General features: G+C 73.3%; 54 protein-coding genes, 1 CRISPR repeat array and 1 riboswitch (1 of these 56 only partly in view). Of the genes, 10 read left to right on the top strand and 44 right to left on the bottom strand.

The window, feature by feature from the left end; all coding sequences use genetic code 11:
* A CRISPR array of direct repeats spans positions 1-979; the repeat unit is 28 nt; unit sequence CTCGGCCCCGCGCTCGCGGGGGTTGCTC (it extends 203 nt beyond the left edge of the window).
* 40 nt (positions 980-1,019) lie between these two features.
* The 4 genes from ACWEMJ_RS03300 to rpe all read right to left on the bottom strand — a co-directional run bounded on the left by ACWEMJ_RS03300 (position 1,020) and on the right by rpe (position 5,335).
* Positions 1,020-1,979: a pirin family protein gene (locus ACWEMJ_RS03300; protein ID WP_452135314.1), complete on the bottom strand. Its 960-nt coding sequence runs from the start codon at positions 1,977-1,979 to the stop codon at positions 1,020-1,022.
* A gap of 189 nt (positions 1,980-2,168) precedes the next feature.
* Entirely contained in the window at positions 2,169-3,074 is a 906-nt protein-coding gene (locus ACWEMJ_RS03295) for an alpha/beta hydrolase (RefSeq protein WP_452135225.1), read from the bottom strand.
* Between the two features lie 149 nt (positions 3,075-3,223).
* Positions 3,224-4,489 carry an alpha/beta hydrolase family protein gene (locus ACWEMJ_RS03290; protein WP_452135224.1) on the bottom strand — a complete coding sequence of 422 codons (1,266 nt, stop codon included), beginning with the start codon at positions 4,487-4,489 and terminating at the stop codon, positions 3,224-3,226.
* 162 nt (positions 4,490-4,651) lie between these two features.
* On the bottom strand, positions 4,652-5,335 hold the full coding sequence (rpe, locus tag ACWEMJ_RS03285) for a ribulose-phosphate 3-epimerase (RefSeq protein ID WP_452135223.1): 684 nt from the start codon (positions 5,333-5,335) through the stop codon (positions 4,652-4,654).
* A gap of 208 nt (positions 5,336-5,543) precedes the next feature.
* Here rpe and ACWEMJ_RS03280 point away from each other — a divergent pair, with 208 nt between their 5' ends.
* The gene (locus ACWEMJ_RS03280) at positions 5,544-6,395 is read left to right on the top strand and encodes an SCO6745 family protein (protein WP_452135222.1); all 852 of its coding nucleotides are present in this window, start codon (positions 5,544-5,546) and stop codon (positions 6,393-6,395) included.
* Between the two features lie 133 nt (positions 6,396-6,528).
* Positions 6,529-7,383 (top strand): SCO6745 family protein, encoded by an 855-nt coding sequence (locus tag ACWEMJ_RS03275; RefSeq protein WP_452135221.1) that lies wholly within the window; start codon positions 6,529-6,531, stop codon positions 7,381-7,383.
* A 96-nt stretch (positions 7,384-7,479) separates the two neighbouring features.
* On the opposite strand, the gene ACWEMJ_RS03270 is transcribed toward ACWEMJ_RS03275, so the two are convergent.
* Positions 7,480-8,106: a C39 family peptidase gene (locus ACWEMJ_RS03270; protein ID WP_452135220.1), complete on the bottom strand. Its 627-nt coding sequence runs from the start codon at positions 8,104-8,106 to the stop codon at positions 7,480-7,482.
* A gap of 228 nt (positions 8,107-8,334) precedes the next feature.
* Between ACWEMJ_RS03270 and ACWEMJ_RS03265 the strand changes: the two genes are divergently transcribed.
* Positions 8,335-9,081 (top strand): leucine-rich repeat domain-containing protein, encoded by a 747-nt coding sequence (locus ACWEMJ_RS03265; protein ID WP_452135219.1) that lies wholly within the window; start codon positions 8,335-8,337, stop codon positions 9,079-9,081.
* Between the two features lie 9 nt (positions 9,082-9,090).
* Here the strand turns inward: ACWEMJ_RS03265 and ACWEMJ_RS03260 are convergent, their stop codons facing one another.
* From ACWEMJ_RS03260 to ACWEMJ_RS03245, 4 genes are all read right to left on the bottom strand, one after another.
* Complete coding sequence (locus tag ACWEMJ_RS03260) at positions 9,091-10,062, bottom strand: aldo/keto reductase (RefSeq protein WP_452135218.1); 972 nt, start codon at positions 10,060-10,062, stop codon at positions 9,091-9,093.
* Between the two features lie 66 nt (positions 10,063-10,128).
* The gene (locus tag ACWEMJ_RS03255; protein WP_452135217.1) at positions 10,129-10,914 is read right to left on the bottom strand and encodes an ABC transporter permease; all 786 of its coding nucleotides are present in this window, start codon (positions 10,912-10,914) and stop codon (positions 10,129-10,131) included.
* A complete protein-coding gene (locus tag ACWEMJ_RS03250) occupies positions 10,911-11,867 on the bottom strand; it encodes an ATP-binding cassette domain-containing protein (protein WP_452135216.1) in 957 nt (318 codons plus the stop codon). The genes ACWEMJ_RS03255 and ACWEMJ_RS03250 overlap by 4 nt, the downstream gene beginning before the upstream one ends.
* Before the next feature lie 138 nt (positions 11,868-12,005).
* Positions 12,006-12,338, bottom strand: coding sequence for a trypco2 family protein (locus tag ACWEMJ_RS03245; protein WP_452135215.1), 333 nt, complete (start codon positions 12,336-12,338; stop codon positions 12,006-12,008).
* Between ACWEMJ_RS03245 and ACWEMJ_RS03240 the strand changes: the two genes are divergently transcribed.
* Positions 12,337-13,176, top strand: coding sequence for a TetR/AcrR family transcriptional regulator (locus ACWEMJ_RS03240; RefSeq protein ID WP_452135214.1), 840 nt, complete (start codon positions 12,337-12,339; stop codon positions 13,174-13,176). The two genes, ACWEMJ_RS03245 and ACWEMJ_RS03240, sit on opposite strands and share 2 nt — an antisense overlap.
* Before the next feature lie 67 nt (positions 13,177-13,243).
* Here ACWEMJ_RS03240 and ACWEMJ_RS03235 read toward each other — a convergent pair whose 3' ends face one another.
* The 3 genes from ACWEMJ_RS03235 to def all read right to left on the bottom strand — a co-directional run bounded on the left by ACWEMJ_RS03235 (position 13,244) and on the right by def (position 16,420).
* Positions 13,244-14,677, bottom strand: coding sequence for an RsmB/NOP family class I SAM-dependent RNA methyltransferase (locus ACWEMJ_RS03235; protein WP_452135213.1), 1,434 nt, complete (start codon positions 14,675-14,677; stop codon positions 13,244-13,246).
* Positions 14,678-14,786: 109 nt separating this feature from the next.
* A complete protein-coding gene (fmt, locus tag ACWEMJ_RS03230; RefSeq protein ID WP_452135313.1) occupies positions 14,787-15,719 on the bottom strand; it encodes a methionyl-tRNA formyltransferase in 933 nt (310 codons plus the stop codon).
* 155 nt (positions 15,720-15,874) lie between these two features.
* A complete protein-coding gene (gene def / locus ACWEMJ_RS03225; RefSeq protein ID WP_452135212.1) occupies positions 15,875-16,420 on the bottom strand; it encodes a peptide deformylase in 546 nt (181 codons plus the stop codon).
* Positions 16,421-16,636: 216 nt separating this feature from the next.
* Here def and ACWEMJ_RS03220 point away from each other — a divergent pair, with 216 nt between their 5' ends.
* Entirely contained in the window at positions 16,637-17,104 is a 468-nt protein-coding gene (locus ACWEMJ_RS03220) for a hypothetical protein (protein ID WP_452135211.1), read from the top strand.
* Positions 17,105-17,351: 247 nt separating this feature from the next.
* Here ACWEMJ_RS03220 and ACWEMJ_RS03215 read toward each other — a convergent pair whose 3' ends face one another.
* From ACWEMJ_RS03215 to pyrR, 14 genes are all read right to left on the bottom strand, one after another.
* Positions 17,352-19,433 carry a primosomal protein N' gene (locus tag ACWEMJ_RS03215; protein WP_452135210.1) on the bottom strand — a complete coding sequence of 694 codons (2,082 nt, stop codon included), beginning with the start codon at positions 19,431-19,433 and terminating at the stop codon, positions 17,352-17,354.
* Between the two features lie 92 nt (positions 19,434-19,525).
* Entirely contained in the window at positions 19,526-20,737 is a 1,212-nt protein-coding gene (gene metK / locus ACWEMJ_RS03210; RefSeq protein ID WP_452135209.1) for a methionine adenosyltransferase, read from the bottom strand.
* Positions 20,738-20,985: 248 nt separating this feature from the next.
* Entirely contained in the window at positions 20,986-22,200 is a 1,215-nt protein-coding gene (gene coaBC / locus ACWEMJ_RS03205) for a bifunctional phosphopantothenoylcysteine decarboxylase/phosphopantothenate--cysteine ligase CoaBC (RefSeq protein WP_452135208.1), read from the bottom strand.
* A 185-nt stretch (positions 22,201-22,385) separates the two neighbouring features.
* Entirely contained in the window at positions 22,386-22,652 is a 267-nt protein-coding gene (rpoZ, locus tag ACWEMJ_RS03200; protein ID WP_033258145.1) for a DNA-directed RNA polymerase subunit omega, read from the bottom strand.
* A gap of 52 nt (positions 22,653-22,704) precedes the next feature.
* Complete coding sequence (gene gmk / locus ACWEMJ_RS03195) at positions 22,705-23,262, bottom strand: guanylate kinase (protein ID WP_452135207.1); 558 nt, start codon at positions 23,260-23,262, stop codon at positions 22,705-22,707.
* 48 nt (positions 23,263-23,310) lie between these two features.
* Positions 23,311-23,637: an integration host factor, actinobacterial type gene (gene mihF, locus ACWEMJ_RS03190; RefSeq protein WP_030459182.1), complete on the bottom strand. Its 327-nt coding sequence runs from the start codon at positions 23,635-23,637 to the stop codon at positions 23,311-23,313.
* 229 nt (positions 23,638-23,866) lie between these two features.
* Complete coding sequence (gene pyrF, locus ACWEMJ_RS03185) at positions 23,867-24,706, bottom strand: orotidine-5'-phosphate decarboxylase (RefSeq protein WP_452135206.1); 840 nt, start codon at positions 24,704-24,706, stop codon at positions 23,867-23,869.
* A gap of 52 nt (positions 24,707-24,758) precedes the next feature.
* On the bottom strand, positions 24,759-25,856 hold the full coding sequence (locus tag ACWEMJ_RS03180) for a quinone-dependent dihydroorotate dehydrogenase (RefSeq protein ID WP_452135205.1): 1,098 nt from the start codon (positions 25,854-25,856) through the stop codon (positions 24,759-24,761).
* 84 nt (positions 25,857-25,940) lie between these two features.
* A complete protein-coding gene (gene carB, locus ACWEMJ_RS03175; protein WP_452135204.1) occupies positions 25,941-29,249 on the bottom strand; it encodes a carbamoyl-phosphate synthase large subunit in 3,309 nt (1,102 codons plus the stop codon).
* Entirely contained in the window at positions 29,242-30,399 is a 1,158-nt protein-coding gene (carA, locus tag ACWEMJ_RS03170) for a glutamine-hydrolyzing carbamoyl-phosphate synthase small subunit (protein ID WP_452135203.1), read from the bottom strand. The genes carB and carA overlap by 8 nt, the downstream gene beginning before the upstream one ends.
* The gene (locus ACWEMJ_RS03165) at positions 30,396-30,953 is read right to left on the bottom strand and encodes a PH-like domain-containing protein (RefSeq protein WP_452135202.1); all 558 of its coding nucleotides are present in this window, start codon (positions 30,951-30,953) and stop codon (positions 30,396-30,398) included. The genes carA and ACWEMJ_RS03165 overlap by 4 nt, the downstream gene beginning before the upstream one ends.
* On the bottom strand, positions 30,953-32,245 hold the full coding sequence (locus ACWEMJ_RS03160; RefSeq protein WP_452135201.1) for a dihydroorotase: 1,293 nt from the start codon (positions 32,243-32,245) through the stop codon (positions 30,953-30,955). The genes ACWEMJ_RS03165 and ACWEMJ_RS03160 overlap by 1 nt, the downstream gene beginning before the upstream one ends.
* Positions 32,242-33,222 (bottom strand): aspartate carbamoyltransferase catalytic subunit, encoded by a 981-nt coding sequence (locus tag ACWEMJ_RS03155; RefSeq protein ID WP_452135200.1) that lies wholly within the window; start codon positions 33,220-33,222, stop codon positions 32,242-32,244. The genes ACWEMJ_RS03160 and ACWEMJ_RS03155 overlap by 4 nt, the downstream gene beginning before the upstream one ends.
* Before the next feature lie 6 nt (positions 33,223-33,228).
* Entirely contained in the window at positions 33,229-33,840 is a 612-nt protein-coding gene (gene pyrR, locus ACWEMJ_RS03150; RefSeq protein WP_452135199.1) for a bifunctional pyr operon transcriptional regulator/uracil phosphoribosyltransferase PyrR, read from the bottom strand.
* 260 nt (positions 33,841-34,100) lie between these two features.
* On the opposite strand from pyrR, the gene bldD reads away from it, so the two are divergent.
* Positions 34,101-34,604 (top strand): transcriptional regulator BldD, encoded by a 504-nt coding sequence (bldD, locus tag ACWEMJ_RS03145; protein ID WP_452135198.1) that lies wholly within the window; start codon positions 34,101-34,103, stop codon positions 34,602-34,604.
* 88 nt (positions 34,605-34,692) lie between these two features.
* Here bldD and ACWEMJ_RS03140 read toward each other — a convergent pair whose 3' ends face one another.
* A complete protein-coding gene (locus ACWEMJ_RS03140) occupies positions 34,693-35,547 on the bottom strand; it encodes a hypothetical protein (protein WP_452135197.1) in 855 nt (284 codons plus the stop codon).
* Between the two features lie 288 nt (positions 35,548-35,835).
* Between ACWEMJ_RS03140 and ACWEMJ_RS03135 the strand changes: the two genes are divergently transcribed.
* Positions 35,836-36,900 carry a 2,3-butanediol dehydrogenase gene (locus ACWEMJ_RS03135; protein ID WP_452135196.1) on the top strand — a complete coding sequence of 355 codons (1,065 nt, stop codon included), beginning with the start codon at positions 35,836-35,838 and terminating at the stop codon, positions 36,898-36,900.
* Positions 36,901-36,917: 17 nt separating this feature from the next.
* On the opposite strand, the gene ACWEMJ_RS03130 is transcribed toward ACWEMJ_RS03135, so the two are convergent.
* From ACWEMJ_RS03130 to ACWEMJ_RS03115, 4 genes are all read right to left on the bottom strand, one after another.
* Complete coding sequence (locus ACWEMJ_RS03130) at positions 36,918-37,748, bottom strand: thioesterase family protein (RefSeq protein ID WP_452135195.1); 831 nt, start codon at positions 37,746-37,748, stop codon at positions 36,918-36,920.
* Positions 37,749-37,855: 107 nt separating this feature from the next.
* A complete protein-coding gene (nusB, locus tag ACWEMJ_RS03125; RefSeq protein WP_452135194.1) occupies positions 37,856-38,293 on the bottom strand; it encodes a transcription antitermination factor NusB in 438 nt (145 codons plus the stop codon).
* Between the two features lie 2 nt (positions 38,294-38,295).
* Positions 38,296-38,859 (bottom strand): elongation factor P, encoded by a 564-nt coding sequence (gene efp / locus ACWEMJ_RS03120; RefSeq protein ID WP_452135193.1) that lies wholly within the window; start codon positions 38,857-38,859, stop codon positions 38,296-38,298.
* Positions 38,860-38,928: 69 nt separating this feature from the next.
* On the bottom strand, positions 38,929-40,035 hold the full coding sequence (locus ACWEMJ_RS03115) for a M24 family metallopeptidase (protein WP_452135192.1): 1,107 nt from the start codon (positions 40,033-40,035) through the stop codon (positions 38,929-38,931).
* A 132-nt stretch (positions 40,036-40,167) separates the two neighbouring features.
* Between ACWEMJ_RS03115 and rpmG the strand changes: the two genes are divergently transcribed.
* Both rpmG and ACWEMJ_RS03105 read left to right on the top strand, forming a co-directional pair.
* The gene (gene rpmG / locus ACWEMJ_RS03110) at positions 40,168-40,332 is read left to right on the top strand and encodes a 50S ribosomal protein L33 (protein ID WP_100585102.1); all 165 of its coding nucleotides are present in this window, start codon (positions 40,168-40,170) and stop codon (positions 40,330-40,332) included.
* 43 nt (positions 40,333-40,375) lie between these two features.
* Complete coding sequence (locus tag ACWEMJ_RS03105; RefSeq protein ID WP_452135191.1) at positions 40,376-40,618, top strand: type B 50S ribosomal protein L31; 243 nt, start codon at positions 40,376-40,378, stop codon at positions 40,616-40,618.
* Positions 40,619-40,668: 50 nt separating this feature from the next.
* Here ACWEMJ_RS03105 and ACWEMJ_RS03100 read toward each other — a convergent pair whose 3' ends face one another.
* A complete protein-coding gene (locus ACWEMJ_RS03100; RefSeq protein WP_452135190.1) occupies positions 40,669-41,247 on the bottom strand; it encodes a helix-turn-helix domain-containing protein in 579 nt (192 codons plus the stop codon).
* A gap of 116 nt (positions 41,248-41,363) precedes the next feature.
* Here ACWEMJ_RS03100 and ACWEMJ_RS03095 point away from each other — a divergent pair, with 116 nt between their 5' ends.
* Positions 41,364-42,209 (top strand): EamA family transporter, encoded by an 846-nt coding sequence (locus ACWEMJ_RS03095; RefSeq protein WP_452135189.1) that lies wholly within the window; start codon positions 41,364-41,366, stop codon positions 42,207-42,209.
* 7 nt (positions 42,210-42,216) lie between these two features.
* Here ACWEMJ_RS03095 and ACWEMJ_RS03090 read toward each other — a convergent pair whose 3' ends face one another.
* From ACWEMJ_RS03090 to mltG (ACWEMJ_RS03035), 12 genes are all read right to left on the bottom strand, one after another.
* A complete protein-coding gene (locus tag ACWEMJ_RS03090; protein WP_452135188.1) occupies positions 42,217-43,305 on the bottom strand; it encodes a HoxN/HupN/NixA family nickel/cobalt transporter in 1,089 nt (362 codons plus the stop codon).
* A gap of 52 nt (positions 43,306-43,357) precedes the next feature.
* A riboswitch (cobalamin riboswitch) is annotated at positions 43,358-43,553 on the bottom strand.
* 79 nt (positions 43,554-43,632) lie between these two features.
* The gene (locus tag ACWEMJ_RS03085) at positions 43,633-44,325 is read right to left on the bottom strand and encodes a DUF6445 family protein (protein ID WP_452135187.1); all 693 of its coding nucleotides are present in this window, start codon (positions 44,323-44,325) and stop codon (positions 43,633-43,635) included.
* Between the two features lie 87 nt (positions 44,326-44,412).
* On the bottom strand, positions 44,413-45,219 hold the full coding sequence (locus ACWEMJ_RS03080; RefSeq protein WP_452135186.1) for an Fpg/Nei family DNA glycosylase: 807 nt from the start codon (positions 45,217-45,219) through the stop codon (positions 44,413-44,415).
* 1,041 nt (positions 45,220-46,260) lie between these two features.
* On the bottom strand, positions 46,261-47,121 hold the full coding sequence (locus ACWEMJ_RS03075; protein ID WP_452135185.1) for an AAA family ATPase: 861 nt from the start codon (positions 47,119-47,121) through the stop codon (positions 46,261-46,263).
* Positions 47,122-47,195: 74 nt separating this feature from the next.
* Complete coding sequence (gene aroQ, locus ACWEMJ_RS03070; protein WP_452135184.1) at positions 47,196-47,639, bottom strand: type II 3-dehydroquinate dehydratase; 444 nt, start codon at positions 47,637-47,639, stop codon at positions 47,196-47,198.
* Positions 47,636-48,727 (bottom strand): 3-dehydroquinate synthase, encoded by a 1,092-nt coding sequence (gene aroB, locus ACWEMJ_RS03065; protein ID WP_452135183.1) that lies wholly within the window; start codon positions 48,725-48,727, stop codon positions 47,636-47,638. Before aroB ends, aroQ begins: the two co-directional genes overlap by 4 nt.
* Positions 48,720-49,244: a shikimate kinase gene (locus ACWEMJ_RS03060; RefSeq protein ID WP_452135182.1), complete on the bottom strand. Its 525-nt coding sequence runs from the start codon at positions 49,242-49,244 to the stop codon at positions 48,720-48,722. Before ACWEMJ_RS03060 ends, aroB begins: the two co-directional genes overlap by 8 nt.
* Positions 49,241-50,425 (bottom strand): chorismate synthase, encoded by a 1,185-nt coding sequence (gene aroC / locus ACWEMJ_RS03055; RefSeq protein WP_452135181.1) that lies wholly within the window; start codon positions 50,423-50,425, stop codon positions 49,241-49,243. Before aroC ends, ACWEMJ_RS03060 begins: the two co-directional genes overlap by 4 nt.
* Before the next feature lie 193 nt (positions 50,426-50,618).
* Positions 50,619-51,443 carry a shikimate dehydrogenase gene (locus ACWEMJ_RS03050; RefSeq protein WP_452135180.1) on the bottom strand — a complete coding sequence of 275 codons (825 nt, stop codon included), beginning with the start codon at positions 51,441-51,443 and terminating at the stop codon, positions 50,619-50,621.
* Positions 51,444-51,537: 94 nt separating this feature from the next.
* Positions 51,538-52,350 carry an ABC transporter ATP-binding protein gene (locus ACWEMJ_RS03045; RefSeq protein ID WP_452135179.1) on the bottom strand — a complete coding sequence of 271 codons (813 nt, stop codon included), beginning with the start codon at positions 52,348-52,350 and terminating at the stop codon, positions 51,538-51,540.
* A gap of 70 nt (positions 52,351-52,420) precedes the next feature.
* Positions 52,421-54,376, bottom strand: coding sequence for an endolytic transglycosylase MltG (mltG, locus tag ACWEMJ_RS03040; RefSeq protein ID WP_452135178.1), 1,956 nt, complete (start codon positions 54,374-54,376; stop codon positions 52,421-52,423).
* Between the two features lie 110 nt (positions 54,377-54,486).
* Positions 54,487-55,680, bottom strand: a complete 1,194-nt coding sequence (gene mltG / locus ACWEMJ_RS03035; protein ID WP_452135177.1) for an endolytic transglycosylase MltG — start codon at positions 55,678-55,680, stop codon at positions 54,487-54,489.
* Positions 55,681-55,767: the final 87 nt, after the last annotated feature.

Genomic DNA, 55,767 nt, shown 5'->3' with positions numbered 1-55,767 from the left:
GGTTGCTCCAGATGGGCCCCGCCCGGGGCCTGGGACGACGACTCGGCCCCGCGCTCGCGGGGGTTGCTCCCCGCAGGCCCCGGTCACCCCGGGGCCTTTCGCTCGGCCCCGCGCTCGCGGGGGTTGCTCCGTCATGCCGTGCTCGGGCGGTCCGACCCGCGCCTCGGCCCCGCGCTCGCGGGGGTTGCTCTGCGATGTCCCGCTCCATCGCGGCCCAGTGCCACTCGGCCCCGCGCTCGCGGGGGTTGCTCCTGCGCGGCCAGCGCCGTCAGGGTCGAGGAGTCCTCGGCCCCGCGCTCGCGGGGGTTGCTCCGTGTCCTCACAGACGTCGCAGATGTAGTCGGGCTCGGCCCCGCGCTCGCGGGGGTTGCTCCCTCGCTGTCGCGCTACTCGTCCTCGGCGGCGGCTCGGCCCCGCGCTCGCGGGGGTTGCTCCTCGAACCCGGCCCAGCGGGTGAATACGGGCCCCTCGGCCCCGCGCTCGCGGGGGTTGCTCCCTGGACACCTCCGGCTACCGCCGGGGTGCGGTCTCGGCCCCGCGCTCGCGGGGGTTGCTCCCCCTGAGGCATCCACGATGAACCCGCCCACCGCTCGGCCCCGCGCTCGCGGGGGTTGCTCCCCCTGAGGCATCCACGATGAACCCGCCCACCGCTCGGCCCCGCGCTCGCGGGGGTTGCTCCTCCTCGCCGCCATCTGCACGCTGATCTGCGGGCTCGGCCCCGCGCTCGCGGGGGTTGCTCCATGCGCGAGGTCCAGGCAGAGCACACGTCCAGCTCGGCCCCGCGCTCGCGGGGGTTGTTGATGGTGCTGGCGGCCGTGCGCAGGCTCTCGGCCCCGCGCTCGCGGGGGGTTTGCTCCACGAGGTCTCCGGGCTGGGCCTCGGCCTGGCTCTCGGCCCCGCGCTCGCGGGGGGTTGCTCCACCGACGTCCAACTCGGCCGCGCCCTTCCGCCCTCGGCCCCGCGCTCGCGGGGGTTGCTCCGGGTCGAAGCGGTCCGCGAACCGTACGAAGTACCGCAGCTCAGCGCACCCGCCCCCGCGGCTTCAGCGGGCCGTCGGGCAGCGCCGGGGCGCTCAGCCGGGCGCCGTCGTAGCCGTGCACCTCGCCGAAGCGGGTGCCGGTCTCCCAGTCGGTGCGGGCCCGGGCGATCTCCTCGTGGGTGCGGCCGATGAAGTTCCACCACATGACGAGGCGTTCCTCGAAGGGCGCGCCGCCGAGGAGGAGGACGGTGGCGTCGGTGCGGGCGCGGAGGGGGAGTTCGCGGCGGCCGCAGCCGAGGTAGAGGAGCGAGCCGGGTTCGAGCGGGACGTCGTCGATCTCGGCGCTGCCGGACATGGCGAGGGCCGCGTACTCGAAGCCCTCCTCGACGGGCAGGCGGTGGGCGGCGCCCTCACGGAGCGTGAGGTCGGCGCCAGCCAGCGGGGTGTACGCGGTGCCGGGGGAGGTCGCGCCGTCGAGGGTGCCGAGGATGAGGTGGGCGGTGAGGCCGTCGGCGGTGACGACGGGGAGCTCGGGGTGGTGTTCGAAGGCGGGATCGGTGTGCCGGTGGGCGTCGGGCAGGGCCACCCAGAGCTGGGCGCCGTGCAGCAGGCGGGCGTGTGCGCGGGGCGACTCCTCGGAGTGCGAGATGGCCCGCCCGGAGGTCATCAGCCCGAGTTCACGGGGGCGGACGGTCTGCACGCTGCCGAGGCTGTCGCGGTGCAGGACGCTGCCCTCGTGCAGCCAGCTGACGGTCTGCAGGCCCATGTGCGGGTGCGGCGGCACCTGCATGCCGGGCTCGTCGGCGATGTCGTCGGGCCCGTAGTGGTCGACGAAGCACCAGGCGCCGACCATCCGCCGGCCCAGGCTCGGCAGCAGCCGCCGCACCACCGTGGACTCCCCGAGCGGCATCCGACGCCCGGTCAGCAGCTCCTTGACGGGGCCGCTCGCCACCTGCTGCCCGCACACCGCCGGGGCGGGCCTGAGATCGAGGTTGCTCATGGCGGCCAGTATCGGCCCGCCGTCCTCGACCGGCCCGCCGAGCATCGCCACCGCGTCCGGCATGACGCGGCACCGCCCCGCCGGCGGGCCCCGAGCAGCGCCACCCCGTCAGCGGGCCCCGAGCAGCGCCACCGCGTCCGGCATGACGCGGCACCACCGCACCGGCGAGCCCCGAGCAGCGCCACCCCGTCAGCGGGCCCCGAGCAGCGCCACCGCGTCCGGCATGACGCGGCGCCAGAACCCGCCGGTGTGTTCGCCGCGCGGGAAGTGCGCCCGGACGCCGCGGGTGCCGGTGAGTCGGCGGGCGGCCGGGCAGAACGGGTCCTCGGTGCCGCACCAGACGCCGATCCGGTCGACGTCGCCGAGCTCGCCGAGGTGCTGGAGCGGTTCGACCGCCTGCCAGTCGGCCCGGTCGTAGTAGGCGTCGACGGTGCGCGCGTCGCCCCAGCTGCGGAACAGCGCGGGGCTGAGCAGCGCGATCGCGGAGAGCCGTCCCCGGTAGTTGCGGGCGTACTGGAGGGCCCCGGAGCCGCCCATCGAGATGCCCAGGACGCGGCTGGGTTCGGGCAGCTTCCGGGCGGCGAGCCAGCCGGGGAGTTCGTTGGTGAGCATCGCCATCGGGTCGTCGGCGGGGCTGCGGGCGTGCCAGTAGCTGTCGCCGCCGTCCACCGCGACCACCCGGAACGGCGGGACGCCGGCGGCGACGGCGGCCGCCAGGAACTGCGGGACGCCGAGGTCGACGAAGTTCGTCGCGTTGCCGCCCCGGCCGTGCAGGGCCAGGCAGACCGGCAGCTCGGCGCGGTCCGCGCCGGGCGGGTCCATGACGACGATCTGCAGGTCGCGGCTGCGCGCGGTGGAGTGCTCGGTCTCGGTCCGCACCCGCCCGGGCGCGAACTCGGGCACGGTGCCGTCCTCGCCGGTCAGGCCGAGCGCACGGCGCAGCCGGGCGCCCCCGGGCAGCACGTCCTCGACCATCGCCGCGCCGACCGCGCCGGTGCCGAGCACCGTGACGGCCAGCGCCCCGAGCAGGCGCCGCCGCCCGAGGCTCGGCACCGCCGTCGCCCGCTCCCCGCCCCCGCCGTCGACCTCCGCCACCGACCGCACCTTCGCCCGCACCCCTGCCCCACTTCCCCGTGATCCCCGAGGCCCGGCGAGAACGCCGGGCGCAAACACGGGACGCCGTCCGGGCGCGGCGCGGTTTCACTCCGCGCGGGGCGGGATCCGGACGTCCGGGATCCGGCCGGTCAGGGCTGGTGCACCATCTCGGGGAAGGCCGCCGAGGGCCCGTCCAGCAGGTGGTCGTCGCGGCCGCGCAGCCAGCGGTCGAAGAAGTCGGCGACGTAGGTGCGGGTCGCCAGCACCGCCCGGTCGGGCCGGACGTCGCCGATGTCGCCGCGCAGCGCCTCGGGGGTGATCGCGCCCTGTTCGGCGAGTTGCGGCAGCAGGGACTCGGCGTCGGTGTAGGAGCCGTGCCGGGAGCCTTCGAGGGTGAAGTCGGCGTGCCAGCCGGTGCTGCGCCGCCACAGGGCGTCCCAGCCGGGCTGCTGCTGGTGGGGGCCGGAGTCGTCGCTGCGGGTGCCGAGCAGCAGGAACGGGCGGTCGAGGCCGTGCTCGGCCACGTCGGTCAGGCTCACGCCGGTGTGCCCGTCGGGGCCGGGGAAGTGCAGTTGCCCGTCCATGTTGACGGCGGCGTCGATGCGCGGGTCGTCGTGCATGGCCTGGAGGGCGGTGGAGCCGCCGCCGGAGTGGCCGACCATGCCGATCCGGTCGAGGTCGAGGGCGGCGGCGACGCCGGGCGGCAGGGTGCGGGAGGCCTTGAGGCGGGCCAGCTGGTCGAGGACGAACCTGGTGTCGTCGACCCGGGTGCGCAGCATCCTGCGCAGCAGCGCGCCGATGTCGAGGTTCGGGTCGGCGGCCAGCGCGGGGAACACGGAGGCGGCCAACTCGCCGCCGGGGAGGGCGACTTCGGAGGCCTCCCAGGTGTGGTCGACGGTCACCACCAGGTAGCCGCGGGAGGCCAGGTCGGTCACCAGCGCGGTGCCCCAGGTGCGCGGGTCGCCGAGTCCGGCCGAGTACAGCACCACCGGGCGGGCCGGGCCGGGCAGCGCGGGCGCGTCGCGGCGGGCGCGGGTGCGCACGGCCGACCAGTCGGTGCGGTCGGGCTCGAAGCCGTAGTTGCGCTGTCCGACGCTCCCGGCGCTGCCGAAGTGCGCGGCCGCGTCGGGCGTCATGTACGGCGCCTGCGCGCCGCCGAGCGGCGCCCGGGCGGTCGGGTACCAGAGGCTGATCATCAGTTCGCGCGGCCGCCCGGCCTGCCACGGGTCCTCCCGGCCCGGGTCGACCAGGTGCACGCTGGTGGTGCCGACCGCGTACGGCCCGGTGGGCGCCGGCAGTGCCGCCACCGCCCGGGGCGCGGCCTGCGCCGCCGCCGCGCCGGGCGCCCCGGCCACCCCCAGTGCCACCGTCGCCGCCAGTACCGCCGCGGCCAACGCCCGTCCTCGCCCGCTCATCGTCCGTCCCCTCGCTGTCGCCCCCGTCGCCTTCTCCGGCACGGGTGGGACGCTACGGGCGGAACGGGCGCGGGGCCGTCATACCGGGGGGCCAACTCGCCGACGGCTACCCGGGTATGACGGTCCTACCGGTGGGCGGCGGCACCCTCACCCGGCCCCCGGTCAGTGGCGGCAGCCCCACCCGGCCGCCGCCGTCGCGGCCTCGGCCTGGGCCCGCAGGCCGCGGATCGCCTCGGCGGGGTCGGCGGCGTTGTAGACGGCCGAGCCGGCCACGAAGACGTCCGCGCCGGCCTCCGCGCAGGCCTCGATGGTGGCGGGCGCGACGCCGCCGTCCACCTGGAGCCACAGGTCGAGGCCGTGCTTGTCGATCAGCTGCCGGGTGCGGCGGATCTTGGGCAGCATGATGTCGAGGAAGGCCTGGCCGCCGAAGCCGGGCTCCACCGTCATGATCAGCAGCATGTCGAGCTCGGGCAGCAGGTCCTCGTAGGGCTCGATCGGGGTGGCGGGCTTGAGCGCCATCGACGCGCGGGCGCCCTTGGCGCGGATCTCGCGGGCGAGGCGGACGGGCGCGGCGGCGGCCTCCACGTGGAAGGTGACGGAGCCGGCGCCGGCCTCCACGTACTGCGGGGCCCAGCGGTCGGGCAGTTCGATCATCAGGTGGCAGTCGAGCGGGGTGCTGGTGGCCCGGGCCAGCGACTCGACGATCGGCACGCCCAGCGTCAGGTTGGGGACGAAATGGTTGTCCATCACGTCGACGTGCAGCCAGTCCGCGCCGCGCACCGCCTCGGCCTCCTCGGCGAGGCGGGCGAAGTCCGCGGACAGGATGCTGGGGTTGATCTGCGCCATGACCGACTACCTTCGTGCGAGGGGTGGGGTGCCGTGGAACCGGGCACCTGGTCACATCATCCCGTGTCGCCCCGCCGGCTTTCGCCCGCCCCGGCCGCCCGGTGACCGCCGTCACACGCCGCCCGGGTTACGCGGGCCGCCGCCATGGTCATCAGCACGGGGACGGACGGGGAGCCGCACCGTCCCGAAACCCTCGTGGGAGGCCCCGATGTCCGAACCCGTCCACCTCGCCCGCGCCCTGTGGCGGCTCTACGAGCCGGTGTACGCCGTCACCTTCCTCCAGCCGGAGAGCCGCGCGGCCTTCGAGGCGATCGGCCTGGGCGGCGGCTGGCGCGGGTACTTCGCCGCCCGCTCGGCCCCGCTCGGCGCGGTGGACGCGCCGCCGGTGATCGCCGCGTTCTTCAACTTCGCCCCGCGCATGGTGCGCCAGGCCCTGCCGGAGGCGTGGACGCACGCGAGCCCGGGGCAGGCGCTGGCCGCCCGCGGCGACAGTTCGGCGGCGGCCCTGGCCCGGCTGCTGGAGCCGGTGGCGCCCGCGCAGGTCGAGGCGGCGGCGTTCGCGCTGGAGCGGGCGGCGGCCCGACTGGACTGCGCCGGCCGGGTCCTGGCGTCCGCCAACGCCGCGCTCCCCGCGCCCGCCGACCCGTACGGGCGGCTGTGGCACGCCGCGAACCTGCTGCGCGAGCACCGCGGCGACGGCCACGTGGCCGCCCTGGTCGCGGCGGGGCTGGACGGCTGCGAGGCGCCGGTGCTGCACTGCGCGCTGGAGGCCGACCGCACGCTGCTCCAGCCGATGCGCGGGTGGACCGACGAGGAGTGGGACGCCGCCGCGGCGCGGCTGGCCGAGCGCGGCTGGCTGACGGCGGACGGCGCGCCCACCGAGCTCGGCCGCAGTCGCCACCGCGCCGTCGAGGCCGCCACCGACCTGGCCGCCGGCCGCGTCTGGGACGACCTCTCGCCGAGCGAACTCGACCGCCTGGTGGGCGACTTGAAGCCGATCGCGGCGATCTGCCGGGCCCTGATGCCGCTCAACCCGCTCGCCATGCCGCCGGTCGAGTGACGGACCCTCGCACGAGGGCCCGCCACAACTGTTCACACGCCCGAAACAACTTCCCTTCCCGCCGCCGACCCGCTCTGGCAGGCTCACGAAGCAGTGGGAATCCCGCAGTTCGCCCCTCATCGAAAGGCGTCCGATGACCCAGGTCGTCCACCCCGCACGTGCCCTGTGGTGGCTGTTCGAACCCGTCCACGCGCTCACCTACTTCTCCCCCGAGGCCCGCGCCGCGTACGAGGCGGCGGGCCTGCGCGGCTACTGGCGCGGCTACTTCGGCGGACGGTCGGCCCCGCTGGGCGCGGTGGACGCGCCGCCGGTGATCGCCGCGTTCTTCAACTTCGCCCCGCAGATGGTGGAACGGGCGCTGCCGGAACTCTGGAGCCGCGCCACCCCCGAACAGGCCCTGCAGGCCCGGGTGTCGGGTGCGACCGGCGCCCTCGGACGGGTCCTCGCCGACGTCAAGCCCGACCTGATCGACCGCTCGGTGGAGCTCCTGGAACGCGCCGTCGAGGGCCTGGACTGCGCCGGCCGGGTGCTCGCCGCCGCCAACTCCGCCCTCCCCCACCCCGAGGGCCGGCTCGCCCGCCTCTGGCAGGCCACCACCGTGCTGCGCGAACACCGCGGCGACGGCCACGTGGCCGCCCTGGTCGCCGAGGGCCTCGACGGCTGCGAGGCCCTGGTGGTCCGCTGCGCCCTGGACACCCGCCGGGAGACCCTGCAACCCCACCGAGGCTGGACCGACACCGAGTGGGACGAGGCCACCGCCCGCCTGATCGACCGCCAATGGCTCACCCCCGACGGCTCGTTGACCGTCGAGGGCCGCCGCCGCCACCTCGCCCTGGAGGCCGCCACCGACCTGGCCGCCGCCCGGGTGTGGACGCACTTCCACCGCACCGAGCTCGACGAGCTCGCCACCGCGCTGCGGCCCATCTCGACCGCCTGTCGCGCCGACCTGCCCCCGACCACCCCGATCGGCCTGCCGAACGCCTCCTGACGCCGCGCCGGCTCCGCTCCCCCGCCCGGGGGCGGAGTCTCAGCACGGCGACGGAGCCTCAGTACGGCGGTGGAGCCTCAGTACAGCGGCGGAGCCTCAGTACGGCGGCGGGCCGAGCAGGACGCCGCGCCCGGCGTAGAAGCGGCCGAGGTCCGCCCAGGGCACCCGGGCGGCGCGCTGCGAGCCGTCGGGGAAGCCGGACGGGTTGTGGATGTACAGCGCGTCGTCGTCCGCGCCGACGGCCAGCACCAGGTGCCCGCCGGGCCGGGGCACCTCGGGGGCGAGGGTGCGGATCGCCGGATGGACGGAGATCATCGGCAGCACCCCCTGGGCGAGCTCCTCCGGCAGCCGCTCGACGGGCAGCGGGCTGACCGCCTGGGCGTCCAGGCCCCAGCGGGCGCGGACGTAGTCGGCGAACGGCGCGTGGATCAGCCCGTCGAGCCGCCCGTCGGGGTGGCGGACGTACGCACCGGCGAGCTCGCACTCCTCGGCCAGCCGGACCGGCGCGGGGGCGACGCCCCACCAGTGGTCGAGGGCCATCCGCAGGCAGGCCATCCCGCACAGCCGCCACGACCAGTACTCGTACTCGCTCTCGTCGGCCGCGCCCGACCGCTCCCACAGCGGATCGTCGGCGGCCCGCAGCGTCCCGTCCAGGATGTCGGGCACGAGGTCGGGCGACTCCCACTGGGAGTAGTAGGGCACCGCATGGCTGATCGGCTTCACCCGGTCATCCTGACGTACTTACATCCCGATGCCGCGCACCCGTGCCCGCGACACCGCCGACATCCCGCCTGAACGCACCACCCGAGGCCCGCACCGGCGGCCGACACCCACGCCGGCGGTTCCGGGCCGATCGCGGCAGGCAGCGGCGACCGGGCCCGCCCGGCGACGGCCAACTCCCCGTCGTGGGACGATCATTGCTCCCCTGCACCCCTGCGAACGGAGCATGACGTGACCGGAGCACCCCCGGCTCGGCCGACCGGACCCGTCGTCAACCTGTGGAAGGCCGGCCTCACCGCCGTCCCCGACCACGTCTGGCAGCACACCGACGCCGAGGTGCTCATCCTCGCCGACAACGAACTCGCCGAAATCCCGGACGCCATCGGCGGGTTCACCGCGCTGCGCACCCTCGACCTGGGCCACAACGCGCTCACCGCCGTCCCCGACCGGCTCGGCGACCTCACCGGGCTCCACGGCTTCCTCTACCTGCACGACAACCGGCTCACCCGCCTGCCCGCCGCACTCGGCCGCCTGCACCGGCTGCGCTACCTGAACGTCGGCGACAACCCGCTCGCCGAACTCCCGGACACCATCGGCGACTTGACCGCCCTCCAGGAACTCCGGGCGCAGCGCTGCAGGTTGACCCGCCTGCCGGAGACGATCGGCGCCCTGGGCCGGCTGCGCGAGCTCCGCCTCGAAGGCAACTCCCTCACCTCGCTGCCGAGTTCGCTGTCCGCCCTGCGCGAGCTGCGCTGCCTGGAGCTGCGCGACAACGCCCTGACCACGCTCCCCCGCGCGCTCGCCGCGCTGCCGCTGCTGCGCGAACTCGACCTGCGCGCCAACCCGTTGGGCCCGCTGCCGCAGTGGCTGGCCGAGCTGCCCGCGCTGGAGAAGCTGGATCTGCGGTGGACGCCGGCCGCGCCGGACCGGCAGCTGGTGGAGCTGCTGGAACGGCGCGGCTGCACGGTCTGGTACTGATGCCGGCCGTCACCAGGCGTAGTGCTCGGGGGCGGTGCGGTGGCCGGGGAAGATCTCGTCCAGCCGGGCCAGCGTCTTCGCGTCCAGCTCGACGTCCAACGACCGTACGGCGGCGGCGAGTTGCTCCTCGGTGCGGGGCCCGACGATCGGCGCAGTGACGGCCGGACGGGTGCGCAGCCAGGCGAGGGCGACGTCGCCGGGTTCGTGGCCGAGTTCGTCGCACAGGTCCTCGTAGGCCTGGATCTGCTCGCGGCGTTCGTTGAGGGTGTCGACGGCCCGGCCCTGGGTGCGGCGCACGCCTTCGCGCTCCTTGCGCAGGACGCCGCCGAGCAGGCCGCCGTGCAGCGGCGACCAGGCGATCAGGCCGAGTCCGTAGTGCTGGGCGGCGGGGACGACCTCCAGTTCGACGGTGCGTTCGATCAGGTTGTAGAGCGACTGTTCGCTGGTCAGGCCGAGGAAGTGCCGGGCGCGGGCGGTCTCCTGGGCCTGGGCGAGGTGCCAGCCGGCGAAGTTGGACGAGCCGACGTAGATGATCTTGCCCTGCTGGGTGAGCACCTCCATGGCCTGCCAGATCTCTTCCCAGGGGGTGGCCCGGTCGATGTGGTGCATCTGGTATAGGTCGATGTGGTCGGTGCGCAGGCGGCGCAGGCTGGCGTCCACGGCGCGGCGGATGTTGAGCGCGGAGAGCCGGCCCTCGTTGGGCCAGTCGCCCATGTCGCCGTACAGCTTGGTGGCGATCACGGTCTTCTCGCGCCGGCCGCCGCCCTTGGCGAACCAGTTGCCGATGATGGTCTCGGTGAGGCCCTTGTTCTCGCCCCAGCCGTAGACGTTGGCGGTGTCGAAGAAGTTGATGCCGTGCCCGTGCGCGGCGTCCATGATCCGGTGCGCGTCGGCCTCTTCGGTGTGCACGCCGAAGTTCATGGTGCCCAGGCACAGCGGGGAGACGGACAGGCCGGTGCGGCCGAGGTGGGTGTACTCCATGAGCCCCAACCCTCTGCCGCACCGGCCCCGTTGTCCAGTGCGCAACGCGCGTGCCGTGACGATCCGTCAGCGCCCGGAGCGGGCGAAGTTCCGCACCGCGAGCGGCACCGCGACGGCCAGCAGCAGCGCGCACCAGCCGAGCGCGGCGGCCACCGGGTGCTGCGCGGGCCAGGCGTCGCCGGGCGCGGACGGGTTGCCGAACAGCTGCCGGCCCGCCTCCACCACGGCGCTCACCGGGTTCCACTCGGCGATCGCGGCCAGCCAGCCGGGCATCCCGCCGGTGGGCACGAACGCGCTGGTGAGCATCGACAACGGGATGGTCAGCGCGGCGAGTTGGCCGGCCGTCTCCTCCTTGCCGACGGCCAGGCCGAGCGCGGTACCCAGCCAGCCGCAGGCGAACCGGAACAGCAGCAGCAGGCCGAACGCGCCGAGCGCCGGGCCCAGACCGTGCCGGATCCGCCAGCCCGCCGCCAGCCCGACCAGCGCGGTCGGCGCCAGCACCACCGCGGCCACCAGCAGATCGGCCAGCGCCTGCCCGGTGAGCAGGCCCAGCCGCGACACCGACATCGACCGCAGCCGGTCGGTGACCCCCCGCCCGGCGTCCCGCGCGCCGCCGACCATGGCCGGCATCACGGCGTTCAGCGCGACCATCGCGAACAGCCCGGGCATCAGGAACTCCCGGTAGCCGCCGCCCGGCACGCTCATCGCGCTGCCGAACACGTACCCGAACACCCCGACCATGGCCACCGGCACCAGCAGCGAGGACGCCAGCAGCCCGGGCGAGTGCCGGTAGACCAGCAGCACCCGCCGCGCCGAGGCGGCGGCGTCCACGGGCACCGTCAGCGCGCTCATGCGGCCACCGCCTTCTGCTCGGCACCGGTCAGCGCCAGGAACACGTCGTCCAGCGAGGGGGTGCGCACCGCGACGTCCACCGCGACCACCCCGGCGGCGTCCAACTCCCGTACCAGGTACGGCAGGACGACCGGCCGGGCCGGGTCGGAGACGGCGCTGACCCGCAGCCGCTCGGCGTCCACGGCGGGCACGCCGCCGGTGAGCACGGCCAGCACGGCGCGGGCGCGCTCCAGGTCGGCGTCCTCGGGCAGGGTGACTTCGACCAGGCTGCCGATCGCGGCCTTGAGGCGCTGCGGGGTGTCGTCGGCGACGGCCCGCCCGCGGTCCAGCACGGTGATCCGGTCGGCCAGCCGGTCGGCCTCGTCCAGGTACTGCGTGGTCAGCAGGACGGTCGTGCCCTGCGCGGCCAACTCCCGTACCGCCGACCAGATGTCGCGCCGGCTGCGCGGGTCGAGCCCGGTGGTCGGCTCGTCCAGGAACAGCACCCTCGGCCGGGTGATCAGGCTCGCCGCCAGGTCCAGCCGGCGGCGCATCCCGCCCGAGTAGCCGCGCACCAGCCGGTTCGCGGCCTCCTGGAGCCCGAACTCCTCCAGCAGCTCCGCCGCCCGCCACCGGGCCCGCCCGGCTCCCAAGTGGTGCAGCCGGCCGAGCAGTTCGAGGTTCTCGCGGCCGGTGATCCCCTCCTCCACCGCCGCGTACTGCCCCGCCAGCCCGATCGCCCGCCGCACCGCCGCGGCCTCCCGCCGCACCTCGTGCCCGCACACCCGGGCCTCCCCCCGGTCCGGCCGCACCAGCGTCGCCAGGATCCGCACCAACGTGCTCTTCCCCGCCCCGTTCGGACCGAGCAGACCGCACACCGTCCCCTCCGGGACGTCGAGTTCGAGTCCGTCCAGCGCGCGGGTGGCGCCGAACGTCTTGCACACGCCGCGGACGGCGATGACCGGGTCGCTCATGGCAGGCCCTTTCTCAGTACAGCGTACGTAGTAGCTCTGCGCACGAGAGTACTGGGTACACCGTACGGAGAAAAGGCCCGCAGGCATGCGAAAGGGGACCCGCCGCGCACGACGAGTCCCCTTCCGCCCCGCGAAACGTCAGTCGGGGATGCGGTCCGAGCTGTCCCCCGGGCCCGCCGGACGGGCGGGGTCGCCGTGAACCAGCAGGTCACCGCCGCCCGCCGCCAGCGGCGTGAGCGTGAACGACACCCGGTGCGTACGGCCGCGCGAGACACCGGCCTCCGCCTCCGCGCCGACCGCGAAGATCTTGAAGCCCGCCTTCGCCTTGGCGTCGGCGCGCAGCTCCACCTCGAACTCCATCTCCACCGGCCCCACCGCGAACACCAGATCCGGATGCCCGCCCCCGGCCCGCGCCGCCGCCAACAACTCGTCCCGCACCGCCGCCACCGCGTCCACCAGCGGAATGTCCATGACCCAACCCCTTTTCCACACTTCTGCCGTCTCGGCCTGCACCACCGTAGGCCACCCGGCCGGCCCGCGTAGACTGACCGCCGAGGTGATCCACACGATGACGTCCGGCGAGGAATCCGAGCTGATCTGGCTCCGCCCGGAGCACTCCGGCCGCGGGCCGCGCCCCGCACACAGCCGAACGTCGATCGCCCGGGCGGCCGTCGACATCGCCGACCGCGAAGGCCTGGACGCCGTCTCCATGCGCAAGGTCGCCGCCGAACTCGGCGCCGGCACCATGTCGTTGTACAACTACGTGCCGAAGAAGGAACACCTCTTCGACCTGATGCTCGACCTGCTGGCCGCCGAGTACGACCTCCCCGAGCACCCCACCGGCGACTGGCGCGCCGACCTCACCCTGCTCGCCACCCAGCTGCGCGCCATCCTCGCCCGCCACACCTGGGCCACCACGCTCATCACCCACCGCCCCGGCCTCGGCCCCCACGGCCTGCGCGTCACCGAGTTCCACCTCGCCGCCCTCGCCGACACCCCCCTCGACGGCCCCGCCAAGATGGAGGCCTTCGCCCAACTCACCGGCTTCGTCTGCCAGTTCACCGACTGGCAGCACCGCTCAGCCGCCGCCGACCCCCGCTGGCTCACCGACCTCGTCCACTACCTCCACACCGCGACCGCCACCGGCCAGTACCCCCACCTCGCCGCCACCCTCACCCAGTCCCCCACCCCGACCCCCCCGGACACCACCTTCGCCCGCTCCCTCCAACGCCTCCTCACCGCCCTGATCGCAGGAGAGCAACCACAGGGGCGCGGGGAACGGCGCGAAGGGGAACGCACCACGTCCTGAAGATCGCGACCCACGACAACGACCTGCACGTGATCGCGCCCCCGCAGGCGTGCGCTCCCCTCCCGCGTCAGGCAGTCCGCCGCAGCACCGCCAGGTACATCGCATCCGTCCCATGCAGGTGCGGCCACAACTGCACGTCCGGCCCGTCCCCCAACTCCGGCACACCCGGCAGCAGCGGCCGCGCGTCCACCCACTCCACGTCCTCGCGGCCGCGCAGCACGTCGTCCACCACCGCGCGGGTCTCCGCCAGGTGCGGCGAGCACGTCGCGTAGCCGACCACGCCGCCGACCCGCGTCGCGGCGATCGCGTTGCGCAGCAACTCCCGCTGGAGCGGCCCGAATCCGGCGATGTCCTCCGGCCGCCGGCGCCACCGCGCCTCGGGACGGCGGCGCAGCGCGCCCAGGCCCGAGCACGGGACGTCGACCAGCACCCGGTCGAACGCGCCCTGCTGCCAGGCCCCCTGCGTGCCGTCCGCCGTGATGACCGCGTACGGCCCGGGGTTGCCGTTCAGCGCCCGCGCCACCAGCCGGGCCCGGTGCGGCTGCTTCTCGGAGGCGACCAGCGCCGCCCCGCGCTCCGCGGCCAGCGCGCCGAGCAGCGCGGCCTTGCCGCCGGGGCCCGCGCAGCCGTCAAGCCAGAGCCGGTCGGGGCCGTCGACGGGGGCGTTGGCGAGGGCGAGGGCGACCAGCTGGCTGCCCTCGTCCTGGACGCCGGCCCGGTTCTCGCGGACGGCGTCCAGCCCGGCCGGGTCGCCGCCCTCGGCGAGCCGCAGCGCGTACGGCGACCAGCGGCCGTCCTCGGCCTCCGGCAGCGCCTCGCGCAGTTCGGCGACGTCGGACCGGCCGGGCCGGGCGACCAGCGTCACCTCGGGGCGGGCGTTGTCGGCCTCCAGCAGCCGCTCCATCGCGCTGCGGCCGGCGTCCTCGGGCTGCCAGCGGCCGAGCGCGTCCCACAGCGAGGAGACCACCCAGCGCGGGTGCGAGTGCACCACGGCCAGGTGGTCCTCGGCGTCGTCCTCGTACGGCGGCGCGACCTGCGCGACCCAGCCGTCCAGGTCCTGGGCGCTGATCTTGCGCAGCACCGCGTTGACGAACTTGGCGCGGCCGTCGCCGAGCACCACACGGGCGAGTTCGACGGTCGCGGAGACCGCGGCGTGACTGGGGATGCGGGTGCCGAGCAGCTGGTGCGCGCCGAGCGAGAGGACGTCCAGCACCGGCGGGTCGACCTCGCGCAGCGGGCGGTCCACGCAGGCGGCGATGATCGCGTCGTAGGTGCCCTGGCCGCGCAGCGTGCCGTAGACCAGCTCGGTGGCGAGCGCGGCGTCGCGGCGCTCCATGCCCTTGCGCTCGGCCTCGCGCAGCAGCGACGGCAGGATCAGGTTGGCGTACGCGTCGCGCTCGTCGACGGCGCGCAGCGCGCGGAACGCGACGATCCGGGCGGGGTCCTTCTTGGGGCGACGGTGCGGACGGGGGGCGCGCTTGGCGCCGGCGGGGGTGCTCAACGGGTGCCTCGAAACAAAGTGCTGCGGATCAGGTCCGACCCGGCGGCGGGGCCGGGTCTCATCCCGAAGTCTAGGACGAGACCCGGTCCGACCCGGCATCCGCAGTGCCTCAGCCCTCGAAGCGCTCCCCCGACTCGATCCGCGCACCGCGTGCCCAGTCCGCGGCCGGCATCGCCTTCTTGCCCTGCGGGCGGACCTCGCCGAGCTCCACCTCGTGGCTGCCGGTGCCGACCCGGACGCTGTTCTTGCTGACGGCCAACTCCCCGGGCGCCAGGGCGACTTCACCGGTCAGCAGGCGCACCGGGCCGGTCACCTTCAGGCGCTCGCCGCGGAACGTGGTCCACGCGCCGGGCGCGGGCGCGCAGCCGCGCACCACCCGGTCGACCCGCAGCGCGGGGTGGGTCCACTCGATCCGGGCGTCCTCGACGGTGATCTTCGGCGCCAGCGACACCCCGTCCACCGGCTGCGGCTCGGGCCGGGCGGTGCCGTCCTCGATCGCGTCCATGGTGCGCACCAGCAGCTCGGCGCCCGCGTGCGCGAGCCGCCCGAGCAGGTCGCCGCTGGTGTCGGTGGGCTTCACCGTCTCGGTGAGGACGCCGAACACCGGGCCGTCGTCCAGGCCCTCCTGGATCCGGAAGGTGGACGCGCCGGTCACCTCGTCGCCCGCCATGATCGAGTGCTGGACGGGGGCCGCGCCGCGCCACGCGGGCAGCAGCGAAAAGTGCAGGTTCACCCAGCCGTGCGCCGGGATCTCCAGCGCCCCGGGGCGGATCAGCGCGCCGTACGCGACCACGGGGCAGCAGTCGGGGGCGATCTCGGCCAGCCGGGCCATGAACTCGGGCTCGCTCGGGCGGGCCGGCTTCAACACCTCGATGCCCGCCTCCTCGGCGCGCTGCGCGACGGGGCTGGCCACCAGCCTGCGCCCGCGCCCGGCCGGCGCGTCGGGGCGGGTCACCACGGCGACCACCTCGTGCCGGGAGGCCAGCAGGGCGTCCAGGGCGGGAACGGCGACCTCGGGGGTACCGGCGAAGACGAGACGCACGGGCATGGGCCTTTCTTGAAGTCCAACTGATCAGCAGCAAGTCACGCTGGTCAGAACATCGGATTGCCGGAAAATGATCGTCGCTCGATCGGGCCTTCGGCTCATCGGCCCCTCCGACAATCCCACCGAAACACGGGACGGGAACGGACGGTTCCTCAGCGGATCGGACCGAACGTGGAATGCGGCGAGATCTTCACCGTCGGCGCCGGAGCCCCGCCCCAGTCCGCCTCCCGGATCGCCTTCATCGCCGCCTTCCGGGCCTCCCGGTCCAGCCGGTCGATGAAGATGATCCCGTCCAGGTGGTCCGTCTCGTGCTGGATGCACCGCGCCAACAGCTCGGTGCCCTCCACCGTCACCGGATCCCCGTACATGTTGAAGCCCTTCGCCACCACGCCGAACGCCCGCTTGGTGTCGAACCGCAGCCCGGGCAGCGACAGGCAGCCCTCCGGGCCGTCCTGCTCCTCCTCGGTCAACGACAGGTCCGGGTTGATCAGATGACCCACCACCCCGTCCACGTTGTACGTGAACACCCGCAGCGAAACGCCCAGTTGCGGCGCGGCCAGGCCCGCGCCCGGCGCCTCCAGCATGGTGTCCGTGAGGTCCTTCACCAGCCTCCGCAGCTCCTTGTCGAAGGTGACCACGGGCTTCGCGGTGGACCGCAGCACCGGGTCCCCGAAGATCCGGATCGGCTGAACTGCCAAGACTGCGACTCCCTCTGCAACCCGAACGGGGCGGAAACAACGACCTACCCGGGAAGTCTATGCAATACCCGCCACCTGTTCGGAGCGGCCGCCGACAAATCCCGACCGGCACTCCGGGCGTGACCCAACGACCCGACGTGCGTTGGTCAATGCGAATTGACCGGGACGCGCGAGCGCCCCGAGCACGCGACCCGACCGAGAGGTGGCAACCAGGCCATGGCCGAGCAGATCAACCACGACGCCCGGGCCAGGGCGTCCCTGCACCTGCTGGTACGGGACATCGAACGGGTCCGACGCCAGGTCGACGCCCTCCGCACGCTCACCGCCCAACTGGGCAACGTCTACCGCCCCCGCCGCCCCAGCACCTCCGCCGGCTTCGTCGTCTACGGCCGCGCGCCCGCCCCGACCGTCCGCCTCGCCCAGGAACTGCGCGAAAGCGTCGAGACCCTGGTCGCCGCCGCCGTCGAGTTCGACCGCGCCCTCGGCTTCTCCTGGGACTCCGTCGGCTCCGCCCTCGGCGTCACCAAGCAGGCCGTCCACCGCCGCTACGGCGTCCGCCGCCCCACCACCGAACTGCTCCCCACCCCCCGCGAAACCGAGACCGCCCCCACCGCACCGGCCCCCCGCCCCCCGATCCCCCAGGCCCGCCAGGCCAGCCCCTTGATCTCCCAGCGCACCCGCTGAGCCGCTCGCGCGAGCGGACGGGCGCGAAAACAGGGGCGCGGGGAACTGCGCGAAGGGGAACGCACCACGTCCTGAAGATCGCGACGCAGGACAATGACCTGCACGTGATCGCGACCTTGCGGACGTGGTCTGCGCTTGTCGCGCAGTTCCCCGCGCCCCTGTTTTCGCGCCCACCCGCGTTCGCACCCTCCCGCTCCCCGGTTTCGCACCCTCCCCCTCCCCTGTCAGTGCGCTCCTTGCCCTCGCGTCAGCCGATATCTGTCGGGTCGACCCGAATCCGCACCGTCTCCGCCCCCCTCAGCGCCAGCCGGGCAATCTGCGCCGCCTTCAACGCCGAAGCCAGCGCAGCGCCCTGCCCCGGGGCGACCCGCACCAGCGCCCGCTCCGCCGTCTCCCCCTTCGGGGCCCCGGGCCCCCCGTACACCGGCACCGGCCCCAGCACGTCCGCCCCCTCCGGCAGCCGCAGCAGCCCCAAAAGGTCGGCGACCGCCTGCGGCGCCCCCGTCACCGACGCCATCCGCGACACCGGCGGGAACCGCAGCTCCTCCCGCTCGTCGAGTTCCATCCCGGCGTGCCCGGCGGGATCCCACCGCACCAGCGCCTGCACGGCCCGCGCCGACGCCTCCGCGACGACCACCACCGTCCCGCCCTCCCCCACCGGCCGGACCAGCGACGCGGCCGTCAGCCACCGCCGCACCGCCTCCTCCCCGGCCCGCAGATCGGGGCGGTTGAGCAGCGCCCACCCGTCCAGCAGCAGCGCCGCCGCGTAGCCCGGCCCCTCCGCCACCGGCTCCGCGCCCGGCGTCGAGATCACCAGCGCGGGCGAGGCCGGAACGGAGGCGAGCACGGCGTCCCGCCCGGACGTCCGCACCGGCACCCGCGGAAAGGCCTTCCCGAGCTCCTCGGCCGTCCGCCGCACGCCGACCACCTGCGCCCGGAGCCGGAACGACCCGCACTCCGGGCAGTGCCAGTCGCTCTCCTCCGTGCCGCACCACGCGCACACCAGCGCCGCGTCCGCCCCGGGGGACTCCAGCGGGCCGCCGCACGCCCGGCACCGCACCGGTTCGCGGCAGCGCCCGCACGCCAGCCGGGGCGCGTAACCCCGTCGCGGGACCTGAATCAGCACCGGGCCCCGGGTGAGCGCCTCCCGCGCCGTCTCCCACGCCACCGACGGCAGCCGGGCGGCCTGCGCCGCCGCGTCCCGCGCCTGGTCCTGCTCGGTCACCGTCCGCACCCGCGGCGCGACCTGCCGGACCACCTCGCGCGCGGCCGCCAGCGGCCGCGCCCACCCGCTGCGCACCAGCTGCGCGGCCTCGACCGTCATCGAGACCCCGCCCAGCAGCAGCCCCGCGCCCTCCTCCGCGGCGCGCAGCAGCGCCACCTCCCGCACGTGCGGGTACGGCGCGTTCGGGTCGCTGTGGCTGCTGTCGCCGTCCGACCACACCACCACCAGGCCCAGGTCGCGGACGGGCGCGAACACCGCCGCCCGGGTGCCGATCGCGGCGTGCACCGAGCCCCGGCTGACCGACAGCCAGCGCCGGTAGCGCTCCTGCGGCCCCGCCTCGGCGGCCAGCACCGCGTGCCGGCCCTCGCCGAGCACGCCCCGCAGCGCGGCGTCCACCCGCGCCACCGAGCGCCCGTCCGGCAGCACCACCAGCGCGCCCCGGCCGGCGGCGAGCGTCGCCGCCACCGCCCGGGCGATCTCGAACGGCCACTCCGGGCCGGGCAGCGCCGTCCACACCGCGCGCGGCGCGTGCCCGCCCGCCAGCGACGCCAGGAAGTCCGCTCCGTGCGCGTACCGCTCCCAGCTCCCCACCGCCGGGGCCGCGGGCGGCGGCAGCGGCCGCGGCGAGGGCTCGCCCTCCGCGCCCGCGTGCCGCGGCGGGATCGCCAGCTGCAGCACGTCCGCCAACGTCCCCGCGTAGCGGTCGGCGACCGCCCGGCACAGCCGCAGCAGCCGGGGCGAAAGCACCTGTTCGGGCGACAGCACCCGGGCCAGCGGCGCCAGCGGCCCCGCGTAGTCGGAGGTGTCCCGCCGCTCGACGATGAACCCGTCGTGCAACGCGCCGCCCTCGCGCCGCCCGTGCGCGCCCACCCGCCCCCCGAAGCGCACCCGCACCCGGACGCCCGGCCGGGCGTCCTCCGCCATCGCCTCGGGCACCGCGTAGTCGAAGTACTGGTCGAGGCTGAGCACGCCCTTGTCGACCAGCACCCGGGCCACCGGCTGCCGCTCCGCCATCACCACGCCGCGCGCGGCCCTCGGCTTCGCCCGGCGCACCGTCTCCCGGATGAACGCCAACTGCTCCCCGGCCCCGTCCGCGCTGCTCACGCCCCCAACCTATCCGACGGCGCCCACACCACGACGAAGCCGCCCGCCGAGGAGAAATCCCCTCGACGGGCGGCAGTCGTTCAGCGAAGGACTCAGCCGGCGACGGCGGCCTTCAGCGCGTCCACCCGGTCCGTGCGCTCCCAGGTGAAGTCCGGCAGCTCACGGCCGAAGTGGCCGTAGGCGGCGGTCTGCGCGTAGATCGGGCGCAGCAGGTCCAGGTCGCGGATGATCGCGGCCGGCCGCAGGTCGAAGACCTTGCTGACGGCTTCCTGGATCTTCAGCACCGGGACGGACTCGGTGCCGAAGGTCTCCACGAACAGACCGACCGGCTCGGCCTTGCCGATCGCGTACGCGACCTGCACCTCGGCGCGGCTGGCCAGGCCGGCGGCGACGATGTTCTTGGCCACCCAGCGCATCGCGTACGCGGCGGAGCGGTCGACCTTGGACGGGTCCTTGCCGGAGAACGCGCCGCCACCGTGGCGGGCCATGCCGCCGTAGGTGTCGATGATGATCTTGCGGCCGGTGAGGCCGGCGTCGCCCATCGGGCCGCCGATCTCGAAGCGGCCGGTCGGGTTGACCAGCAGGCGGTAGCCCTCGGTGTTCAGCTTGATGCCCTGGTCGGCGAGCGCCTTGAGCTCCGGCTCCACCACGAACTCGCGGATGTCCGGGGTGAGCAGCGACTCCAGGTCGATGTCCGAGGCGTGCTGCGAGGAGACCACCACGGTGTCCAGGCGCACGGCGCGGTCGCCGTCGTACTCGATGGTGACCTGGGTCTTGCCGTCGGGGCGCAGGTACGGGATCGTCCCGTTCTTGCGGACCTCGGTCAGGCGGCGCGAGAGCCGGTGCGCGAGGGTGATCGGCAGCGGCATCAGCTCGGGGGTGTCGTCGCAGGCGTAGCCGAACATCAGGCCCTGGTCGCCGGCGCCCTGCCGGTCCAGCTCGTCCTCGACGTCGCCCTCGACGCGGTGCTCGTGCGCGGTGTCGACGCCCTGGGCGATGTCGGGCGACTGCGCGCCGATCGACACCGAGACGCCGCAGGAGGCGCCGTCGAAGCCCTTCTTGGACGAGTCGTAGCCGATCTCCAGGATCTTCTCGCGGACGAGCTGGGCGATCGGCGCGTACGCCTTGGTGGTGACCTCACCGGCGATGTGCACCAGGCCGGTGGTGATGAGGGTCTCCACGGCGACGCGGGAGGTCGGGTCGTCCTTGAGGAGGGCGTCCAGGATCGTGTCGCTGATCTGGTCAGCGATCTTGTCGGGGTGGCCCTCGGTGACGGACTCCGAGGTGAACAGGCGGCGAGACACAGCGCTCCCTGGGGTTGCAGCGGCTGCTGACTGAATGCACTCGGAAGTCCCGAGGCATCCGGAAAGACTTGATTCCTGCTGTGGAGTGTAACGGTCGGCTACCGATCGCGGACACTCTCCGGGCAGCTCGAACATGTCCGCGATATGGATCACATCCGGATGAAACCTGGCGAAACGTCCGCTCAACAGCCCGGAATCGATCCCAACTCGCAGGACGATTCCGGGTGTTGCGGCAGCCGATCGGCGAATCAGGCGGCCCCGCCGGGCAGTCGGCCGGCCACCTGGTCCCAGATCGCGTCGGCCAGCACGTCCTTCGGACCGTCCGCGATGTGGACCTCCGAGCCGTCCGCGCCGAGCAGCACCGCGCTGTTGGTGTCCTGGCCGAACGCCTTGCCGTCGCCGACCTCGTTGACCACCAGCAGGTCGCAGCCCTTGCGGGCGAGCTTGGCGCGGCCGTTGGCGAGCACGTCGTCGGTCTCCGCGGCGAAGCCGACCACCACCTGCCCGGGCCGGGCCCGCTCGGCGGAGATCTCGGCCAGCACGTCGGGGTTGCGGACCAGCACGATCGGCGCGGGCTCGACCCCGTCCACCTTCTTGATCTTGCCGGCGGCGTACTCGGCCGGACGGAAGTCGGCGACGGCGGCGGCCATCACCACCGCGTCGGCCTCGGCGGCGGCCTTCAGCACGGCGTCCCGCAGCTGGAGCGCGGTGCCGACCCGGACCACGTCCACCCCGGCCGGGTCGGGCAGCGCGGTGTTCGCGGCAACCAGGGTGACCCGGGCGCCCCGGGCGGCGGCGGTGGCGGCCAGCGCGTAACCCTGCTTGCCGGACGAGCGGTTGCCGAGGAAGCGCACCGGGTCCAGCGGCTCGCGGGTGCCGCCCGCCGAGACCACCACGTGGCGGCCGGCCAGGTCGGGCTCCCGGACGCCGCGGGCCAGCACCCGGCGGCAGGCGGCGAAGATCTCGCCGGGGTCGGGCAGCCGCCCCTTGCCGGTGTCCACGCCGGTCAGCCGGCCCACGGCGGGCTCGATGACGATCGCGCCGCGCCGGCGCAGCGTGGCCACGTTCTCCTGGGTGGCGGGGTGCTCCCACATCTCGGTGTGCATGGCGGGCGCGAACACCACCGGGCAGCGCGCGGTCAGCAGGGTGTTGGTGAGCAGGTCGTCGGCGAGGCCGTGGGCGGCCTTGGCGAGCAGGTCGGCGGTGGCGGGGGCGACCACCACCAGGTCGGCCTGCTGCCCGATCCGCACGTGCGGGACTTCGTGCACCCGCTCCCAGGTCTCGGTGGCGGCGGGCCGCCCGGACAGCGCCGCCCAGGTCGCCTCGCCGACGAAGTGCAGCGCGGCGGCGGTCGGCACCACCTGCACCTGGTGCCCGGACTCGGTGAACCGGCGCAGCAGTTCGCAGGCCTTGTAGGCGGCGATCCCGCCGCTGACACCGAGGACGACACGGGGCGCGGTCATGGCGGTCGATTCTCCTAACGACGGGTCAACCCAGCCACCTTACGACCCGCCGCGACGCGCCTGCGACGTGGCGGCGCGCACACCACCGGCCGAGCGCCCGCGGCCCGGCGGCGCGCACACCGCATGTCGAAGGCCCGCCCGCTGCGCGTGCGCAGTGGACGGGCCTTCGACGGGTGTCGCGGGGCTCAGACGCCCTCGACCGCCTCGGCGGTGAGCAGGCCGGCGTTGATCTCGCGGAGCGCGATCGACAGCGGCTTCTCGTGCACGTGGGTGTCGACCAGCGGGCCGACGTACTCCAGCAGGCCCTCGCCCAGCTGGGAGTAGTACGCGTTGATCTGGCGGGCGCGCTTGGCCGCGTAGATCACCAGGCTGTACTTGGAGTCGGTGGCCTCGAGCAGCTCGTCGATCGGCGGGTTGATGATGCCCTCGGGCGCGGTCATCGAAGAGGACACGCTGAACCTTCCGAAGTGGTTTTCATGGATCGGCCGGATGCAGCCGATCCGGTCACGCTACACCGAGCAAGGCTAGCAGTTCGGCCGCTACCTGCTCGACGGAGGTGTTGACAAGCGTCGTGTCGAACTCGGCCTCGGCGGCCAGCTCGATCCGGGCCGCCGCCAGCCGCTCGTCGATGACGTCCTGCGACTCGGTGCCCCGGCCGGTGAGCCGGCGCACCAGCTCGTCCCAGCTCGGCGGGGCCAGGAAGACCAACTGGGCCTCGGGCATGGACTCCTTGACCTGCCGGGCGCCCTGGAGGTCGATCTCCAGCAGCACCGGCTCGCCCTTGTCCAGCTTGTCGACGACGGCCTGCCGGGGGGTGCCGTACCGGTTGCCGGCGAACACCGCCCACTCCAGCAGTTCGCCGTTGGCGACGAGCTTGTCGAACTGCTCGTTGTCGACGAAGTGGTACTGCACACCGTCGCGCTCACCGGGCCGCGGGTGGCGGGTCGTCGCCGACACCGACAGCCAGACCTCGGGGAACTGCTTCCTCATATGAGCGACGACCGTGCTCTTGCCGACCCCTGAAGGGCCGGAGAGCACGGTCAGCCGCGGACGCTCACTCATGTACCGATTATCCCGGATCGCGGAGGTTTCTCCGACACCGGCCTCCGTTCAGGAGGCGGCGCCGCCGAACTCCCGCTCCAGGGACGCGATCTGGTTCGTACCGAGACCCCGCACACGACGGCTCTCGGAGATGCCGAGACGCTCCATGATCTGCTTGGCGCGGACCTTGCCGACACCCGGCAGGGACTCCAGCAGAGCGGAGACCTTCATCTTGCCGATGACCTCGTCGTCGGACTTGCCGGCCTTGATGACGTCGTGCAGCGAGGCGCCCGAGTGCTTCAGCCGGTTCTTGACGTCGGCACGCTTCCGGCGAGCCTCGGCGGCCTTGGCGAGCGCGGCGGTGCGCTGTTCGGGAGTAAGGGGCGGAAGAGCCACGCCGTTCACCTCAGGTGTGGATGGAAGGGATGAGCCATGACTGGGTTGTGCCCGGACGCCACAGGCTCTGACCTGCGACGGTGGCCGGAACCACCGCCAACTGGCGTCCTACCGCCGGACACTACCCAACTTGGGCCGCCACGTCAGGAAAAGAACACGAAAAGTCCAGGTCAGCAGGGGCCGACCCGGGACTTTTCCGGGCAAATCAGCCGAGTTGACCGTCTCGGAGTCACGCGTTTGTGACGGCCCTCACATCATCGACGAACACCTGCGCGGCCTGCCGCAGCGCCGCCACCGACGGACCGTGCTTGAGCACGTCACGGCTCACGCTGGGCACCACGTTGCGCACCTGGTCGCCGAACACCCGCGGCAGGTCCTGCGCGGTGGCGCCCTGCGCGCCCACGCCGGGGGCCAGCAGCGGGCCGTTGATCGCCAGGTCCACCCCGGCGTCCGCGAGCGTCGCGCCGACCACCGCGCCGAACGAACCCAGCGGCGCCGCACCGGAGTTCTCCGCCGCGAGCCGCCGCAGCACGGCCTGCGCGACGCTCTCGCCGTCCGCGCCGACGGCGCGCTGCACCTCGTGGCCCTCGGGGTTGGAGGTCAGCGCCAGCGCGAACAGGCCGCAGCCGTTGGCGTGCGCCAGGTCGACGGCCGGCTGGAGCGAGCCGAAGCCCAGGTACGGGCTGACGGTGAGCGCGTCGGAGAACAGCGGGCTGTCCGGCGACAGGAAGGTCTCCGCGTAGGCGGCCATGGTGGAGCCGATGTCGCCGCGCTTGGCGTCCATCAGCACCAGCGCGCCGGCCTCCCGGGCCTCGGCGACGGTGCGCTCCAGCACCGCGATGCCGCGGCTGCCGAAGCGCTCGAAGAACGCCGACTGCGGCTTCAGCACGGCGACCCGGTCGGCCAGCGCCTCGACCACCGTGCGGGAGAAGGCCTCCAGGCCCGCCAGGTCGTCGTTCAGGCCCCAGGCGGTGAGCAGCGAGCCGTGCGGGTCGATGCCGACGCAGAGCTGGCCGCGGGTGTCGAGGGCGGTCCGCAGGCGGGTGCCGAACGGCGTGGTGTCAGTCATCGGTGTCTTCCTCAAGTGGTCTTCGTCGAAAGGTCGTTGGGGTCGGGCGCGGTCAGCCGACGCCCTTGCCGACCGCCTCGCCGATCGACGCGTAGCCGGCGGCGCGCAGGCGCGCGGACAGGCCCTTGTGGACCTTGCGCATCCAGAACGGGCCTTCGTAGATGAACGCGGAGTAGCCCTGCACCAGGTCGGCGCCGGCCAGGATGCGCTGCCAGGCGTCCTCGGCGGTCTCGATGCCGCCGACCGAGACGATGGTGAGCCGGCCCTCGGTGCGCTTGCGGAGCCGTTCCAGCACCTCCAGCGAGCGGGCCTTGAGCGGGGCGCCGGAGAGGCCGCCCATGCCGATCTCCTCGATCCGCGCGGCGGGGGTGCGCAGGCCCTGGCGGCCGATGGTGGTGTTGGTGGCGATGATGCCGTCCAGGCCGAGGTGCAGCGCCATGTCGGCGATCTCGTCGATGTCCTCGTCGGCCAGGTCGGGGGCGATCTTCACCAGCAGCGGCACGTGGTGCGTGGTGACCTCGTCGGCGGCCTTGCGCACGTCCCACAGCAGCGGGCCGAGGATCTGCACGGCCTGCAGGTTGCGCAGCCCGGGGGTGTTCGGCGAGGAGACGTTGACGACCAGGTAGTCGGCGTACGGGGCGAGCGCCTTGGCCGACTTCAGGTAGTCGGCGGTGGCCTCGTCCTCGGGGACGACCTTGGTCTTGCCGATGTTGACGCCGATCACCGGGGTGTTGCTGGTGTGCGGGCGGGCGGCGAGGCGGGCGGCGACCCGGTCGGCGCCCTGGTTGTTGAAGCCCATCCGGTTGATCAGCGCGCGGTCCTCGACCAGCCGGAACAGGCGCGGCGCGGGGTTGCCGGGCTGGGCCTCGCCGGTGACGGTGCCGATCTCGACGTAGTCGAAGCCGAGCATCGACAGGCCGTCGATGCCGATGCCGTTCTTGTCGAAGCCCGCGCCGAGGCCGAACGGGCCGGGCAGGTCGAGCCCGAGCGCGGTGGTGCGCAGCCTGGGGTCGCGCGGCGCGAGCACGGCCCGCACCAGCGAGCGCAGGCCGGGCACCGAGTTCGCCAGCCGGATCCAGAAGAACGCCAGGTGGTGGGCCTTCTCCGGGTCCATCTTCTTGAACAGCAGATTGAACAGCAGCTTGTACACGAGGGGCCTCCGACGGCGCTCTGGGCTCGGGCATGGACGTGGGGGGCACCCGGCTCGCGCGGTGTGCCCCCCACGGTTGTCGACCTACTGGCGGCCGGAGTTGATCAGCGCGGCGTGCTCCTGGAGCGACATCACGCCGACCTCGCCGCGGTGCAGCGCGTCGATGCCCTGCACGGCCGCGCCCATCGCCTGCACGGTGGTCAGGCAGGGGACGCCGCGGGAGACCGCGGCGGTGCGGATCTCGTAGCCGTCCATCCGGCCGCCGGTGCCGTACGGGGTGTTGATGATGAGGTCGATGCCGCCCTCGTGGATCAGCTGGACGATGGTCTTCTCGCCGCCCTCGCCCTCGCCCTCGGAGTGCTTGCGCACCACGGTGGCGGGGATGCCGGCCCGCTGCAGGACCTCGGCGGTGCCGGTGGTGGCGAGCAGTTCGAAGCCGAGCTCGACCAGCGCGCGGGCCGGAAAGACCAGGTTGCGCTTGTCGCGGTTGGCGACCGAGACGAACACCTTGCCGCTGGTGGGCAGGGCACCGTACGCGCCGGTCTGGGACTTCGCGTAGGCGGTGCCGAAGACCCGGTCGATGCCCATGACCTCGCCGGTGGAGCGCATCTCCGGGCCGAGCACGGTGTCCACGCCGCGGCCGTGCACGTCGCGGAAGCGCGACCACGGCATCACGGCCTCCTTGACGGAGATCGGCGCGTCGGCCGGCAGCGTGCCGCCGTCGCCCTCGCGCGGCAGCAGGCCCTCGGCGCGCAGCTCGGCGATGGTGGCGCCGAGCGAGATCCGGGCGGCGGCCTTGGCCAGCGGCACGGCGGTCGCCTTGGAGGTGAACGGCACGGTGCGGGAGGCGCGCGGGTTGGCCTCCAGCACGTACAGGATGTCGCCGGACAGCGCGAACTGGATGTTGATCAGGCCGCGGACGCCGACGCCCTTGGCGATGCCCTCGGTGGCCGAGCGCAGCCGCTTGATGTCGAACCCGCCGAGGGTGATCGGCGGCAGCGCGCACGCGGAGTCGCCGGAGTGGATGCCGGCCTCCTCGATGTGCTCCATGACGCCGCCCAGGTACAGCTCCTGGCCGTCGTACAGCGCGTCCACGTCGATCTCGACCGCGTCGTCCAGGAAGCGGTCGATCAGCACCGGGTGCTCGGAGATCAGGCCGGCGTGCCGCTCCAGGTAGGAGGCGAGCGAGGCCTCGTCGTAGACGATCTCCATGCCGCGGCCGCCGAGCACGTAGGACGGGCGGGCCAGCACGGGGTAGCCGATCTCGTCGGCGATGGCCTTGGCCTCGTCGAAGGAGAAGGCGGTGCCGTGCTTGGGCGCGGGCAGGCCCGCCTCCTTGAGCACCCGGCCGAACGCGCCGCGCTCCTCGGCGAGGTGGATCGCCTCGGGCGAGGTGCCGACCACCGGCACGCCGTTGTCCTTGAGCGCCTGCGCCAGGCCCAGCGGGGTCTGGCCGCCGAGCTGCACGATGACGCCGGCCAGCGGGCCGGCCTGCTGCTCGGCGTGGACGATCTCCAGCACGTCCTCCAGGGTGAGCGGCTCGAAGTACAGCCGGTCGGAGGTGTCGTAGTCGGTGGAGACGGTCTCCGGGTTGCAGTTGACCATCACGGTCTCGTACCCGGCGTCGGCGAGCGCGAACGACGCGTGCACGCAGGAGTAGTCGAACTCGATGCCCTGGCCGATCCGGTTCGGGCCGGAGCCCAGGATGATCACGGCGGGCTTGGTGCGCGGGGCGACCTCGCTCTCCTCGTCGTAGGACGAGTAGAAGTACGGGGTCTTGGCGGCGAACTCGGCGGCGCAGGTGTCGACGGTCTTGAACACCGGGCGGATGCCGAGCGCGTGCCGCACCTCGCGGACCACGTCGGCCTTGAGGCCGCGGATCTCGCCGATCTGCTGGTCGGAGAAGCCGTGCCGCTTGGCGTGGCGCAGCAGCTCCGGGTCGAGCTTGTCGCCCTCGGCGAGCTCGACGGCGATCTCGTGGATCAGGAAGAGCTGGTCGACGAACCACGGGTCGATCCGGGTGGCGTCGAACACCTCCTCGGGGGTGGCGCCGGCCCGGATCGCCTGCATGACGGTGTTGATCCGGCCGTCGGTCGGGACGACCGCCTTGGCCAGCAGCTCCGCCTTGTCGCCGGGCTCGCCGGTGAAGGCGAACTGCGAGCCCTTCTTCTCCAGCGAGCGCAGCGCCTTGTTCAGCGCCTCGGGGAAGTTGCGGCCCATCGCCATGGCCTCGCCGACCGACTTCATGGTGGTGGTCAGCGTGGCGTCGGCGGACGGGAACTTCTCGAACGCGAACCGCGGCACCTTGACGACCACGTAGTCGAGCGTCGGCTCGAAGGAGGCCGGGGTCTGCTCGGTGATGTCGTTGGGGATCTCGTCCAGCGTGTAGCCGACGGCCAGCTTGGCGGCGATCTTGGCGATCGGGAAGCCGGTGGCCTTCGAGGCGAGCGCGGAGGAGCGCGAGACGCGCGGGTTCATCTCGATGACGATGACCCGGCCGTCGACGGGGTTGACGGCGAACTGGATGTTGCAGCCGCCGGTGTCGACGCCGACCTCGCGGATCACGGCGATGCCGATGTCGCGCAGGATCTGGTACTCGCGGTCGGTGAGCGTCATCGCCGGGGCGACGGTGATGGAGTCGCCGGTGTGGACGCCCATCGGGTCGAAGTTCTCGATGGAGCAGACCACCACGACGTTGTCGTTCTTGTCGCGCATCAGCTCCAGCTCGTACTCCTTCCAGCCGAGGATGGACTCCTCCAGGAGCACCTCGGTGGTCGGCGAGAGGGCCAGGCCCTGGCCGGCGATGCGGCGCAGGTCCTCCTCGTCGTGGGCGAAGCCGGAGCCGGCGCCGCCCATGGTGAAGGAGGGGCGGACCACGACCGGGTAGCCGCCGAGCGTCTCGACGCCGGCGAGCACGTCCTCCATGGAGTGGCAGATCACCGAGCGGGCGGACTCGCCGTGGCCGATCTTGGCGTTGACGGCCTCGACCACGCCCTTGAACAGCTCGCGGTCCTCGCCCTTGTTGATCGCCTCGACGTCGGCGCCGATCAGCTCGACGTCGTACTTGTCGAGGGTGCCGGCCTTGTGCAGGGAGATCGCGGTGTTCAGCGCGGTCTGGCCGCCGAGGGTCGGCAGCAGCGCGTCGGGGCGCTCCTTGGCGATGATCTTCTCGACGAACTCGGGGGTGATCGGCTCGACGTAGGTGGCGTCGGCGATCTCCGGGTCGGTCATGATGGTCGCCGGGTTGGAGTTGACCAGGATGACCCGCAGCCCCTCGGCCTTGAGCACCCGGCAGGCCTGCGTACCCGAGTAGTCGAACTCCGCCGCCTGGCCGATGACGATGGGGCCGGAGCCGATCACCAGGACGGACTTGATGTCGGTGCGCTTAGGCACGCTGGGCCTCCATAAGGCTCACGAAGCGGTCGAAGAGGTAGGCGGCGTCGTGCGGGCCGGCTGCCGCTTCGGGGTGGTACTGCACGCTGAAGGCGGGGACGTCGAGTGCCTGCAGGCCCTCGACCACGTCGTCGTTGAGGCAGACGTGGGAGACCTCGACCCGCCCGAAGGGGGTGTCGCTCACCTTGTCCAGCGGCGCGTTCACGGCGAAGCCGTGGTTGTGGGCGGTCACCTCGACCTTGCCGGTGGTGCGGTCCTGCACCGGCTGGTTGATGCCGCGGTGGCCGTACTTGAGCTTGTAGGTGCCGAACCCGAAGGCCCGGCCGAGGATCTGGTTGCCGAAGCAGATGCCGAAGAACGGGGTCTTCTTGGCCAGCACCTCGCGCAGCACCTCGACCTGCCGGTCGGCGGTGGCCGGGTCGCCCGGGCCGTTGGAGAAGAACACGCCGTCGGGCTGCACCGCGTAGATGTCCTCGGCGGTGGCGTTCGCGGGCAGCACGTGCACCTCGATGCCGCGCTCGGCCATCCGGTGCGGGGTCATGCCCTTGATGCCGAGGTCGACGGCGGCGACGGTGAACTTCTTCTCGCCGATCGCGGGGACGACGTAGGCCTCCTTGGTGGCGACCTCGGCGCACAGGTCGGCGCCCTTCATCTCCGGGGCCTGCTGGACCTTGGCGAGCAGCGCCGCCGGGTCCTCGACGGCCGGGCCGGAGAAGATGCCGACGCGCATCGCGCCGCGCTCGCGCAGGTGGCGGGTGAGCGCGCGGGTGTCGATCCCGCTGATGCCGACCACGCCCTGGCGCTCCAGCTCCTCGTCCAGCGAGCGCTTCGCCCGCCAGTTGGAGGCGATCCGGGAGGGGTCGCGGACGACGTAGCCGGCGACCCAGATCTGCTGCGACTCGTCGTCCTCGTCGTTCCAGCCGGTGTTGCCGATCTGCGGGGCGGTCATCACGACCACCTGGCGGTGGTAGGACGGGTCGGTCAGGGTCTCCTGGTAGCCGGACATGCCGGTGTTGAAGACCGCCTCGCCGAAGGTCTCGCCGACCGCGCCGTAGGCCTGGCCGCGGAACGTCCGGCCGTCCTCCAGGACGAGCACGGCGGGCACTCGCTCCCGCCTGGGGCGCTGCGTGGTGGGGGCAGGTGCGGTCATCTCGCGGCCTCTTCCGTCTTCTTCGTCTTCGTACGTGTTACCAGTGCCTCGACGGCCTCGACCCAGGCGTCGTGATCGGCGGCGGAATCCAACCGGAAACCGCTTTCCAGCTCACCGTCGCCGTGCGTCCAGCCGACCACCAGCAGGCCCGAGGGGACCACCTTGCCGGCGATGCCGGAGTCGGTGCGGGCGCCGGTGAGGGCTTCGGCGGGGATCCACAGGTCGTCCGCGCCGGGGCGGCGGGCCAGCAGGCCCTGTTCGGTGAGGGTGAGCTCGGCCAGGCTGCGGTGGCCCAGGCCGTGCGCGACGACCCGGTCCAGCCAGTTCCCGGCGGTGGTGGAGCCGTGGTACCGGCCGGGGCCGGCCAGCAGGGCCGCGCCCGGCTGCTCGGGCGCCGCGGGCAGTTCCGGCAGGCCGGACTGCAGGGTCCGGCGCCAGTTCCAGCCCTGTCGCATCAGCCAGTAGACCAGCGCGACCAGGATCAGCAGGCCGACCGTCGCACCGATGTACCCGGGCCAGTCGGTCACCCGGCCCTTCTCGGTGGCGAGCAGCATCAGTGCTCGACCAGTTCGCCGGCGAGCACGGTGGCCTCGCCGCGCAGGAAGGTGGCGTGCACCCGTCCGGGCAGGTCCATGCCCTTGTACGGGCTGTTGCGGGAGCGGGTGGCGAAGGTGTCGGGGTTCACGACTCCACGGTACGCGGGATCGAAGAGCACCAGGTTGGCGGGCTCACCCACCGAGATCGGACGCCCGTGGCCGGTCAGCCGGCCGATCCGCGCCGGGCGGTGCGACATCCGGTCCGCGACGCCCTCCCAGTTCAGCAGGCCGGTGTCCACCATGGTCTGCTGCACGACCGACAGCGCGGTCTCCAGGCCGACCATGCCCATCGCGGCGACCGCCCACTCGCAGTCCTTGTCCTCCGCCGGGTGCGGGGCGTGGTCGGTGGCGACGGCGTCGATGGTGCCGTCGGCCAGCGCGGCGCGCAGCGCCTCGACGTCGGCGGCGGTGCGCAGCGGCGGGTTGACCTTGTACACCGGGTCGTAGCTGCGGACGAGTTCGTCGGTGAGCAGCAGGTGGTGCGGGGTGACCTCGGCGGTGACGTCCCAGCCCTTGCCCTTGGCCCAGCGGACGATCTCCACCGAGCCGGCCGTGGACAGGTGGCAGATGTGCACCCGGGAGCCGACGTGCGCGGCCAGCAGCACGTCCCGGGCGATGATCGACTCCTCGGCGACGGCGGGCCAGCCGCCGAGGCCGAGCTCGCCGGAGACCAGGCCCTCGTTCATCTGGGCGCCGGCGGTCAGCCGGGGCTCCTGGGCGTGCTGGGCGACGACGCCGTCGAAGGCCTTCACGTACTCCAGCGCGCGGCGCATGATCACCGCGTCGTCCACGCACTTGCCGTCGTCGGAGAACATCCGCACGCCGGCGGCGGAGTCGTGCATCGCGCCGAGCTCGGCGAGCTGCCTGCCCTCCAGGCCGACGGTGACGGCGCCGACCGGCTGCACGTCGCAGTAGCCGGACTCCTGGCCGAGCCGCCAGACCTGCTCGACGACGCCGGCGGTGTCGGCGACCGGGAAGGTGTTGGCCATCGCGTGCACGGCGGTGTAGCCGCCCATCGCGGCGGCCCGGGTGCCGGTGAGCACGGTCTCGGCGTCCTCGCGGCCGGGCTCGCGCAGGTGGGTGTGCAGGTCGACCAGGCCGGGCAGGGCGACCAGGCCGGTGGCGTCGATCTCGATGTCGGCCGGCACGTCGAGGTTCTCGCCGATCGCGGCGAAGACGCCGTCGACGAGGTGGATGTCCTGGGGGGCGCCGCCGAGGATCTGGGCGTTGCGGATCAGGTAGGTGGTCACTGGGCGGCCTCCAGGGTTTCGGTGGTGCGGGGTGCGTCGGCCATGGTGGCTCCGCCGAGCAGCAGGTACAGGACGGCCATCCGGACCGAGACGCCGTTGGCGACCTGCTCGACCACGGTGCAGCGCGGCGAGTCGGCGACCTCGGCGGTGATCTCCATGCCGCGGACCATCGGGCCGGGGTGCAGCACGACGGCGTGCTCCGGCATGGTGGCCAGGCGCTGCCCGTCCAGGCCGTAGCGGCGCGAGTACTCGCGCTCGGTGGGGAAGAACGCGGCGTTCATCCGCTCGCGCTGGACGCGCAGCATCATCACGGCGTCGACCTTGGGCAGCACCGCGTCCAGGTCGTAGGACACCTGGCAGGGCCAGGTCTCGATGCCGATCGGCAGCAGCGTCGGCGGGGCGACGAAGGTGACCTCCGCGCCGAGCGTGGTCAGCAGGTGCACGTTGGAGCGGGCGACCCGGCTGTGCAGGATGTCGCCGACGATGGCCACCTTGCGGCCGGCCAGGTCGCGGCCGAGGCCCGGGTTGAGGTGGCGGCGCATGGTGAACGCGTCCAGCAGCGCCTGGGTGGGGTGCTCGTGGGTGCCGTCGCCGGCGTTGATGACGCTGCCGTGCAGCCAGTCGGAGTCGGCGAGGCGGGCGGGCGCGCCGGAGGCGTGGTGGCGGATCACCACGGCGTCGGCGCCCATCGCCTGCAGGGTCAGCGCGGTGTCCTTGAGGCTTTCGCCCTTGGAGACCGAGGAGCCCTTGGCGGAGAAGTTGATGACGTCGGCGGACAGCCGCTTCTCGGCGACCTCGAAGGAGGTCTTGGTGCGGGTGGAGTCCTCGAAGAACAGGTTGACGACGGTGCGGCCGCGCAGCGTGGGGAGCTTCTTGACGGCCCGGCCGGAGAGCTGGGCGAGCTCCTCGGCGGTGTCCAGGATCAGCAGCGCGTCGTCGCGGCTGAGGTCGGCGGCGGAGACGAGGTGGCGCTTCACGCGGGTTTACTCCGGGAGCTGGGGGTCGGCGGCGAGGGCCTGGGAGGAGCGCGCGGCGTAGTCGCGGTCGCCGAGCAGGACGGCGTCGCGGCCGTCGGTCTCGGAGAGCTGGACCTGCACGGCTTCGCGCAGCGAGGTGGGCAGGTTCTTGCCCACGTAGTCGGCGCGGATCGGGAGTTCGCGGTGGCCGCGGTCGACCAGCACGGCGAGCTGCACGGCGCGCGGGCGGCCGATGTCGCCGAGCGCGTCGAGGGCGGCCCGGATGGTGCGGCCGGAGAACAGCACGTCGTCGACCAGGATCACCAGCCTGCCGTCGATGCCGTCGGCGGGGATCTCGGTGTGCTCCAGGGCCCGGGCGGGCTTCAGCCGCAGGTCGTCCCGGTACATGGTGATGTCCAGCGTGCCGAACGGGATCTCCCGGCCGGTGATCTGGGTGAGCCTGGCCTGCAGCCGGCGGGCCAGGTGGACGCCGCGGGTGTGGATGCCCAGCAGCACGACGTCCTCGGCGCCCTTGGCGCGCTCCACGATCTCGTGGGCGATCCGGGTGACGACCCGGGCGACGTCGGTGGCGTCCAGCACCTGGTGCGGGGCGCGGGGGGCGGAACTGGGTGTGGTCATGCCGAAGCGGACCTCCTTCCCCGCCTCACGGGACGGGTCTTAAAGGATGTCGGGAAGGGTTTCCGGCCGCAGCCGGAGCCTCGCTCATCGTAGCAGTGCGCTGATCTCGACCCGCCCGACGCGCGTTCGCACGAGTGCCCCATTCGGCTTGACGCGCCACCCTCACTCTACGTAACCTCACAGGGAGTTACGAAGGTGCTCCGCAGTGAGCGCTCGTCGCTCCCAATCCAGCGCACGCGAAATCTCGTCCGGGGAGATCCATGTCCAGCGACTACGCGAAGCAGCTCGGGGCCAAGCTCCGGGCGATCCGCACTCAGCAGGGTCTCTCCCTGCACGGCGTCGAGGAGAAGTCCACGGGCCGCTGGAAGGCTGTCGTGGTCGGCTCCTACGAGCGCGGCGACCGCGCCGTCACGGTGCAGCGCCTCGCCGAGCTGGCCGATTTCTACGGCGTCCCGGTGCAGGAGCTGCTGCCCGGCGGCACCCCGGGCGGCGCGGCCGAGCCGCCGCCGCGCCTGGTGCTCGACCTGGAGCGGCTGACGCAGGTCCCGTCGGAGAAGGCCGGCCCGCTGCAGCGCTACGCGGCGACCATCCAGTCCCAGCGCGGCGACTACAACGGCAAGGTGCTCTCGATCCGCCAGGACGACCTGCGCACCCTGGCCGTCATCTACGACCAGTCCCCCTCGATCCTCACCGAGCAGCTGATCAGCTGGGGCGTGCTGAACCCGGACGCGCGTCGTGCCGTCCGCGAGGAGGACGCGAGCTGATCCGGCGCTTCGCGCGGAGAAGTGAAGAAACGTCACAGCGGGGCGGGCGGCCGGTTCTCCGGCCACCCGCCCCGCTGTCGTACCTCCGTCAGACCACGGTGCCGAGGCTGAACCCGGGCCCGGCCGGGACGCCGTCGACCGCGAGCTCGGCGGGCGTCCAGTCGAAGCCGGTGCTGCGCCAGGCCCAGGCGACCTGCCGGTACTCGCCGCAGACCGCGCCGGAGCCCTGCGTGCCGTGCAGGACGGCGGCGCCGGGGAGTTCGCCGTACAGGCCGGCGCAGAGCACGGCGGTGATCAGGTCGAGGTCCTCGTCGTGGATCCGCACCGCGCCGTCCTCCCAGTGCAGCACCCGGGCGTGCGCGGACAGCGGCCCGCCGGGGGCGTCCACCGCGACCCGGAACTCGTAGGCCCCGCAGCCGGCACCGACCAGCATCCGGCGGAACAGCTCGGAGGCCTGCTGGTACGTCCAGCGCACCCGCGGGTCGGCGGCGGCCTGCTCCGGCTCGCAGAGCGCGCCGTCCGTCACCAGGTCGGCGTGCAGCAGCGTCAGGCCGCCCTCGCGGGCGCGGACCAGGCGGGGCACGAAGTCGGCGAGGTCCTCGCCGCGGTAGGTGACCAGCTGGGTCTGCAGCGGCGGGTTGACCAGGTAGCCGTCGCGGGCGGCCTGCTCGCCCGGGTCGAAGCCGTGCAGCAGGCAGTAGTCCGCGAAGTCGTCGGGGTGGAACATCCGGGCCCGGACCGTCGCGTACCCGTCCACCGCCTCGGCCAGCACCTCGCCGGTCTCGCGCAGATAGGTGTCGTAGTCGGGCGCGTCGGTGAGCTGCCACTCGCGGGCCCGCACGAAGTCGGCCTCGCTGGTCAGGATCCCGGTGACGAAGGCCTCGTCGCTGCGGCGCGGGGACTCGGCACCGCAACGGCGCGGCCGGCGGCTGTTCCTGGACATCGGTGGCTCCCGGGGATCTCGGTCGAGCAACTGCTGACCGGTCTTCTCCCCGCCCACATCCGTCCCACACACACGGGCTGTCACAAGTCTGCAACTGACCGTCAAGGCCGGGGCGCGGCCTGCCGAGACGGGACCCGGCGCGCCGGGCGGCCCGGGAGGCCGATCCGGGCTCCGTGCCGCAGTGTTTTGACTACTGACCCGATGGGGCCGCGCCACGGCGGGCCCCGGCCCACGTCCGGGCGCGGCACCGGGGCGCGGGCGACAAACCAGTCGAAGGAGCGGTTTCAAGTGAAGGCTGCACGCTACTACGACCGCGGCGACATCCGCATCGAGGACGTCGCGGAGCCCGTCGTACGACCGGGCACGGTGGGCATCGACGTCGCGTACTGCGGGATCTGCGGCACCGACCTGCACGAGTACCTCGACGGGCCGATCTTCGTCCCGCCGGCCGGCCATCCGCACCCGGTCTCCGGCGAGAGCGCCCCCGTGACGCTCGGCCACGAGATGTCCGGCGTGGTGTACGCGGTGGGCGAGGGCGTCGACGACCTGAAGCCGGGCGACCGGGTCGTCGTCGAGCCCTACATCCTGCGCCCCGACGTCGACACCAGCGAGAACAACCCGGTCTACCACCTGTCGCCCGACATGAACTTCATCGGCCTGGGCGGACGCGGCGGCGGGCTCGCCGAGAAGATCGTCGTCGAGCGCCGGTGGGTGCACCCGGTCGGCGACCTCCCGCTGGACCAGGCGGCGCTGATCGAGCCGCTGTCGGTCGGGTACCACGCGTTCCAGCGTTCGGGCGCGAAGGCCGGGGACTTCGCCCTGGTCGGCGGGGCCGGGCCGATCGGGCTGCTGACCTGCGCGGTGCTCAGGGCGATGGGCGTCCAGGTCGCGGTCTCCGAACTCAGCCCGCTGCGCCGGCAGAAGGCGCTGGACGCCAAGGCCGCCGACCACGTCATCGACCCGGCCGCCACCGACGTCGTCGAGGAGGTCCGGCGGCTGACCGGCGGCCGGGGCGCGGACGTCGCGTTCGAGGCGACGTCCGTCAACGCCGTCCTGGACACCCTGTTCGACGCGATCAAGCCGGGCGGTGTGATCACCGTCATCTCGATCTGGGGCAGACCCGCCTCGCTCGACATGCAGAAGCTCGTCCTCAAGGAGGTCGATCTGCGCGGCACCATCGCCTACGTCAACTCCCACCCGCAGACCATCAAGCTGGTGCAGGAGGGGCGGATCGACCTGGCGCCGTTCATCACCGGGGTCATCGGGCTGGAGAACCTCGTCTCGGAGGGCTTCGACACGCTGATCCACCACAACGAGACGGCCGTCAAGATCCTGGTCGACCCCCGCCGCTGAGCCGCCGGCCGGCCCCGTCAGCCCAACGGGCGCGGGGTCTTGGCGAGTTGGCGGGACTGGGCGACCAGGCGGCCGTTCTCGTCCCAGATCTCGCAGTCCTCCTCGAAGTAGCCGCCGGCCACGTTGCGGGTGGCGTGCGAGACGCGCAGCCAGCCGTCGGCGGGCAACGCCCGCAGGTGGACGGTCAGTTCGATGGTGGGGGCCCAGCCGGGGCGGCCCAGGTCGAAGGTGACGGGCGGCAGCGCGTCGGCGGTGAGCAGCAGCGACAGCGGGTCGGCGGGGCGGCCGTCGGCGAGCTTGAACCAGCCCTGGATGCGGCCCTCCTTGGACGGCTGGCCGAGCGCCCAGCCGACGGTGGCCGGGTCAAGGCGCAGGTCAAGGCGCTCCAACAGGGCGGCCTGGGCGATGAGTTCCTTGGGGGCGTGCTCGATCCCGACGCACTGCTCGGGGGCGGGCAGCACCGGCGCGACGGCGGTGGTGGCGACCTCGTCGTCGAGCGCCGCGAGGTCGGTGAAGGCGGCGGTGATCCGCAGCCGCTCCTCGCCGCCCTGGGAGAGGATCGCGCTGCCGGTGGCCAGCGAGCGGCCGCGGCGCATGATCTCGGTGCGGACGGTGGCCGGGCCGGGGCGGGACGGCGAGACGTAGGTGCCGCTGACGGTGAGCGGGTGCGGGTGGCCGGGCCCGGCCTCCAGGGCGAGGGCGTGCGCGGCGAAGGCGAGCAGCAGTCCGCCGTTGACGCCGCCGCCGATCTGCCAGCCGTCGCCGAGCTCGCCGTCGTAGCGGCCGGGCTCGTCGGGGTGCGGGGTGAGCGCGATGCCCCGGTCGAACTCGCTGGTGGTCTCCGGCATGGCTGGGCCCTTCTGCGCAGACGCGAAACTCATTACTTGCCGGTAGCTTACGCGCGAAGGCCGCCGGACCAACAGGTCCGACGGCCTTCGAACAGGCGGGGCGGGGCTCAGCGACGGATGGTCGGCTTGAGCTCCAGGAAGCGGGCGAGCAGACCGTTCACGAAGGCCGGCGACTCGTCCGTCGAGTACTCCTTGGCGATCTCCACGGCCTCGTCCAGGACGACCGCGTCAGGGGTGCCGTCCTCCCAGATGAGCTCGTACGTGCCGAGCCGCAGCACGTTGCGGTCGGCGATCGGCATCCGGTCCAGCGTCCAGCCCACCGCGTAGGTGGAGATCAGGTCGTCGATGGTGCGCGCGTGCTGCGCGTAGCCCTCGACCAGCTGCATCGTGTAGTCCGCGACCTGCGGAATACCCTCGTCCGGACGGGGGTCGCGGGCACGCGCGATCCAGTCGGCGAGCACCCGCTCGGGGGCCACACCGCGGTGGTCCGCCTCGAACAGGATCTGGAAGGCCCGGGTGCGGGCCTTGCTGCGAGCAGCGGCCACGATTACTTGACCCGGCCGAGGTAGCTGCCGTCGCGGGTGTCGACCTTGACCTTCTCGCCGGTGGTGACGAACAGCGGCACCTGGATCTCGGCGCCGGTCTCCAGGGTGGCGGGCTTGGTGCCACCGGTGGAGCGGTCGCCCTGCAGGCCCGGCTCGGTCTCGGAGATGACCAGCTCGACCGCGGCGGGGAGCTCGATGTACAGCGGGACGCCCTCGTTCTGCGCGACCAGGGCCTCGAAGCCCTCCAGCAGGTACTTGGCGGCGTCGCCGACGGTGGCGGAGTCGACCGGGACCTGGTCGTAGGTGTCCATGTCCATGAAGATGAACGCGTCGCCGTCGCGGTACGAGTACTGCATGGTCCGCTTGTCGACGTTGGCGGTCTCGACCTTGATGCCCGCGTTGAAGGTCTTCTCGACGACCTTGCCGGACAGGACCTCCTTCAGCTTGGTGCGCACGAAGGCCGGGCCCTTGCCGGGCTTGACGTGCTGGAACTCGACGACGGTCCAGAGCTTGCCGCCGTCCAGCTTGAGGACCATGCCGTTCTTGAGATCGTTCGTGGTAGCCACGGGCGCACTTACTCCTGATATGTCCGCTGTCAAAGAGCACCAAGCAGCGCGCCGCCGCTGCCCGTCGGGCTACAGCGCGAGGAGCTCCTTGGTGGTGATGGTGAGCAGCTCGGGCCCGCCCTCCTCGGGAGGTCGCACCACGAGCGTGTCCTCGATCCGGACCCCGCCGCGACCCGGGAGATGCACTCCTGGACCGACGGTTACCGGCACGCGATTGTCCAGTTTACCCATGTCGGCGGGCCCGAGGCGCGGTGCCTCCCTGATCTCCAGGCCGATGCCGTGTCCCAGCGGGTGGACGGTGTGCTCGGAGTGGCCCGCGGCCTGCAGGATCGAGCGGGCCGCGTCGTCCGGGACGTGCTGCTCGACGCCCGGCCCGAGCGCCTCCCGGCCGGCCCGCTGGGCGCGGAAGACCAGGCGGTGCAGCTCGACCTGCCAGGCGGCGGGGGCGGCCCCGATCACGAAGGTGCGGGCGGTGGAGATGCCGTAGCCGCGGTACTGCGCGCCGAGCGCGACGGTGAGGAAGTCGCCCTCCTCGACCCGGCGGTCGGTGGGCTGGTGGCGCTCCAGCCCGGAGTGGCTGCCGGTGCCGACGGAGACCGGGAACGCGGCCCGGTCGGCGCCGTGGTCGATCATCCGGCGCTCCAGCTCCATCGCCAGGTGGCGCTCGGTGCGGCCGACCAGGATCGATTCGAGCAGTTCGCCGAGCGCCTGGTCGGCGATCTCGGCGGCGATCCGCAGGTCGGCGAGTTCGTGCTCGTCCTTGACCACCCGCAGCCGCTCCACCGCCCGGTCCAGGTCGAGCAGCCGGGCCGGGGCGGCCAGTGCGGCGACCGCCCGGTGCCGGTCGACCGTCAGGTCGTGCTCCTCGACGGCCAGGTCGCGCACCCGCAGCCGGCCGGCGGCCTCCGCGGCGGCGACGGCGGCGTCCGTCTCGGCGGGCACCGGCAGCCGGGCGACCTCCTCGTCCACCTCGCGCTCCACCGCCTCCTCGGGCGGCAGGTCCTCGGGCAGCGCGAGCACCGCGCGTTCGCGGGTGAGCAGCAGCGCGGCGCCGCACGGCGGGCAGCCGGTCAGGTAGCGGACGTTCGCGGCGCGCGTGATCAGCGCGGCGTCGGCCCCGGAGGCGCTGCAGTACTCGCGGAGGCGTTCGCGTCGGGCGGCGTGCGCGTCGGACATGCTCCGAGCCTACGAACGGGGCACGGGGGCCGCCCGTCGGGACGGGCCCGATCGGTGGCGGGAATGCGGCGGGGCGGGCCCGTGTTGTGGCCACATGAAAACGGCAATCGTTGCCGGGAGTGGAGGTTCGAGATGGCACGCAGCGAACTGAGGCCAGTGATCACCCTCCGGTCGACCGCGGGCACCGGCTTCAGCTACGTGACCCGCAAGAACCGGCGGACCAACCCCGACCGGATCGTGCTGCGCAAGTTCGACCCGGTGGCCGGGCGGCACGTGGAGTTCCGCGAGACCCGCTGACCGTCCGATTCGTCCCGTTCGAGGCATCCAGGAGGAGGAGCAGATGAAGCAGGGAGTGCACCCCGAGTACCGTCCGGTGGTTTTCCGGGACAAGACGGGCGGCCTGTCGTTCCTGACCAGGTCCACCGCGACGAGCGGGCGGACGGTCGAGTGGACGGACGGGCGGGAGTACCCGGTGGTGGATGTGGAGACGTCCTCCGCGAGCCACCCGTTCTACACCGGCAAGGCCCGCCTGCTGGACACCGCGGGCCGGGTGGAGCTGTACCGGCGCAGGTACGGCCTCTGACAGGCATGCGCCGAAGGGCCCCGGGAGCCTCCCGGGGCCCTTCGGCGTGCTCACTTGCCGGGCGGCGGCGGGACGGACACCACCAGGGTGAGCCGGCAGTCGGTGTCGCCCTCGTTGCGGTAGCCGTGGGCGGCGGCGGCCTCGTAGGAGGCGGTGCTGCCGGCCGGGACGCGGTGGGTGCGGCCGTCCAGCAGCAGGGTGAGTTCGCCCTCGTCGACCCGGGCGATCTCCACGGTGCCGGGCGGGTGCGGGTCGGAGGCGTGCTGCTCGCCGGGGCGCAGGTGCCAACTCCACAGCTCCAGCGGGCCGGGGGCCTCGATGCCGTTCAGCAGGACGCCGCTGCCGCCGTCCGGGCCGGCCCACAGCCGCACGGCCTCCTCGGCAGGGACGATCCGCACCACCGAGGTCTCGTCGTAGTCGAGCAGCCGGGCGATCGAGACGCCGAGCGCGTCGGCGAGGCGGACCACGGTGCCGACGGACGGGTTGGTGCGGGCCTGCTCGATCTGGACCACCATGCCGCGGCTGACGCCCGAGCGGGCCGCGAGGGCGTCCAGGGTGTGGCCGCGGTCGGTGCGCAGCCGTTTGAGGTTGCGGGCGAGGGCCTGGGTGACGACGTCGGGTTCCGGCACGCTTGAGTCCAATATTTTAGTTGGGGCGGTTCATTCGGTTGAACTATGCTGCGACCGCTCGACAGATCCACCGACTGTACTGCGGAGTCCACCATGCTGACCCCTCCCGCGCTCTCGTGAGCGCCGCCCTCGCCCTGTTCGCCAGCCTGCTGTGGGGCGTCGCCGACTACGGCGGCGGCGCGATCACCCGCCGGCTTCCCGCACTCGGCGTCGTGGTGCTCTCGCAGACCGCCGCCGCCCTGGTGCTGACCGTCGCCGTCACCGCCACCGGCGGCTGGTCGGACGCCGGGCCCGCGCTCTGGTACGCCGTCGCGGCCGGGGTGATCGGGCCGGTGGCGCTGCTCGCCTTCTACCGGGCGCTGGCGCTCGGGCCGATGGGCGTGGTCTCGCCGCTGGCCACCGTCGGCGTGCTGGTGCCGATCGGCGTCGGCCTGTTCCTCGGCGAACGGCCGGGCGCCGTCCAGGCGTTGGGCATCCTGGTGGCGATCGCCGGGGTGGCGCTGGCGGGCGGCCCGCAGCGCGGCGGGCCGGCCGTCGGCCGCCGGGTCCTGATGCTCACGCTGTCCGCCGCGTTCGCGTTCGGCGCGGTGCTCGCACTGATCGGGCACGCGAGCGCCGGCGGCGGCCTGCTGCTGATGCTGTGCGTCCAGCGGCTCACCAACGCCGTGGTCGGCATCGGCATGCTGGCCGCCGCCGCCCGCCGCGAGCCCCTCGACCTGCGCGGCGCCGCCCGCTCGCTGCCCGCGCTGACCGCCGTCGGCGTCGCCGACGTCGCCGCGAACGGCATGTACGCCGCCGCCACGCACCGGGGCTCGGTCGCCGTGGCGGCCGTGCTGGCCTCGCTCTACCCGGTGGTGACGGCGCTGATGGCGCGCGGCCTGCTCAAGGAGCGGCTGCTGCGCGTCCAGGTGGTCGGGGCCGGCCTGGCAGTGGCCGGCACCCTGATCCTGGCGGCAGGTTGACGGAGCGTCAGGACGCCCCGGCGAAGGCCCTGGAGCGCCGGGCGATCCGCCAGTAGCCGATCGCCGCCGCCCACACCACCACGAACAGGCCGACGATCACGAAGCCCACGTTGTCCAGGCCGAGTCCGGCGATCCAACTGGACACCGGGTCGTCGAGGTCGAACTTGTCGTGCAGCACCGCGACCAGCTCGATGGTGCCGATCACGAAGGCCACCGCGATCGACAGCCCCGTGATGGTCAGGTTGTAGTACACCTTGCGGACGGGGTTGGAGAACGCCCACTGGTAGGCGAAGTTCATGAACGTGCCGTCCAGCGTGTCGAACAGGCTCATCCCGGCCGCGAACAGCAGCGGCAGGCAGACGATCGCGTACCAGGGCAGGCCGGAGGCCGCGCCGGAGCCCGCCATCACCATCAGCGTGACCTCGGTGGCGGTGTCGAAGCCCAGCCCCAGCACCATCCCGACCGGGAACATCTGGCCGGGCCGGGTGATCGACCGGGTCGCCCGGCCCAGCACCCGGGCCAGGAAGCCCCGGGAGTTCAGGTGCTTCTCCAGCTCGGCCTCGTCGAACTGGCCGGCCCGCATCGCCCGGAACACCCGCAGGATGCCCAGCAGCGCCACCAGGTTGAGCGCCGCGATCAGGTAGAGGAACGCGCCCGAGGCGGTGGTGCCGATGGTGCCCAGCACCTGGTGGGTGGTCGAGTCCTCGTCCATCAGGGTGCCCGCCAGCGCGGCGCCGCCGGCCACCAGCGCCGCCATGATCACCACCATCGAGGAGTGCCCGAGGGCGAACCAGAAGCCCACCGAGACCGGTCGGCGGCCGTCCGCCATCAGCTTGCGGGTGGTGTTGTCGATCACCGCGATGTGGTCGGCGTCGAAGGCGTGCCGCATGCCCAGGGTGTACGCCGTCACACCCAGGCCGACACCGAACACCTGGGTGCCGACCTGGTACTTCTCCGGCACCACCAGCAGCAGCAGCGTCCCGAACGCCACCACGTGCAGGGCCAGGATCACCGCCATCAGGCCGGCGGTGCGCAAGGTGTCCTCGCGCCGCCAGCGGAAGGAAGGCAAAGGGGAGCCCGGGACGTTTCCGGGCATGGTCGAATCGGACGCGGTCATCCGCGCATCACGCTCCAGCACCTCGTGGATCACTTCGTGAGATGCCGTGGCCGGTCTCCTGGCTGACGGGGTGTTCGGCGTCGGCGCCCGGCCTTCCCGGCCGCGAGCGGCCAGTGGCACGAGGTGGGAGCCGACGACTCCCCGATCACAGTGGCGAGGGCCGCTCCGGACTCCTGTGACGAGCACAGTGCACCGGCTTCCCGAACACCACGGCCCGCCCACCGTAGAGGCGCTCCCCCCGCAGCGGCAAGACGGCGCCGTCACCCAGGTGTCGAAGATCACCCCGCCCGGCGGGCCGACCGACCGTCAGGCCATCCAGAAGAACACGCAGGTCATCCGCTTCTCCTCCAGCGTGGCGCCGTAGTACTCGGTGGCGGTGTGCATCAGGTTCGCGGTGTACAGCAGCAGCCGGTTGTAGCGGTGCGGCACGGCCAGGTCCTCGGTGAACGAGTCTGGCGGGACGAAGCGGGTGCCCAGCGCGTCCACCAGGTTGTTGTGCGGGGCGACCACGCTGTTCCCGCCGAGCCGGCCGCCCGGCAGGCTCTGCCGGTAGAAGCTCGTCCCGCAGCGCTTCGGCACGTTCGGGTTCAGGTACAGCACGGCCGCGTACCGGCACAGCGCACGCGAATCGGTGTGCGGACGCGGCTCGCACTCCCCCGCGCCCACCACCTGCACGCAGTTGTGGTTGAACGTCCCGCCCTCGGCCTCGCCCAGCGCCCACACCCGGGGCACCCCGACAGTCTCCCGCACCAGCTTCTCGACGTGCGCCAGCTCCTCCGGCTCCAGCCCGGGCATCGCCCGCAGCCCCGGCCACGACTCCGGCTTGTGCGGGTACCCCTCGTCCCAGTCGCCCCGGGCCAGGTGCCGGGCCCGCACCGCGTCCGGATCGGGCAGCACGTCGTCCAGCACCCAGTAGTCGCGCCCCCTGGTGGGCTTGCGGTACGGCAGAACAGGAAGAGCCGGGGCCGGACGCGCCCCCCGGAACGGTTGAACGGGCATGACCCCGACAATAAGAGCGCGCCCCGGGGCCCTCGCCCAAACCCCGGTCAATCTTCCGTCAAGGCTTCGCCACTCGGTGACGCAGCGTCATGACTGCTGGCAGCGCGGGCACCAGAACAGGTTCCGGGACGCCAACTCCTCCGTCCGCACCGGGGTTTCGCACACCAGGCACGGCTGGTCCTGCCGCCGGTACACGTACACCTCGCCGCCGTGGTCGTCCACCCGCGGCGGCCGCCCCATCGCCTCCGGCGTGTGCTCCGGGCGGACGGTGTCGATCCGGCCGGCGTCCACACCGTCGTGCATCAGCGCCACCAGATCCGCCCAGATCGCGTCCCACTCGGCCCGGCTCAGATCCCGGCCGGCCCGGTGCGGACTGATCCCCAGCCGGAACAGCACCTCCGCCCGGTACACGTTGCCGACGCCCGCCAGGATCTTCTGATCCATCAGCAGCGCCGCGACCGTCGTCCCGCTCCGCGAGATCCGCTGCCACGCGGCGTCCCCCGACTCCCCCGCCCGCAACGGATCCGGCCCCAGCCGCCGGTGCAGCGCCGCCTTCTCCCCCGGCGTCAACACCTCGCACGCCGTCGGCCCCCGCAGATCCGCGAACCCCTCCTCGTTCGCCATCCGCAACCGCACCTGCCCCACCGGCTCCGGGGCCTCCCCCACCCCGAACTCGTACTTCCCGTACAACCCCAGGTGCACATGCAGCCAGTCGTCCCCGAACCCCAGGAACAGATGCTTCCCGTGCGCCTCCGCCCCCTCCAACACCCGCCCGTCCAACAACGCGGCCCCCTCCCCGAACCGCCCCTGCGGACTCGAAACCCGCACCACCCGCCCCCCGAACAACTCCCCGTTCATCCGCGCCAACCGATGCACCACATGCCCCTCAGGCACCCCACACCACCTCCACCATCGACCCCGTCCAACACCCCCATTCTCCCAACCCCCACCGACACCCAGCCCCGCCCACCGCAGCAACAAGCGGCTCGGCCGGTCCGGACCTCCGGCCGCCATACCTCACCACCAGCTCAGCCGAGCCCCCCGCCGCCGAAAGCCCGCACAGCGGGTTGCCGGGCCCGACGGAAGCAGACGCAGCGAACCTCACACGGCGGAAAGCCAGCGCGCCCGAGCCCCGCGCAACGAAGCGCCGGGCCGCTGCCAAACCCACCCACCCGAAGCCCGCGCAGCGGCAAACCCCGCCCCACGGAGGGCCAAACCGCAGCCAAACCGCGTAACCACAGGCCAACACAACCGAGCCCGCGCAGCGAACAGCGGGCACGGCCTGCCCTCCCCGCCAAAGCCCGCGCAGCGGCAAGCCCCCGCCCGACCGAAAGCAGACGCAGCCACGCCCCGCGCAGCGGACAACACGCCCGGCCGACCCCTTTCGCCGAAGACCGGGCAACGAACCGCCGGCGCAGCCAAGCTCCGCGCAGCAGGCCCCCGCCCGACAGACAGCGGACGCAGCCAAGCCCCGCCCCACGAAGGGCAGGCATAGCCACGCCCCGCGCAGCGACGCGCCGGCGCAGCCGAGCTCCGCGCAGCGGTAAGCCCCCGCCCGACGAACAGCAGACGCAGCCAAGCCCCGCACAGCGGACAGCAGGCCCAGCCGACCCCTTTCGCCGAAGGCCCGCGCAGCGACGCGCCGGCGCAGCCGAGCTCCGCGCAGCGGTAAGCCCCCGCCCGACGAACAGCAGACGCAGCCACGCGCCGCACAGCGGACAGCAGGCCCAGCCGGCCCCTCCCGTCCCAAAGCCCGCGCAGCGACGCGCCGGCGCAGCCGAGCCCCGCGCAGCGGCAAACCCCGCCCAAGGGACAGCAGACGCAGCCGACCCCTCCCGCCCAAGCCCCGCGCAGCGGCAAGCAGGCCCAGCCGCCCCCTCCCGCCCCAGCCCCGCGCAGCGGGTGGTGGAACGTTACGGCGGGTGCCCGGAGGGGTCAGCGCTGGTGGAGGCGGGTGAGGATGGCCTGGTCGAGGGCGGCGGCGGTTTCGGGGACGGTGAGGTTGGAGTTGTCGATGATGGGGAGGCCGGAGGTGCGCCAGCCGGCCATGCGGCCGTGGATGCGGGCGACTTCGTCGTCGGAGAGGCGCCGGTTGCCGGAGCGTTCGGCGTTGCGGGCCAGGACGCGGTCGAGGCCGGGGAGGAGGACGACGGGGATCATGCCGGGCCCGATGTGGCGTTTCCAGCCGCCGAGGCCGATCGCGGGGCGGTCGGGGAAGACGGCGTCGTCGATGATGCAGGAGATGCCGTTGGCGAGGTAGTTGCGGCAGGCGAAGCCGCAGGTGCGCCGGGCGAGCCGGTACTGGGCCTCGGAGGCGGTGTTCCAGCCGGACTGCGGGTTGGCGAAGCCGGCCTGGACCCATTCGCGGACGTCGTCGAGGCTGATGTGCGCGGTGGGGGTGGGTCGGCGTTCGGCCCAGTGCCGGGCGACGGTGGTCTTGCCGGCGCCGGCGGGGCCGATCAGCAGGACGGCGATCGGGCCGACCGGCAGCGGTGCGGGTTGTGCGGGCATCGGCGGTGGCACGGCGGGGAGTTGGGGGAGCTGGACGGTGCCGCCGGCGGGCAGCAGGAAGTGCCCGGTGCCGCCGGGCGCGACGGCCTTGAGCGGGACGGTCGGCCGGTCGGGCCGGCCCGGGGTCGGGCCGACGGTGGGAATGGCCTGGGTGGCGGCGGGCAGCGCCGGTGCGGGGTACGGCTGTTGAGGGGCCGTCGGATACGGCGGCGTGCCCGGGCGGGGCGGCACCTGGCCCCCCGGCACCCGGCCCCCCGGCTGGTGGCTCTGCGCGTACTGGCTCACCGTCACCTCCCTGCGCCGAATGTACACGTCGGCCCGGTGGCGGGCACAAGTCCGCCACCGGGCCCGGGTGGTGCTCAGCGGGTGGTGAGCTGTTCGGCGAGGGCCCGCAGGGCGAGCTCGTAGGAGCCGAGGCCGAAGCCCGCGATGGTGCCGGAGGCGACCGCGGCGATCACCGAGGTGTGCCGGAAGGTCTCGCGGGTGTACGGGTTGGAGATGTGCACCTCGATGAGGGGTGCGGTGCGCTGCGCGGCGGCGTCCCGCATCGCGTACGAGTAGTGGGTGAACGCGCCGGGGTTGATCACCACCGGGGTCTTGGCGTCGGCCGCCTCGTGCAGCCAACCCACCATCTCCGCCTCGGAGTTGGTCTCCCGCACCGAGACGTCCAGGCCCAGTTCGAGCCCCAGGGCGGTGCACCGCGCGACCAGGCCCGCGTACGAGGTGGACCCGTACACGTCGGGTTCGCGGGAGCCGAGCCGCCCCAGGTTGGGCCCGTTCAGCACCAGCACGGGGACGGTCATCCGGTGACCTCCGCGTACGCCGCGACCAGCAGCGACGGGTCGGGGCCCTCCAGGACGGAGGTCTTGGCGAGGCCGTCGAGGACGATGAAGCGCAGCAGGTCGCCGCGCGACTTCTTGTCGATCTTCATGGCGTCCAGCAGCTTCGGCCAGGCGTCCGCCCGGTAGCTGAGCGGCAGGCCGACGGAGGCCAGCACGGTGCGGTGCCGGTCGGCGGTGGCGTCGTCCAACCGCCCGGCGAGGCGGCCGAGTTCGGCGGCGAAGACCATGCCGATGGAGATCGCCGCGCCGTGCCGCCACTTGTAGCGCTCGTTGCGTTCGATGGCGTGGCCGAGGGTGTGGCCGTAGTTGAGGATCTCCCGGCGGCCGGACTCCTTGAGGTCGCCGGAGACCACGTCGGCCTTGACCTGGATGGCGCGGCGGATGAGTTCCAGGGTGTGCGGCCCGGCGGGCGTGGTGGCGGCCGCGGGGTCCTGTTCGATCAGGTCGAGGATGACCGGGTCGGCGATGAAGCCCGCCTTGATCACCTCGGCCAGGCCGGAGACGTAGTCGTGCTTGCCGAGGGTCTCCAGGGTGCCGAGGTCGGCCAGCACGCCCGCGGGCGGGTGGAAGGCGCCGACCATGTTCTTGCCCTCGGCGATGTTGATGCCGGTCTTGCCGCCGACGGCGGCGTCCACCATGCCGAGCAGCGTGGTGGGCACCGAGATCCAGCGGACGCCGCGCAGCCAGGTGGCGGCGACGAAGCCGGCCAGGTCGGTGGTCGACCCGCCGCCCAGGCCGACGATCACGTCGCTGCGGGTGAAGCCGGTCTGGCCGAGCACCGACCAGCAGTACGCGGCGACCTCGGCGCTCTTGGCGTCCTCGGCGTTCGGGACCTGCAGGACGATCGCCTCGTAGCCCTGCTCGGCCAGGTCCTCGCGGATCGCCTCGCCGGTGGCCTCCAGCGCCTCCGGGTGGATGACCGCCACCCGCTTGGCCTTCGGGCCGATCAGCGGGGCGAGTTCGCCGAGCAGCTGGTGCCCGATCAGCACCTCGTACGGGTCGTGGCCGTCGCTGCCAGCGACCTGAATCCGGACGATCTGGTCAGTCATGAGGGTTCTTCAGCTCCAGTGCTTCGAGTACGGCGTCGGCGACCTGCTCGGGGGTGCGGTCCTGGGTGTCGACCACGGCGGTGGCGACCTCCAGGTACAGCGGGCGGCGGGCCTCCATCAGCTCGCGCCAGCGCGCGCGGGGGTTGACGGCGAGCAGCGGGCGGGGGGCGTCCAGGCCGACCCGCTTGACCGCGTCGGCGAGCGCCACTTCCAGGAACACCACGGGCAGCGGGGCGAGCACCTCGCGGGTGGCGGGGGCCATCACGGCCCCGCCGCCGAGCGCGAGCACGCCGGAGAAGTCCGCGGCGGCGGCCGCCACTGCCTCGCGTTCCAGCTGCCGGAAGTGCGGCTCGCCCTCGTCCACGAAGATCTCCGGGATGGGCTTGCCGGCCGTCCGCTCGATGTCCTCGTCGGTGTCGCGGAACGGCAGGCCGAGCCGTTCGGCGAGGACCCGCCCGACCGTGGACTTGCCACTGCCGGGCGGGCCGACCAGCACCACCACGGGGGCGGTGCTCATCGGACGATCAGGTTGTCGAGGTACGACTGCACGTTGCGGCGGGTCTCGGAGACGTTGTCGCCGCCGAACTTCTCCGCCACCGCGTCGGCCAGCACCAGCGCCACCATCGCCTCCGCGACGATGCCGGCCGCCGGGACGGCGCACACGTCGGAACGCTGGTGGTGCGCCTTCGCGGGCTCGCCGGTGCGCACGTCCAGCGTCTGCAGGGCGCGCGGGACGGTCGCGATCGGCTTCATCGCGGCACGCACCCGCAGCAGCTCGCCGGTGGACAGGCCGCCCTCGGTGCCGCCGGAGCGGCCGGTGGCGCGCTTGACGCCCTCGGGGGTCGGCAGGATCTCGTCGTGCGCCTGGGAGCCGGGGATCCGGGCCAGCTCGAAGCCGTCGCCGACCTCGACGCCCTTGATCGCCTGGATGCCCATCAGCGCGGCGGCCAGCCGGGCGTCCAGCCGGCGGTCCCAGTGCACGTGCGAGCCGAGGCCGACCGGCACCCCGTACGCCAGCACCTCGACGACGCCGCCCAGGGTGTCGCCGTCCTTGTGGGCCTGGTCGATCTCGGCGACCATCGCCTTCGACGCGTCGGCGTCCAGGCAGCGCACCGGGTCCTCGTCGAGCCGGGCCTCGTCGGCGGGCAGCGGCAGCACGCCGGCCGGGGCCTTGGCCGCGGCCAGCTCCACCACGTGACTGACGATCTCGATGCCGCAGGTCTCCTTCAGGTAGGAGCGGGCGACCGCGCCGAGCGCGACCCGGGCCGCGGTCTCCCGGGCGCTGGCGCGCTCCAGGATCGGCCGGGCCTCCTCGATCGAGTACTTCTGCATGCCCGCCAGGTCGGCGTGGCCGGGGCGGGGCCGGGTCAGCGGCTCGTTGCGGGCCAGGCCCGCGAGCACCTCGGGGTCGACCGGGTCGGCCGACATGACCTGCTCCCACTTCGGCCACTCGGTGTTGCCGACCATGATCGCCACCGGCGAGCCCATGGTCGCACCGTGCCGGACACCGCCGAGGAAGGTCACCTCGTCCTGCTCGAACTTCATCCGCGCGCCGCGACCATAGCCGAGCCGCCGGCGGGCCAGCGCGTCGGCCACCATGGCAGTGGTGACCGGCACTCCGGCCGGCAGGCCCTCCAGCGTCGCGACCAGAGCGGGGCCGTGCGACTCCCCCGCCGTCAGCCAGCGCAAGCTACCCACCGAAAAGCTCCTTCGTCAGCGGCCCGCACGCCGTGAACGGCGACCGGTCCGGCGTCTCGTCCTGCCTCCGCTGCGGAGCGCGGCGGGGCAAGCACCGATCCTTTCACGTCCGGGCCGCCGCCGGGGGCCCGGTCCGCGTAGCGGACAGTGAACGTCCGCCGACCCGGACCGGCCGCACCGGTAAAACCGCAGTTCAGGACGGCAGGGCCGCTTCGCCCGCCGCCCGCATCGCCGCCAGCGGCCCCCGCTCGACGCCGGTGAAGCGCTCGAACTGGAGCACCGCCTGGTGCACCAGCAGGTCCAGCCCGCCGAGCACGGTGCCGCCGCGCTCCAGGCAGACGGCGGCCAGCGCCGTCGGCCACGGGTGGTACAGCACGTCGAACAGCACCCCGGGCGTGCCGGTCAGCTGCGCCGCGAAAGCGTCGGTGGCGCCGACCGGCGTGGTGGAGACGGTCAGCGGCCCGGCCAGCGCCCGCGCGCCGTCCGCCCAGTCGGCGGTGCGCACCGCCAGCCCCAGCTTCTCCCCCAACTCCCGCATCTCCGCGGCCCGTTCGGCACTGCGCACGTACACCGTCAGCTCGCCGTCGCAGACCTGCCCGAGCGCGGCCAGCGCGGACGAGGCGGTGGCCCCGGCGCCCAGCACCGCCGCCGACTCCACCCGCTCGACGCCCCGCTCGCGCAGCGCGTTGACCAGCCCGGGGACGTCCGTGTTGTCGCCGTGCCGCCGCCCGTCCGGCCCGAACACCACCGTGTTGACGGCGTCCACGGCCCGCGCGGTGTCACTGACGGTGTCCAGCAGCGGCAGGACCGCCCGCTTCAACGGCATGGTCAGCGACAGGCCCGCCCACGCGGCGTCCAGCCCGCTGACGAACGCCTCCAGCCCCGCCTCGTCGATCTCGTACCGGTCGTAGCTCCACCCGTCCAGCCCGAGCGCGGCATAGCCGGCCCGGTGCAGGGCGGGCGAGAGCGAGTGGGCAATCGGCGAGCCGAGCACGGCGGCGCGGTGCGGGGTGGTCACGACACGGCCTTTCGGGACGGGGCGGGGGGACGGGGGTCCTCGGACGCGGAACCCGGCACCACCGTACCGGGCGCCGCCCGCCGGGCCGGGTGGGTCACACGGCGCCCCGGCGGGTGCGGGCGGTCCAGCGGCCCTCGCTGTGGCCGATCCGGATCGGGTGGCGGAAGCACTCCGAGACCAGCTCGGTGGTCAGCACCTCACCGGCCGGACCGGCGGCGGTGACCAGGCCGTCGCGCAGCAGCAGCGCGTGGCTGGTGGTCTCCGGCAGCTCCTCCAGGTGGTGGGTGACCAGCACCGACGCCACCTCCGGGAAGCGCCGGCGCAACTCGTCCAGACTCTCCAGCAGTTGCTCGCGCGCGGTCAGGTCCAGCCCCGTGGCGGGCTCGTCCAGCAGCAGCAGCCGCGGCTCGGGCATCAGCGCCCGGGCGATCAGCACCCGCCCGCGCTCCCCCTGCGAGAGCGTCGTCCAGGCGCTCTCGGCCCGGTGCCCGACGCCCAGCGCGTGGATCAACTCCTCGGCGTGGTCGAGCTGTTCGGCCGTCGGCTTGCGGAACGGATCCGGCTCGATCGACTGCGTCGTCCCGGTCAGCACCACCTGCCGCACCGTCAGCGGCGAGCGCAGCGGGTGCCGCGGATTCACGTGCCCCAGGTGCGCCCGCAACTCCCGCACGTCCACCCGCCCGAGCTGCCGCCCGAGCACCTTCACCGCCCCCGCCGTCGGATGCTGCACCGCCCCCAGCAACGACAGCAACGTGCTCTTCCCGGCCCCGTTCGCCCCGAGCACCGCCCAGTGCTCCCCGGCCCGAACGGTCAGCGACACATCCTTCAGCAAGTACCGCCCGTCACGCACCACGTCCACATGCGCGGCCTCCAACAGTGCGGTCCCGTCCGGCTGCAAGCTCTCCATCCACCTCACGCTACCCGCCGCCCCCACCCACCCCGCAAAGCCGTCCCGCCCACCGGACAGCGGGGGCGGGTCACTTGCAGACGACCTGCTTCGAGTCGTACTTCTTGCCCCGCGACAGGCACCAGGCCTCGGTGTTCTTCGCGTGCTCCTCACCGGTCACCGCGAACTTGGTCTCCGACGGCGAGACCGCCAGCCAGTACACCCAGTCGCCCGGGGTGGGGTTGAGGATCGCCCTGATCGCGTCCTCGCCCGGGTTGGAGATCGGGGTGGGCGGCAGGCCGGGGTTCATGTTGGTGTTGTACTTCAGCGAGCGGTCGTTGATCTCGTCGTAGGTCAGCTCCTTGCGACCCAACTGGTACTGGAGCGTGGTGTCCAGGCCGAGCTTGTGCCCGGTGACGTTGGTGGTCAGGCGGTTGGACATGGCCCGCGCCATCTTGCCGAAGTCGTGGTCGTTGTTGCCCTCGGCCTGCAGGATCGACGCCTCGATGATCACGTCGTAGCCGCTCTTCAACCCGACCTTCTGCGCGGCCTCGTCCAGCTTGAGCTCGTTGTAGCGCTGGACGGCGTTGCCCACCATCTGCTTGAGCAGGTCCTCGGGCTTCATTCCGTCGGTGATGGAGTACCGGGTCGGGTAGAGGAAGCCCTCGGGGTTGTTGTTGGCATAGGCCGGCAGGCCGAGGTTCCCGGCCTGGTCCTTGGCGACCTTCGCGGTGGCGCCCTTGTCGAGCTTCAGCTTCTCGTCGATCTTGTTGTAGATGTCGGCGGCCTTCATGCCCTCCGGCAGGATCAGCACGTTGCCGCCGTTGGACTCGACCAGCTCCTTGACGGCCGCCTCGCCGGACATCTCGTGCTTCATCGTGTAGATGCCGGGCTGGATGCCGCGCGCCTTCGGGTTCTTGTCGTACGCGACGGTGAAGGCCTTGACGCTCTTCACCACGCCGGCTTCCTTCAGCACCAGCCCGATGTCGCCGCCGACCGCGCCGGAGGCGACGGTGATGTTGACCGAGCCGTTGCCGTCGCCCTTGAAGTCCGCCGGCGGGCCGAAGCGCTGCTGGTACTGGCCGTAGCCCCACCAGCCGGCGCCGCCGACCGCGCCGAGCAGGACGAGGGCGACCACCAGGCAGGCGCCGCCGTTGCGGCGGCCGGACTTCTTGCCCTTCTCCTTGCGCTTGCGCTCGGCCTCGCGCGAGTTGTCCTGTTCGGAGAGGAACGAGCCCCGCTCCTCCTCCTCGGCGTACTCGTCCTCGGCCCACTGCTCGGCCTCGTCCACCCGCTCGTCCGGCTCGACCGCGTCACGCGCCGCCGCCCCCGGGTTGTCGAGCGCGGCGGCCTCCGCCTCCCAGTCGATCCCGTCCGGCCCGGGCCCGCCGGCCGGCGCGGGCTGCGGCCGGGCCGGCTGGGGCTGCACCGGCTGCTGCGGCACCCCCTGCTGAGCCATACCCGGCTGAACCATGCCCTGCTGCGGCACGCCCTGCGGCATCGCCTGCTGCGGCATGCCCTGCGGCATCGCCTGCTGCGGCATGCCCTGCGGTATCGGCTGCGCCATGCCCGGCTGGACGAACTGCTGCTGCCCGCCCTGGCTCGCGCCGCGCTGCTGCGGATACCCCTGCCCGCCGCCCATCGGCACCTGCTGCTGGGGCGGGAACCCCTGCTGAGGCACCCCCTGCTGCTGGCCGAACTGCTGCTGCGCGAACGGCTGCTGGCCGCCCTGCGTCATGCCCTGCGGCGGCATCGCCTGCTGCTGCGGGTAGCCCGGCTGTTGCTGCTGCTGGACGAAGCCCTGCTGCTGCGGATACCCCTGCCCGCCGCCCATCGGCATCTGCTGCTGGGGCGGGAACCCCTGCTGCGGCACCCCCTGCTGCGGCACGCCCTGCACCGGAACGCCCTGCTGCACGTACCCCTGCGGGTACTGCTGCGCGAACTCCTGCTGGCCGAACTCCTGCTGACCGTACTGCGGTTGCTGCTGCTCGCCGGGGAACCACGCCTGGTCGCCCTGGGCACCGTAGCGCCCGCTCTGATCAGTCATCGATCCCCTTACCGCGTCCAGGGTGTCCGTCGAACCGGCGTGCTAAAGACGCCCGTGCTGGGAGACGTTACCGTACCGCAGCGTAGCCAACGGGCGTCACTGCCTGTTGATCAGGGAGCGGAAGGTGAGGAGCCGGAGGCGGTCGGCGACGGGTTCTGTGCGCGGTGTGCGTTGAACTCGTCCACGTTCTTCCGTTGTTGGTCGGCGCTGTCGGTGAACCGGGTGTCGCCGGGTTGGACGGTCACGAAGTACAGCCAGTCACCGTCGGCGGGGTGGATCGCGGCGCGCAGCGCGTCCCGGCCGGGGTTGCCGATGGGGGTGGGCGGCAGGCCGGCGTGGGCGTAGGTGTTGAACGGGGAGTCGAGCTTGGTGTCGGCGACGGTGGTGGTGAGGGTGGAGCGGCCGAGCGCGTAGTTGATGGTGGAGTCGAGCTGGAGCGGCATGTTCTTCGCGAGCCGGTTGTAGACGACGCGCGCGACCTTGGCCATGTCCTCGGGGTTGTCGGCCTCGGCCTGGGCGAGGCTGGCGACGGCGAGCAGCCCGTACGGGGAGACGTTGTTCGCGGCGGCGGCGTCCGCGACGGCGCGGCCGTCGAGCTGGCCGGCGGCTTCCTTCACCATCTGCTGGAGCAGGGCGAGCGGGGTGGTGTCGCCGGTGACGGGATAGGTGGCGGGGAACAGGTAGCCCTCCAGGTGGCCGCCCGCGTCGGCGGGCAGGCCCAACTCGGCGAGGTGCTGTTCGGCGGCGGCCCTGGTGGTTCCGGCGGCGAGGCCGAGCCGGGTGTCGACGGCGGCGTAGATCTGGGTGGTGCGCCAGCCCTCGGGAATGGTCAGGGCGTTGGCGTTGGCGGGGTCGAGCAGGACGTTGAGCGCGGCGGTCGCCGACATCCGCTCCTTGAGGGTGTAGGTGCCGGGGTGGATCCGGTCGCCCGCGGGGCTCTTGGCTGCGGCCTCGGTGAACGCCCGGGTGGAGGCGATGACGTGCTTGGACGTCAGCGTCTTGCCGATCTGGGTGATGCTGGCGCCCTGCGCGACGGACACCTGGACCCGGCCGGTGCCGTTGCCGACGTAGTCGGGGGCGGGCTTCTTGCCCTCCGGCCAGACCAGGAACAGCGCGAGCGCGGCGGCGGCCAGCACCCCGAGCAGTCCGGCCACGCTGAGGCAGCAGGCCGCGCCGGTGCGCAGCCGGCCCGGGTCGGGCGGTTCGACGCCGTACGGGAGGCCGGGCGGGGCGGCGGCGGGTTCGAGCACGGGGGCGCCGAGGTGGCCGGGGGTCAGTCCGGGCGTGGTGTACGGGTCGGTCACGGCGGGCCTGCGTCGACACTCCGTCAGACGACGGCCCGGGCGCCCGGGTGCGATGTCGACCGTCGACGTGGCAAACAGGCAACCGTG

Source organism: Kitasatospora sp. NPDC004531, from assembly GCF_053602195.1.
Note: the sequence above shows the minus strand (reverse complement) of the source record. Positions and strands in the feature narration are given on the sequence as shown.

What these genes read in the sequence shown, in the direction of transcription:
- ACWEMJ_RS03240 (WP_452135214.1), top strand. Translation starts at nt 12,337, where the DNA reads ATGACCCAACCCCTTTTCCACACTTCTGCCGTCTCGGCCTGCACCACC.
- aroB (WP_452135183.1), bottom strand. Translation starts at nt 48,727, where the DNA reads ATGACTGACCAGATCGTCCGGATTCAGGTCGCTGGCAGCGACGGCCAC.
- ACWEMJ_RS03045 (WP_452135179.1), bottom strand. Translation starts at nt 52,350, where the DNA reads ATGGAGAGCTTGCAGCCGGACGGGACCGCACTGTTGGAGGCCGCGCAT.
- ACWEMJ_RS03115 (WP_452135192.1), bottom strand. Translation starts at nt 40,035, where the DNA reads ATGTCCGACGCGCACGCCGCCCGACGCGAACGCCTCCGCGAGTACTGC.
- ACWEMJ_RS03275 (WP_452135221.1), top strand. Translation starts at nt 6,529, where the DNA reads ATGACCCAGGTCGTCCACCCCGCACGTGCCCTGTGGTGGCTGTTCGAA.
- ACWEMJ_RS03140 (WP_452135197.1), bottom strand. Translation starts at nt 35,547, where the DNA reads ATGTCCAGGAACAGCCGCCGGCCGCGCCGTTGCGGTGCCGAGTCCCCG.
- ACWEMJ_RS03105 (WP_452135191.1), top strand. Translation starts at nt 40,376, where the DNA reads ATGAAGCAGGGAGTGCACCCCGAGTACCGTCCGGTGGTTTTCCGGGAC.
- ACWEMJ_RS03245 (WP_452135215.1), bottom strand. Translation starts at nt 12,338, where the DNA reads ATGGACATTCCGCTGGTGGACGCGGTGGCGGCGGTGCGGGACGAGTTG.
- pyrF (WP_452135206.1), bottom strand. Translation starts at nt 24,706, where the DNA reads ATGACTGACACCACGCCGTTCGGCACCCGCCTGCGGACCGCCCTCGAC.
- mltG (WP_452135178.1), bottom strand. Translation starts at nt 54,376, where the DNA reads ATGACTGATCAGAGCGGGCGCTACGGTGCCCAGGGCGACCAGGCGTGG.
- ACWEMJ_RS03090 (WP_452135188.1), bottom strand. Translation starts at nt 43,305, where the DNA reads ATGCCCGGAAACGTCCCGGGCTCCCCTTTGCCTTCCTTCCGCTGGCGG.
- carA (WP_452135203.1), bottom strand. Translation starts at nt 30,399, where the DNA reads ATGACCGCACCTGCCCCCACCACGCAGCGCCCCAGGCGGGAGCGAGTG.
- ACWEMJ_RS03130 (WP_452135195.1), bottom strand. Translation starts at nt 37,748, where the DNA reads ATGCCGGAGACCACCAGCGAGTTCGACCGGGGCATCGCGCTCACCCCG.
- pyrR (WP_452135199.1), bottom strand. Translation starts at nt 33,840, where the DNA reads ATGACCACACCCAGTTCCGCCCCCCGCGCCCCGCACCAGGTGCTGGAC.
- ACWEMJ_RS03290 (WP_452135224.1), bottom strand. Translation starts at nt 4,489, where the DNA reads ATGAGCGGGCGAGGACGGGCGTTGGCCGCGGCGGTACTGGCGGCGACG.
- ACWEMJ_RS03165 (WP_452135202.1), bottom strand. Translation starts at nt 30,953, where the DNA reads ATGCTGCTCGCCACCGAGAAGGGCCGGGTGACCGACTGGCCCGGGTAC.
- ACWEMJ_RS03085 (WP_452135187.1), bottom strand. Translation starts at nt 44,325, where the DNA reads ATGCCCGTTCAACCGTTCCGGGGGGCGCGTCCGGCCCCGGCTCTTCCT.
- ACWEMJ_RS03300 (WP_452135314.1), bottom strand. Translation starts at nt 1,979, where the DNA reads ATGAGCAACCTCGATCTCAGGCCCGCCCCGGCGGTGTGCGGGCAGCAG.
- ACWEMJ_RS03255 (WP_452135217.1), bottom strand. Translation starts at nt 10,914, where the DNA reads ATGAGCGCGCTGACGGTGCCCGTGGACGCCGCCGCCTCGGCGCGGCGG.
- ACWEMJ_RS03220 (WP_452135211.1), top strand. Translation starts at nt 16,637, where the DNA reads ATGGCCGAGCAGATCAACCACGACGCCCGGGCCAGGGCGTCCCTGCAC.
- ACWEMJ_RS03250 (WP_452135216.1), bottom strand. Translation starts at nt 11,867, where the DNA reads ATGAGCGACCCGGTCATCGCCGTCCGCGGCGTGTGCAAGACGTTCGGC.
- ACWEMJ_RS03260 (WP_452135218.1), bottom strand. Translation starts at nt 10,062, where the DNA reads ATGGAGTACACCCACCTCGGCCGCACCGGCCTGTCCGTCTCCCCGCTG.
- ACWEMJ_RS03280 (WP_452135222.1), top strand. Translation starts at nt 5,544, where the DNA reads ATGTCCGAACCCGTCCACCTCGCCCGCGCCCTGTGGCGGCTCTACGAG.
- bldD (WP_452135198.1), top strand. Translation starts at nt 34,101, where the DNA reads ATGTCCAGCGACTACGCGAAGCAGCTCGGGGCCAAGCTCCGGGCGATC.
- ACWEMJ_RS03060 (WP_452135182.1), bottom strand. Translation starts at nt 49,244, where the DNA reads ATGAGCACCGCCCCCGTGGTGGTGCTGGTCGGCCCGCCCGGCAGTGGC.
- rpe (WP_452135223.1), bottom strand. Translation starts at nt 5,335, where the DNA reads ATGGCGCAGATCAACCCCAGCATCCTGTCCGCGGACTTCGCCCGCCTC.
- coaBC (WP_452135208.1), bottom strand. Translation starts at nt 22,200, where the DNA reads ATGACCGCGCCCCGTGTCGTCCTCGGTGTCAGCGGCGGGATCGCCGCC.
- aroQ (WP_452135184.1), bottom strand. Translation starts at nt 47,639, where the DNA reads ATGACCGTCCCCGTGCTGGTGCTGAACGGGCCCAACCTGGGGCGGCTC.
- rpmG (WP_100585102.1), top strand. Translation starts at nt 40,168, where the DNA reads ATGGCACGCAGCGAACTGAGGCCAGTGATCACCCTCCGGTCGACCGCG.
- gmk (WP_452135207.1), bottom strand. Translation starts at nt 23,262, where the DNA reads ATGAGTGAGCGTCCGCGGCTGACCGTGCTCTCCGGCCCTTCAGGGGTC.